Source organism: Thetidibacter halocola (genome assembly GCF_018224955.1).
In the GTDB taxonomy this organism is placed as follows: Bacteria; Pseudomonadota; Alphaproteobacteria; order Rhodobacterales; family Rhodobacteraceae; genus Thetidibacter; species Thetidibacter halocola.
Window position 1 is genome coordinate 57,672 of the sequence record NZ_JAGTUU010000011.1, and the last position, 57,066, is coordinate 114,737.

Sequence of the window (57,066 nt, forward strand, 5' to 3'; positions counted from 1 at the left end):
GCCTCGCGCTCGCCAAGGCGCTGGACCGCGACCTGTTCGTCACGCAGGCCCTGTTCGGCAACGGCGTGCCCGCCTATGGCACGATCAACGCCGCCATGGGCTTCTACTTCGACGAGGGTTTGGCGACGACGTCCGAGCAGGCATTCGACCCCGAGGGCGCCAAGGCGCTGTTGGCCGAGGCGGGCTATCCGACCGGCGAAGGCTTCCCGACGCTGAAGCTGCAGACGACGCCGAACACCCGCCGCGCGGGCCTGGTCGTCGCCAACATCTACAAGGAGGTGTTGGGCATCACGGTCGAGGTCGACGCCAAGGAATTCTCGGTCGGCATCGAGGAGTTCAACAAGATGGACTTCGACATGCGCCTGGGCGGTTCGGGTGGCGACTATGATCCCGATGACGGCCTGGTGGACTGGATGCAGACCGCATCCAAGTTCAACGGCCCGGCGCGTGACACCGCCGCGATGCCCTTCGGCTTCTTCTCGGAGGCCGAGGTGGATTCGCTGACCGACCAGCAGGCCGTGACCGCCGATCCCGAGGCGCGCCGCGAGCTGGTGATGAAGGCCAACGCGATCACCTCGAACAAGGTTGCCTGCGGCTTCCTCTATCACCCGGTCGATATCCTGGTGCATTCGGCCTCGGTGACCGTGCCGCCGGAAAACCGCATTCCCGGCCTGTGCGACTTCGACCGCGTCACCATCGGCTGAACCCAAAAGAAAGGCGGGCGGGCCGTGACGGTCCGCCCGGCACATCATGTTCGCATATATGCTCAGACGCCTCGTCGGCGCGGTCCTGGTGATGCTGGCCGTCTCGACGCTGGTCTTCTTCATGATCCGCCTGGTTCCCGGCGATCCCATCGCCGTCATGCTGGCCGATGCCGGAAGCGAAGAGGCGCGCGAGGCGATGATCCGCCGGCTGGGCCTCGACCAGCCGCTGATCGTGCAGTTCGGCAAGTGGTTCTGGGGGATGTTGCACGGCGATCTGGGCGCGTCGATTTACGGCTCGAACCAGCCGGTTTCGGCCATCCTGATGGAGGCGCTGCCGCGCACGATGTCGCTGGCCTTCCTGTCCTTCGTGATCGCCATGATCATCGCGGTGCCCGCAGGCATCATCTCGGCAACGCGCAAGAACACGGGCGCCGACACGGCGGTGTCGCTGTTTGCCTTCCTCGGCCTGTCGATGCCGGATTTCTGGCTGGCGATCATGCTGATCATCATCTTTGCGGCCAACCTGCAATGGCTGCCCGCCATCGGGTATGAGCCGCTCTCGGCGGGCTTCTGGCCCTGGCTCAGCCACCTGATCCTGCCCTCCATCGCCATCGGCACCGGCTTTTCCGCGATCATCGCGCGGATGATCCGGTCGTCCATGCTGGAGGTGCTGCAAGCCGATTACATGCGCACCGCCGCCTCCAAGGGGCTGACCCAGCGCGTCATGCTGCTGCGCCACGCTCTGCCCAACGCGCTGATCCCCGTGGTGACCGTCATCGGCATCGCCTTTGCGCTGCTGATCTCGGGCGCGGTGGTGGTCGAGAATGTCTTTGCCATCAAGGGGCTGGGCCGTGTCCTGATCCAGGGCATTCAGAATCGCGATTACCCGGTCGTCCAGGGCGCGGTGCTGCTGGTCTCGGCCTTCTTCGTGCTCTCCAATCTCGCGGTCGACCTGCTTTACGCGGTGATCGACCCCCGAATCCGGTATTCCTGATGACCGACTCGACTGTGATCGACGAGCCCCTGGCCGACGCCCCCCCGCGCCGCCGCAACCGGTTCCGCGTGGTGTTTTCCAAGGATCGCAAGGCGCAGTTCGGCCTGGTGATCCTGGGGCTGTTCCTGCTGGGCGCGCTGCTGGCACCGGTGATCGCGCCCTACGATCCCAATGCGATGACGCTGAACATGATGGCGGCGCCCTCGGGCGAGAACCTGCTGGGCACCGACGACCTCGGACGGGACCTGCTGTCGCGCATCCTCTGGGGGACGCAGATCTCGCTCTTCGTGGGTGTGGCCACGGTGGGCCTGGCGCTGGTGGCGGGCGTGTTCCTGGGGGTCATCGCGGGCTATTACGGCGGCTGGATCGACAACCTGATCATGCGCTACATCGACCTTCAGTGGGCATTCCCGAACTTCATCATTGCGGTCTACCTGGTGGCGGTGTTCGGCACGGGGCTTCTGAACGTGATCGTCGCCATCGCGCTGGCCTTTCTCGACGATTTCGCCCGCATCGCACGATCGATGGTGCTGACGCTGAAGCAGGAGCAATTCGTCGATGCCGCCCGCGTGCAGGGCTATTCCGACCTGCGCATCATGCTGCGTCACATCCTGCCCAACGCCATGGCGCCGATCATCGTGCAGGCGACCGTTTCGGTGTCCTACGCGATTCTGGGCGAGGCCTCGCTGTCTTTCCTCGGCCTCGGCGTCAGCGCCGACACGCCGACCTGGGGGCTGATCCTGGCGGACGGGCGCAGCTTCATCAGCCGAGCCTGGTGGCTGGGCGTGTTTCCGGGGCTCGCGATCATGCTGGTGGTGCTGTCGATCAACTTCATCGGTGATGCGCTGCGCGACGCGCTGGACGTGCGGGAAAGCGACCTCTAGGCCGCGTCGTCGGCCATGCCGCGCGGCGCGATACGCAGGGCCCGCAGCGCGTTCAGGATCACGGCGACGTCGATGACCTCCTGCAGCAGCGCGCCTTGCACCGGCGACAGATAGCCATAGGCGGCGGCGATCATTCCCGCCACCGACAGGCCCAGCCCCGCGACGACGCTCTGCAGAGCGATGCCGCGGGCGCGGCGGGCGATCTCGATCCCCGGCCCCAGCCGGTCGATCCGGTCGACCAGCAGCACCGCGTCCGCCGCCTCGGCACTTGCCGCGGCGCCGCGCGCGCCCATCGCCACGCCGACATCGGCGGCGGCCAGCGCGGGCGCATCGTTCACCCCGTCGCCCACCATCATCACCGGGCCATGCTTGCGCTCGGTCAGGACCAGAAGCACCTTCTGGTCCGGCGTCAGGTCGGCGCGCAGACCGTCCAAGCCCAGGCCTTCGGTCACGCGCTCTGCCACCTCGGCGCGGTCGCCGGTGGCCAGCAGGATGCGCGCGATCCCCTGGCCGCGCAGTTCCGCCAGCATCTCGCGCGCACCCTCGCGCAGAGGGTCGGCCATCACAAGGTGCCCCGCCATGTGGCCGTCGATGCCCACCGCGACCAGCACCGAGCCCGCCTCGAACGGTGGATGATCGCCCGGCTGGCGCCCGACACGGCGGGCGACAAAGGCATCGCCGCCGACGATTACCCGCCGCCCGTCAACCTGCCCCACCACGCCTTCGCCGGGAATCTCGGCCACCTCAAGGGGCACGGACAGCGCCAGCCCGCGCGCCCGCGCCGCTGCGACGATGGCCTGTGCCACCGGGTGCTTGGACGCCTGGTCCAGCGCCGCCGCCAGCCGCAGCATCTCGTCCGCGTCGATCCCCTCGCGGGCGTCGATGGCGACGATGCGCGGTCGGCCGTCGGTCAGCGTGCCGGTCTTGTCGAGGATCAGCGTGCGGATGCGCGCCATGGTTTCCAGCGGCCCCGCGCCCTTGATGAGCACGCCGAAATGCGCCGCCCGCGACAGGCCCGCGACCAGCGCCACCGGCACCGCCAGGATCAGCGGACAGGGCGTGGCGACGACCAGCACGGCGACCGCGCGGATCGGGTCCCCGGTGAACCACCACGCCGCAAAGGCGATGGCCACGGTCACGGCAAGGAACCCCAGCGACCAGCGGTCGGCCATGCGCGCCATCGGCGCCTTGGAGCGCTGCGCCGCCTCGACCAGCCGCACGATCCCGGCATAGGTGCTGTCCCGCGCCTCGCGTGTGGCCAGTAGGTCGAACGCCTCGCCCGCATTGGCCGAACCGCTCATCGCGTCGGCGCCCGGTTCCAGCCGCACCGGCAGGGATTCCCCGGTCAGCGCGGACGTGTCCAGAAAGGCCACACCCGAGGCCACCGTGCCATCCACCGGCAGCACGTCGCCCTGCCGGATCAGCAGCCGGTCGCCGGGGGCGATCTCGTCCAGCGGCACCTCTTCCAGCCCGCCATTGTTGTGACGGGTGGCGCTGCGCGGCACGCGCGACAGCAGGTCGTGCATCTCGCGCCGCGCCCGCCCCTCGGCGAAACTTTCGAGGAAGGTGCCGCCGGAATACATCACCGCGACGACAGCCGCGGCCAGCGCCTCGCCGAACAGCAGGGCGGCGCTCATCGACAGGGCGGCGACGATGTCGAGCCCGACCTCGCCCTGCCGCAGGCTTTGCACGATCTCGACCAGCAAGGCGGCCAGGACCGGCAGCACGCCCGCTGTCCAGACGATCCCCGCGAGCGCGCCCAGGCCGGCGAAGTGCAGCATCAGCCCGGTGACAAGCCCGCCCAGCGCGATCAGCAGGATCAGGGTCTTGATCCGGTCGCCTCGTGCCTGCTCCATCCGCGCCTCCTGCGCCGTCAGACGCGGTCCAGGATCCACGGCACCATGTCGGCCAGCATCGACCGCAGTGCAGCGTCGAAGGCGTCGACGATGGTGGCCGCGTCGGTATCGGCGGCCGGCGCCACGCTTTCGAAGGTGCGGCGGGCTGTGACGCGGGCATCGCCCTCGCGCACGATGCGCAGCATCAGGCGGACGCGTACCTGTGCGCCCTGCCCCTCGGCAACCTCGGCCTGGAAATCGGTCAGTTCGCCCAGGACCGCGTAATCCGCCCGAGTGCCGACCGGCCCCCTCCCGACAGAGTTAAAGGCGCCGGTTTCGGCTAGGCTGCGCAGCAGCATCGTCTGCAACATGGCGGGCGCTGGATCGGCCCAGCGCACACCGGGCAGGTATTGCGCACTCAGCGGCGCGGGCCGGATCATGATGCGTTCGGTTGCCAGCGCGCCGGTGGCGACGGGTTCCTCGACCACAACCTCGACATCGCGGGTCCGCCGCGCGGGCTGCTCCGGGGCCAGCGCGCGCAACTCGAAGACCTCGAGCGGGGTCGAGGCCGCGCCCAGCGCCGACAGCGCGCTGCACCCCGCCAGCGGCAGGATCATCAGCAGGATAACAGGCGAAAGACGCAGGGACATGGGACTACCTTCGGTATTCGGGCGCGCCGGAATCAAGGAAAAAGCGGCTGGGATTGCTGCGGATCTGCTCCACCAGCCGGTCGAGATTGCCGATCAGGTCGCGGGTTTCGGTCGCCAGCCGCGTGTATTGCGGCAGCGCCTCGGCGGCAAAGGCGCGGAAGGCCGGGGCGCTTTGCCCGACCACCCCCTCGATCCCGGCAAAGGCCTGCTCGGCCGAGCGGCTGGCCGATCGCAGTTCCTCGGTGACGGCGGGAATGTCCTCGGCCACCGCGGCGATGGCGGCGTCGAGCTGTTCGATCGTGCCGCGCAGACGGGCGGCGATGTCGGCGGCGTCACGGTTGATGACCGTATCGGCCCCCTCGAAGGCGCGCTCGGCGGCGGCGAGCGCACGGTCGCCGGTTTCCAGCGCCGCGTTGATCGCCTCCAGCGTCTCGTTGGCGTTGGCGAAGGTGACGCGCGCATCCTCCAGGGTCTGCGTTGCGCTGGTGGCCAGCGTGTCGAGTTGCCCCGAGGCGCCGGTCAGGTCCTGTCCGACACGCTCGATCACCTGCGTCGCGTTCTCGGTCGCGCTGCGGATATCGGCAAAGATCGCAGGCAGGTCGGTGCGGGCGGTGTCGCCCACCAGCCGGATCACGTCGGTCGCCTCGGCGGTGGCTGTGCGCAATTCGTCGATCAGGGGTTGGGCGCTGTCGGTCAGCAGCCCGTCAAGGCGCTGCGCGGCCGTGTCGACGCTGCCCAGCGTGGTGTCGATCCGGGCGATCAGCGCGTTGGTGGCGGCCAGCGTCTCCTGCGCCTCGGTCAGGCGGGCAGTGGCGGTGGTGCCGGTTTCCGTGAAAGTCTCGACCAGTGCACCGGCGCTGTCAGTCAGCGCGGCGAAGCGGGTCTGCACGTCCTCGACCGTGCGGTTCAGCGCCTCGGTCGTGGGCCCGAGCCCCTCTGACAGGTAGCTGTCTGCGGTGGCGAGCGTGGTGTTGGCCTGCGCCAGCGCGCCTGTGCCCTCGGCGATCAGGATCCGCGCCTCGTCGGCGGCCGAATTGATCGTGGACAAGGTTGTCTGCGCCTCTCTGACCAGCGCGCCCACATCCTGCGTCAGGCTTTCGAGCGTGGTGTTGAAGCGGTCGATCTGCGAGGCAAAGTCCGACACCGTGCCGGTCACGTCGGCGAAATCGCCCAGCGCCTCCTCGAACGAGGCGGATGAGCGTTCGACGTTCTGAAGGATCGCCTCGACCCGCGTCTGGTTCTCGGGGCCGACCATCTCTCGCACCTGCCGGACCACTTCGAGCGTCTCCGACAGGATCTGCGGCGCATCCTGCGACAGCGATTGCAGCACGGATTGCCCGGCTTCGATCCGGGGCACATCGTCCCCGGCGTCGGTCGCCAGCGGCGCGTCGGGCGTGCCCGCAGAGATGCCGACAAAGGAAACGCCGGTCACACCCTGCGCCTCGATCGTCGCGACGCTGTCCGTGCGCACCGGCACGCCCGCCTCGATCTCGACCCGGACACGCACGCGCCCGTCATTCTCGGGCGACAGGCGCACGTCCACCACCTGCCCCACCGGCAGACCGGCGAACCGCACGTCCGAGGCGTTGCTGAGGCCCGAAACCGTCTCGAAATCCACGTCGTAATAGGCGAACTGGCGATCCAGCTCGACATTGGCGAACCAAAGGAAGAAGCCCATCAGGCCGAGGAAGCCCGCAATCGCGAAGGCCCCGACCAGGACGAAATTCGCGCGCGTTTCCATGCTCAGACTGCCCCTTCTTCCCGGTCATCCGACGCCGCCGAATCCTGCGCGGCGCGCGCCCTTGGACCGGTGAAATACTCGTGAACCCACGGATGGTCGACCGTCAGCATGTCGCGCATGCGGCCCGTGACCAGCACCTTCTTTTCCGCCAGCACCGCGATACGGTCGCAGATCGCGTGCAACGTGTCGAGGTCGTGGGTCACCAGGAACACCGTCAGGCCCAGCGAGCGGCTGAGATTGCGGATCAGTTCATCGAATGCCGAGGCGCCAATCGGGTCGAGCCCCGCCGTGGGCTCGTCCAGGAACACGATTTCCGGGTCCAGCGCCAGCGCCCGCGCCAGGCCCGCGCGCTTGCGCATGCCGCCCGAGAGTTCCGAGGGATACTTGTCGCCCGCAAGATAGGGCAGGCCAACCAGCGAGATCTTGAGGTCGGCCAGGTCGCGTCGGATCGCGGACGGCAGACCGGGAATGTCGCGCATCGGCACCTCGACATTCTCGCGAACCGTCAGCGAGGAAAACAGCGCGCCGTCCTGGAACATCACGCCCCAACGATCGTCCAGCGTGGCGCGACTTTCCTCTGACCCGTGCAGCACGTCGACGCCAAAGACCTCGATACTGCCCGCCGCGGGCTCCTGCAGGCCGGTGATTGCGCGCAGCAGCACCGATTTCCCGGTGCCCGAACCGCCAACAACGCCCAGGATCTCGCCGCGATACACATCCAGGTCTAGCCCGTCATGCACGACGTGGCTGCCAAACTGGTTGCGCAATCCGCGCACCCGGATCACCACCTCGCGCTCGTCCGCGCCGCTCATAGCCCTACCTGCGCGAAGAAGATGGAAAACAGCGCATCGGCCACGATGACGGCAAAGATCGCAGTCACCACCGCGTTCGACGTCATCCGCCCCAGCGATTCCGCGTTGCCCTTGACCTGCATCCCGGCATGGCAGCCCACTACCCCGATGATGATCGCAAAGACCGGCGCCTTGACGAGGCCGACGAAGACATGGCTGATATCCGTCCCCTCGACGAGGCGGGTGCGGAACATGGCGGGCGAGATGCCCAGCTCGACCCAGGCCATCAGCGCGCCACCCAGCAGGCCCATCACGTTCGCGATCAGCCCCAGGATCGGCAGCATCAAGAGCAGTGCCAGGATGCGCGGCACGAACAGAACCGTCGCCGGGTCAAGGCCGAGCGTGCGCATGGCGTCGATCTCTTCGCGCATCTTCATCGAGCCGATGGCGGCGGTAAAGGCCGAGGCGGTGCGGCCCGCGACGATGATCGCGGTCAGCAGGATGCCCAACTCGCGCAGGATGGAAATCGCGATCAGGTCGACGACAAAGACCTCTGCGCCGAACTGGCGCAGCTGGGCCGAGCCCTGGAAGGCGAGGACGACGCCGATCAGGAAGGCCATCAGCGCCACGATGGGCACGGCTCGCAGGCCCACATCCTCGGCATGGGCGACCAGCGCAGTCAGGCGGAACTCGCCCGGGCGCAGGATCATCCGGAACAGGCGCGCAAGGAACAGGCCAAGGTAACCCGTGAGGGCGGCGAGAAAGGCCAACCCGGTCATCACGCGGCGCCCGGTTTCTTCGAGGAACGGCGTCAGGCCACGCGGGCGGTCGGGCGGCTCGTCGGGCTGCGGCAAGGCGCGGCGCACGGTGTCGAGCAGCAGGGCATGGCCCTCGCTCGCGCCCTCGATGGCCTGCGCCGGAAAGCGCACCAGCGCCCAGGCGCCAGCGGTATCCATCTGCCGCACCGCGGAAAGATCGACCGTCAGCCCCTCGGGCGCGCGCAATGCCGCCAGCCGCTCTTGCAGAACCGCGATGTTGCGAACCGTCAACGACCCGGCGATGCGCAACACGCCGCCCGGCTCTTCCGTCACCTCGAATCCCGCATCGCTCATGGGTGGGCGCCCTTGTCCATGTCAGTGCATGTTGACCATGCCGGCGACCAGAGTGCCAGAGGGGTGCGGCGGTCAGTCCCGGTCGGGGTCGTCCCCCGCCGTCACGCCGCCGATCAACTGGTAGGCCAGCAGGTCGCGAATGTCGGCGGGATCGGTGATCAGGCGTTTCACCCGGCCCGGCAGGGCCTCCCAGCGGCGGCGCTCGGCGCGGTCGGCGGCGGTGACCGCGTCAACGTCCAGAAAGGCAAAGCGCAGCGTCTTTCCCGCCGCCGCCTGCGCCACGCGCGGCAGGTCTGCTGGCAGCACGGTGCCGATGCGGGGATAGCCGCCGGTGGTCTGGCATTCCGCCATCAGGACAAAGGGCGTGCCATCCCCCGTCACCTGGATGTCGCCGGGCACGACGACCTCGGACAAGATCGACAGGCCCGCGTCCGAGGCAAAGGGCGAACCGGAGGGCACAAAGCGCACCCCCATCCGGTTGCCGCGCGCATCGCGGCGGAACGTCTCGGCGGCGAAACGCTCGCGTTCCGCAGGCGCAAAGAAACGGGTCTGCGGGCCGGGCATCACCCGCACCAGACCGCCCTCGAACCGCGCGTCGGGGTCGAGGCGCAGGCCCACATGGTCTGGCCGCGCATCCTTGCCCACCGGCAGCGCATCGCCCGCCTGCAGGGTCCGACCCAGTCCCGCGCCCAGATGCGTCCCACGCGCGCCCATGATCTCGGGCGTGTCGATGCCACCGCCCACGTGAAGATAGCCATAGCTGCCCGTCTCGGCCGCGCCGATGGTCAGGCGCGCGCCCTTCGGCAGGGCGTGGCTGGCATTCCAGACGACCGGCGTGCCGTCGATGCTGGCGCGCATCGGCGCTCCGGTCAGGGCGATGCGCATGTCCTCACCCGCCTCGAAGGTGCCGCCGAACCCCGCGATTTCCAGCGCCGCCAGATGCGGCTTCTGGTGCAGGATCGCCGCACCCTCGTGCAGGGCCAGCCGGTCCATCGCGCCGCCGCGCGACAGGCCCGAGGCCAGGTAACCGGGGCGGCCCATGTCCTGCACCGTGACCATCGGCCCGGCATTGAGAACCTTCAGCACCCGACTCATTCCAGCGGCTCCGTCGTGGCGCCGCCATCGGGGCCGGAGGCCTCAAGGCTTGCGTAGTCCGAGGCCGGGACAGGCACGAATTCCACCTCGTCGCCGGCGCGCAGGACAAAGGGCGTCTCGGCCTCGGGGCGAAAGGCGCGGAACCCGGTCTGCCCCACATGCCGCCAGCCCGTGGGCGTAGAAACCGAGAACAGCACCATCTGGCGGATCGCGACCGTCAGCGCCCCGACGGGCACGCGTTCGGTCAGTTGGGTCTGGCGCGGGATGTCCCACTCGGGTGGCAAGGTGCCGAGATAGGGCAAACCGGGGGCAAAGCCGATGGTCAGCACGCGCACCCGGCTTTCCGAGATGGACCGCACCGCCTGCTCGGGCGACAGACCCGCCGCCGCCGCGGCCTCGTCCAGCTGCGGCGCAAGGTCGGTGCCGAAGACGGTGGGAATGCGCCACAGGCGCCGCCCCTGCGGCAGGCCCGCGCCATACCAGTCGCGCCCCTCCAGCAGGGCCGCGACGGCCTCCTCCATCGCGGCATGATCCGCCGCGTCGGGATCGAAGCGCAGATAGGCCGAGGCCAGCGTATTGGCCGTCTCGGCCAGGCCCGGCAGGGCGGCGGCCTCGGCGGCAGCGCGAAAGGCCAGCGCGGCGCGGTTGGCCTCTTCACTGAGCCGCTCGCCGAAGGTGACGAGCAGCCCGTCGACGCCCACGGGGTCGATCCGGGGCAGGGTCTTGTCCGTGGTGGGCATGGTCTGCGTCACTGGAGCGCGTCGGGCAGGAAGAGTGCGATCTGCGGGAAGGCGATCAGCGCGGCCACCATCAAGAGCATCGCGCCGATATAGGGCAGCGTTCCCAGCATGACCTCGCTCATCTTGCCCGATTTCCGCGCGCCCTGCACGACGTACAGGTTGAGCCCAACCGGCGGCGTGATCAAGGCCATCTCGATCAGCACGATCATCAGGATGCCGAACCAGATCGGGTCGTAGCCCTGCTGCACCACCAGCGGCACGATGATCGGGATGGTCACGACCATCAGCGACAGCGTCTCGATGAAGAAGCCCAGCACGATGTAGACCAGCACGATCACCAGCATGAAGGACAGCGGCGACAGGCCCAGCCCGTTCAGGAAATCCTGCAACTCGCGCCCGATGCCCGCCGAGGCCAAGGTAAAGTTCAGGAAGGAGGCGCCGATGACAACGAGCATGATCATCGACGTGATCTTGACCGTGCCGACGATCGCCTCGGCCATCATCGACAGGCTGACCCCGCCGAACATGGCCGCGATGGCGATGGCGCCCGCGACGCCCACGGCGGCGGCCTCTGTCGGGGTGGCCCAGCCCTTGTAGATCGAGCCGATGATGATGGTGAACAGAAGGATGATCGGGATCAGCTCGGTCAGCGCGCGCAGCATCTCGGCCAGCGGAAAGACCCGGCGCGGGCCGCCCAGGCTGGGCCGTGCCATGCAGATCAGCGCGGTCACGAGGATGAAGCCCAGCGCCAGCGCGATCCCCGGAACGAGACCCGCCAGGAACAGGCGCGGGATCGAGGTTTGCGTGAGAAAGCCGTAGACGATCAGGTTGATCGACGGCGGGATCATGATGCCCAGCGTGCCGCCCGCGGCGATGGCGCCGGAAAACAGCTTGGGATCGTAGCCCAGCTTTTCCGCCTGCGGCATGGCGACGGTGGCGACGGTCGCCGCCGTGGCGACCGAGGATCCGGATGTGGCCGAGAACATGGTCGCCGTGGCGATGTTGGCATGCACCAGCCCGCCCGGCATCCAGCTGACCCAGCGGTCGAGCGCGGCATACGTGCGGGTGGCGAGGCCCGACCGCACCAGCACTTCGCCCAGCAGGACGAAAAAGGGAATGGCGATCAGGGTGGCATTGTCCGAGGTCGACCAGACGAGGTTGCCTAGCCCCTTGGTCAGCGGAAACGGGCTGAAGAAGGCGTCGATGCCGAAGCCCAGCAGGAACAGCACGATTCCCACGGGAATCGACAGGCCCAGAAGGCCAAGCAGGCCAAAGGTCAGATATCCGATCATTTCAGAGCATCCAGTTCGCCATAGGTGCCCGCGACGGCATCCGCCTCGGAGAATTTGCCGCGCGCGATCAGCACCAGCGCGACGGTGAACACAACCCACGAGGTCAGCGCGAACCAGATCCAGCCCGCCAGCCAGGGCGCCTGCACCATCGCCAGCGGCGTTTCCAGCGGCGTGTTGGCCCGCGAGGAATTGGCCAGCGACCGCGCCAGCACCGGCCAGCCCTTGATCGCGATCAGGGTGATGGTGCCAGACAACGCCAGCATCGCCACCAGGTCGAACACCGCGCGCCCCCGCTGGGCCGCGCGGCTGCGCAGGATGTCGATGCGGACATGGCCCAGCTCTGTCAGGGCATAGGCCATGCCCCAGGACGTCGCGATGGCCATGACATAGCCGCTGATCTCATCCGTTCCGCCGAACGAGGACCCCACCTGCCGCAGCACGATGTCGGCCAGCACGAACGCCGCGCAGCCCAGCAGCAGCACGCCCACCAGGATCGCGATGATCCGGTTCAGACGGCGCAGCCGATCGAGAATCGTCAATTCCATGTGGGGTCCCCCTTTGCGTCAGATCAGCCGCCGATCGCCACGCCGACCACCTGGCCGACGCTGTCGTTCCAGCGCTTGGCCCAGTCGGCGCCCGCGCGCTCTGCCCAGTCCGGCAGGACCTTGGACACGAGGACCTCGCGTGCCTTGGCGAAATCAGCGTCCGAGACCGCGACCAGCGTCATCGACCGCGCGTCACCCGACGTGCAGGTGCCGTTGCCGGTCAGGCAGGCGATGTCGTTGTCCAGCGCGCCCTGTGCGGCATCCCACGCCGGATCCTCGAACTGGGCAGAGACTTCGCCGGCGATCAGCGCCTGCGTCTCGGCGTTCAGGCTGTTCCACTTGTCGAGGTTGATCGCGGTCACGACGCTGTCCCAGCCGCCCAGCGGGATCGGCAGGAGATGGGTCGACACTTCCCACCAGCCGGCGGAATAGCCCGAGCCCGCGCCGGTGATGGCGCAATCCACGACGCCCTTCTGCAACGCGCCCGGCACTTCGGAGAAGGCGACGTTCACGCCCTCCGCGCCCAGCGCCTCGAGGAACAGGGTGGTCATCCGGCCAGAACCGCGCACCTTCTTGCCGGCCAGATCGTCGAGGCTGTTGACCTCGCCGTTGCAGAACACGACCTGCGGCGGATAGGGCGCGATGGCCAGCACGTGGCTGTTGAAGCGCGCGTTGAAGATGTCCTCGACCATCGGGCGTGCGGCGTCCACCATTGCGCGCGCGTCGGTCGCGTTCATCGCCAGCAGCGGCACGTCCAGCCCTTCGAGTTCGGGCGCGTCGGCCACGGCGTAGTCGGCCACGGTCATGCCCACGTCATAGACGCCATCGCCCAGCAGGCGGAACACGTCGCCGACGCCCAGGTTCATCTGGTTGTGCGTGGTCATTGCGACGTTGATCGTGCCGTTCGAGGCGGCGGGCAGAGTCTCGGTCCAGAACGGCGCCTCGAACTGGTTGTGCAGCGGCAGGCTGGACCAGCTGCCGACAACCGACAGGTCTTCGGCGAGGGCGGGCGTCACCAGCATCGTGGTGGCCACCAGAACGGACAGGGTGCGGTTCATCATCATGGTTCTCCTTGTTGGACGTCGTTTGTTCGTGAGTGGAGTGTTCGTGAGTGGTCTTGTCTTCAGGTCTTCAGGATACCGGGGCCAGAACCGGCACCTCGGCATCCTCGGGAATGTCGGTGATCAGCATGTGGCCGGGCTTGTGCGTGATACAGATCGGGGCGCGGGCGGCCTCGATGGCGACCTGCGGCGTCACCCCGCAGGCCCAGAACATCGGCACCTGGCCGGGGCCGATCGGCGCGGGATCGCCCCAGTCGGGGCGCGTGGCGTCGGCGATGCCCAGCCCTGCCGGGTCACCCCGATGCACCGGGGCACCATGCGCCAGCGGAAAGCGGCGCGAGATCTCGGCGGCCTTGTCCGCATGGGCCGGGTCAACCGCCCGCATGCTGACCACCATCTTGCCGGAAAAGGGCCCGGCCGGAACCGTGTCGATGTTCGAGCGGAACATCGGCACCGTCGTGTCATGCTCGACATGCCAGACGGGAACGCCCGCCTCGGCCAGCGCGCGCTCGAAGGTAAAGGAACAGCCCAGCGCGAAGGCCACCATGTCGTCGGTCCACAGGTCGGTGATGTCGGTCACGCTGCGATCGAGCTTGCCGTCTATGTAGACGTTGTAGGCGGGAACGTCGGTGCGGATGTCGATGTCGCGGCCCAGCGTGGTCATCATCGGGTTGCCGGTATCCGACACGCCGACCAGCGGGCAGGGTTTCGGGTTGCGCTGGCAGTAGCGCATGAAATCCAGCGCAAAAGCCTGCGGCAGGATGGCGATGTTGGTCTGGAGATAGCCCGCCCCGAGGCCCGCAGTATGCGAGCGATAATCGCCACGACGGATCGCGCCGCGCACGGCGCCAAGCGGCAGTTTCATCAGCGTCTGGTGGTCGATCGGCAAAGGCAGTCCTCCTGTGCCGGCAAGGTCTCACCCCCATGCAATAAAATCCAATCGAAAAAATCTTGCGTTTGCCATCACGAATTTCTATCGCATCGCAAACTCGACGGCCACCTCCCTTGCCAGCGTGGCTGCCGTCTCGATCATCGGGCTGCGCGGATAACCGAGGTAGGAGGCGGTGAACAGCAAGGGCCGCGGTAGCCAGCCGGGATCGAACTCGCGGATCGTGCCGCGCGCCACCATGTCACGCCCCAGTGCCCTGGGGAGTGCGGCGACACCCAGGTCGGCCTCGACCAGCCGGAAACAGGCCGAGAGCGAGGATGACGGGAACAGCGCCACATCCGGGCCAACCCGTTCGAACAGAGACTCTTTCAGCTCTCGGAACGGGCGGGTCTGGCGGGCATAGGTCAGCACCGGGCGGCGCAGGTAATCGGCCGGGTTGGCAGGCTCGGGCGCCTTGGCCGAGACATACCAGGCCAGGTCGAACCCCGGCAGGTCGACATTGTTGACCGAGTACTCCGAAATCGGCCCCAGCAGCACCGCGAGATCCAGCGCCCGGTCCAGCAGCGCCGCCCGAAGATTGATCGAGATATCGACGTTGAACTCGATTTCCAGCTTTGGATAGAGGCCATGCAGGCGATAGATCAGGTCGGGCAGCCAGCATTGCGCGATGGTCTCCGAAACGCCCAGCCGCAGCCGCCCCTCGATTCCCTCGGGGTCCGCGATGTCGCGCTGCACAAGACCGGCGAGATTCTCGAACCGCTCGGCATAGCCCAGCAGCATCTCGCCCCGCTTGGTCAGGATCATGCGGCCTGCGTCGCGGTCGAACAACTCGGCGCCCAGCGCCTGTTCCAGGTTCTTGATGCGGGCCGTTACGGCAGGCTGCGTCAGGTGCAGTCCCTCGGCCGCCTTGCGCACGCCGCCCAGGCGCACGACATACAGGAACGCCTTCAGCTGATCGAGGTTGATCTGGCTCATCGGCCCCCTGCCCGCGCATGCCCTGCCCCGTCATAGCCGGGAAGCGGCGCGCAAGGCCACGGTTTTCGCCGTCCCCGCCCTGACCGGGGCGCAAGTCGGCCATGCAGGCGCCGGCAGCGCCTTGTCCGCCGCGCCCGGCCGGTGCTAGGCAGGGCCAGGCCACGCGCCAAGGCGGGGCGCATCGCGGGAACCAAGGGCGGTTTCGCGCATTCCTTCCCCTCAAAAGGGGACAATGGGGACTGGAACCGAGATGATCGACCGCGCGGCAGCCGTGTGCCTGATCGGGCTGACCGTGCTTTTTGCCCTGCGCGAATGGGGCGCGGCCGTGCCCGCCGCGCCGATCGAGGCGCTGGCCCTTCTGATCCTCGCCCTGCTGAGCCTGCGGGTGAAACTGACACGCAAGGCCTTCGTTCTGGCCGGAATCGGCCTGTCGGCCTGGCTGGCGCTGGCCGGGCTGGACTGGTGGGCCCTGTCACTGAACGGGCTCGACAAGGCCGCCTTCATCGCCGCCTTCTTCACCGCGCTTTCGACCCTGCGCAACGCGGCCGAGACCTCGCCCGCGCTGCGCCGGGCGGGCCTGTTCCTGGCCGCGCAGCCGCCGGGGCGGCGCTATGCGGCGCTGACGCTGGGCGGGCAGATGTTCGCGCTGCTCATCAACTACGGCTCGATTTCCCTCCTCGGCGGGCTGGCCACGCAATCCGCGCGGGCCGAGCCCGACCCCCGCATCCGCACGCATCGGATGCGGCGGATGCTGCTGGCGATCCAGCGCGGCTTTCTTGCCTCGCTGCCTTGGTCGCCGATGGCCTTCGCCATGGCGATCACCACGGCGCTGATCCCAGGTGCGACCTGGGCCGCCGCCGTGCTGCCCGGCATCGGGTCCGCCGCGATCATCGCGCTCAGCGGCTGGTCGATGGACAGTATCTTCAAGCCGCGCCTCGGCCCGCTGCCGCCGCGCAAGCCGCCGGACGGCTCGTGGAGCCTGCTGCTGCCGCTGCTGTTCCTGCTGGTGCTGCTGGCGGTCACGGTGCTGGGCCTGCACCTGGCGCTGGGCCTGCGCATCGTCGGCATCGTGATGGTGGTGGTGCCGGTGATCGCGCTGGCCTGGGCGATCCTGCAACGTCTGGGTGTCGGGGCCGAGGCCTCGCTGCGACAGCGCGCCCGGCACTACCTGGGACAGGAACTGCCCGGGTATCGCGGCGAATTGGTGCTGCTGATGATGGCGGGCTACATCGGCACCGTCGGCGCGCCGCTGCTGCAACCCATCGTGCTGTCGCTCGGGCTGGACCCGACGGCCCTGCCCGCCTGGGTTGTGCTGGCGTCGATGGTCTGGATCATCCCGCTGCTGGGCCAGATCGGAATGAACCCGATCCTGGGCGTGACGCTGATTGCCCCATTGATCCCCGACCCGGCCACGCTGGGCGTGACGCCTGCGGCGCTGGTCACCGCCATCGGCGCGGGCTGGGCGCTGAGCGGGGCGACTTCGCCCTTTACCGCGACGACGCTGCTGATCGGCTCTTTCGCCAATGTCAGCGCGACGCATGTGGGCCTGCGCTGGAATGGCGGCTATTTCCTGGTCACCGCACTGGTCCTGACCGGCTGGGTGCTGCTCTACGGTTTCGTCCTGTCCTGATCCGGCAACGCCGCCAGGAAGGCCCGCGCCGCCTGCGCCGTCTCGCGGATCACCGCCGCCGCGCCGATCTGGGCCATGCGCGTGGTCTGCGGCACCTCCAACCCCAGGGGCAGGTCCGGCGGCATCGCCGCGAGGAATCGCGCCAGGTCGATCCCGCCACGCCCCGGCGGCAGGCGTTCGGCGCGCGCCGCGAACAGAAGCGCCTCCTCGTCATAGGGCGGGTTGACCGGCGCATCGCAGAGATGAGCAAAGCGCAAGCGCTGCGCGGGCAAGGCTGCGAGCGTCTCGTGGCGGCTGCCTGAGCGGTCGAAATGCAGGCTGTCGGGCAGGAGTCCGACCCTGGGCCCGGCGCGTTCGACCAGCGCCACCGCCGCCTCGAGCGTGGGCACCACCGTCCAGGGGAAGAATTCCAGCGACACGCCAAGGCCGCGCGCCCCGGCCAGATCGGCCAGCGCGCCCAGCCGGTCGGAAAGGCGCGACAGGTCTGGATCGTAGGGCGCCGCGATGACCTCGTGCGCGCCCAGCGCGGCGCCTGCGTCCAACAACGGGATCAGCGTCTCTGGGTCGGTGTCCGGCTCGATCCGGACGAATTCCACGTCATGAACCGCAAGCCCCGTGTCGCGCAGCGCAGCGCGAGTCGCGCGCATCAAGGCGGGGTCGTCCACCAGCGGATAACCGGGGCTGGAGGGCGTCACCCGTCGCAGCCGCAGGCCCACCGCGTCGAGGCCTGCATCGGCGGCGGCATGGATCAGGTCGGGCGGTGCAAGGTCGATGGCCGTCAGATGCGCCAGAGACAGAAGCCGTGTCATGCCGCGCCCCCCGCCGCATGTCGTCCCGCGACGAAACCGAAGGTCAGCGCAGGACCAAGGTTGATGCCCCCCGCCGGATAATGCCCGCCCATGACGCTCGCCATGTCGGCGCCCGCCGCATACAGCCCCGCCACAGGCTGGCCTGCGTGATCCAGCACTCGCGCGAGGCAGTCGGTGCGCAACCCCGCGAAGGTGCCGAAACTGCCGGGCACGAGCCTGACCGCGTAAAAGGGTGCGGTCTCGATCGGGGCGAGGCAGGGGTTGGGGGTGATGTCGGGATCGCCCTGAAGGCGCATGTAAGGCGTGGTGCCACGGTGGAACGCCGGGTCTTCGCCGCGCCTTGCAAATGTGTTGAAGGTCTCCAGCGTCTCGCGCAGCCCATCCGGGTCGATGCCGCAGGCGGTGGCCAGCGCCCGTGGCGTGGCGCCGGTTTTCAGATAGCCGGACTTTATCCACGGCCCGACAGGCACCGGCGCGGGGCGCACGATCCCCAGCCCGTAGCGGCGCAGGAAACGGTGATCGCAGACCAGCCACGACATGGGCTCTGCCCCTTCTGGAAGGGCGCGCAGCATGTCGCGGACATAGTCGTGATAGCCCAGCCCCTCGTTGCAGAAGCGCCGACCATCGGCCAGCACGCCGATCACGCCGGGTTTGCCCCGGTCGATGATATGCGGAAACGTGCCCTTGCGACCATCTGGCCAGACGACCTCGGACACCGGGCAGAAGGCGGCCGGAGCGGCAAGGTCGGTCGCCTGCCCGCCGCCCACCGCCTCAGCGAGCGCCAGGCCGTCGCCGGTGGCCTCGGGCACCGCCAGGGTGCGATGATGGCCAGGGTGCGGGAAACTGGCGGACTTGCGCGCCGCGTCCTGCGGATACCCCCCGGCGGCCAGGATCACGCCGCGCCGCGCCGCGATCTCGACCGGGCCGGAAGGGCCTTGCAGCACGGCTCCGGTGACGCCGTCCGCGTCACGCGTCAGGCGCTGCACCGGGTGCGACGGCCGGATGTCGACACCCGCATCGCGCGCGCTTTTCAATAGCCGTGCCACCAGCGCATTGCCGTTGCGCAGCTGCATCCCGCGCCCGTGGCGAGCCAGATCCCACAGATGCCGGCCGAGCCGCTGCGCGACGTAAAGCGCCGAGGAAACAGAGCGCGTCGCCGTCAGGAAGGCGCGCAGGTCGGGCCCGGCCTGGATCGTCATACCGAGGAACGCGGTTTCGGGCAGCGGCCTGCGCAGCAGCGCGATATCCGCGCCCAAGGCCCGCCCATCGAAGGGCTGCGCGATGACCGATCGACCGCCTGTGCCCGCGCCTGGCAGGTCGCCATAGGTGTCGGGGATGCGCGCGCCGCAATCGAAGCGCAGCGCGGTCCGCGTCTCGAAGAAATCCACCATCTCGGGCGCGGCGGCCAGGAAGGCATCGACACGGTCCGCATCGAACCCGTTGCCCAGTACGGCGGAGAGGTAGCGGCGCGGCTCGGAGATATCCTCGACGATGCCGTGGCGATGGGCGACCGCTGTGCAGGGCACCCAGATCCAGCCGCCCGACCAGGCGCTGGTGCCGCCGATCACCGGCGCCTTCTCGGCCAGGATCACGCTTGCGCCGTAGTGCGCGGCCGTCACCGCCGCGGCCAGCCCCGCCGCGCCGGCGCCCACCACCAGCACATCGCATGTCTGCCTGTCCACCACCGCGCCCCTTTGCCTGGATGCGGCGATTGTCGAGGGGGACAGGGCTAACGTCAAATGCTTGTTCTTGCGCCTGCGTAACATGACGTTAACATGCGCCACAGGAGGATCCCCCATGCCCGAAATGACCCTGCGCCAGATCGAGGTGATCCGCGCCGTGATGATGACCGGCACGATCAGCGGCGCGGCCAAGTTGCTGAACGTCTCGGCCCCCGGCATCAGCCGTCTCGTAAAGCATACGGAGGAGTCACTGGGCATCCGCCTGTTCGAGCGCAAGGCCGGGCTGTTCGTGCCCTCGGTCGAGGCCAGCCGCGTCTTCGACCAGCTGCGCGAGGTCTACAAGGGCGTGGAGAACCTGCAACGCGCCGTCGGATCGCTGCAACAGGGCGAGGAGGTGCAACTGGCCTTTGCCTCGGCCCCGTCGGTGGCGCAGTTCATCGCTGCACGCGTGATGCAGCGCGTCCGGGCGCGCTATGCCGAGCTGTTCATCGACCTCAACATCCTCAAGATCGAGGAAACGCTGGACTATCTGCTGCTGGAACGCGGCGAGTTCGTCATCATGTCCTCGCGGATCGACAACCCGGCGGTTGAGAACGAGACGCTGGCCGAGGGCAGGCTGGTGGCCATCGTGCCCGACCGGCATCCGTTGGCCGCGCAACAGACGATCTCGGTGCATGACCTGGCACGGGAATCGCTGATCGGCATCGATCCGGCTGACCCCTATGGCCGCCTGTTGGCCCAACCCTTCGAGCGGGAGGGCCTGCCGGTGCGTCACGCGATGCGCGGCCGCTTTGCCCAGACCGTGGTCAGCCTGGTGCGGCACGGGCTGGGCGTGGCGCTGATCGACGAATTCTCGGTCGCAGAGGTCTACATGCCCGGTGTGACTCGCCGCCCGCTGGCCGAACCCAGTGGCGTTACCATCCAGGTGGTGCGCAAGAAAGGGCGTGTCCTGTCGGGTTATGCGGAATACACCGTGCAGCAATTCCGGCGCGAACTGGCCAAGGCAGTCGAGGACGGCCCCTCGATGCGCGCCCGCCCGTAACATCATGTTCATCAGACAGCAGCCTTGGTATTTGACGTTACGCGCCTGATCGGCGATCCCTGACGTGTCGGCCACCCGACCGGGTGGGTCCACGAAAACGACGCTAAGGGAGGATACCATGAAGCGCATTCTGTTCGGTGCCGTTGCGGCACTGGCCCTGACCGCGGGTTTCGCCGCGGCCGAATACCCCGAGAAGGAAATCCAGGGCATCATCCAGTGGGGGGCCGGCGGCTCTACCGACACGGTGATGCGATCGGTGACGCCGCATGCCGAGGAAATCCTGGGCGGCAGCGTGGTCATGCAGAACATGACCGGCGCCGTAGGCGCCATCGCGCTGAACTACGTGGCCGAGGCGGACGCCGATGGCTATACCCTGCTGATGGGCGCGGAAAACCCGATGCTCTACAAGGTGATGGGCCTGGGCGACCGGGACTACGGCGAGTTCATTCCCGTCAGCCTGCTGGCGCGTGGCACGCCGCTTCTGGTCGCCAACAACGACGCGCCCTTCGACACCTATGCCGAGATGATCGCCTATATCAAGGCGAACCCCGGCGAGGTCCGCTTCGGCTCGACCGGCCCGGGCGGACTGCCCTCGGTCGTGACGGCGATGATCAATGCCGTCGAGGGCGAGCTTGACGTGATCGCCGTGCCCTATGACGGCGACGGCCCGGCGCTGACCGGCCTTCAGGGCGGCGCGATCGACGTCATGCCCGCCGTCCTCGGCGCCGCGATCGAAGCTGTCCGCGCCGGCAACATGAAGGCGCTGGCCGTGGTCGACCTGACCGAGAACGACAAGTTGCCCGGGGTGCAGAGCGTGGCCGCAGTCAGCCCCGGCTATGCCACCTACCTGCCCTGGGGTCCGTTCTTTGGCGTCTTCGTCAAGAAGGGCACGCCGGACGACGTGGTGGCCAAGCTGTCGGCCGCCTATGCCGAAGCTGCCAAGAACGCGGAATTCATCGAGTTGATGGAAGGCCGCGGGTTCACCCTGATGGGCATTTCCGGCGCCGAGGCCGACGCCTTCCTGTCCAAGTGGCAGCAGGGCACCGCATGGCTGCTCCAGGATGCCGGCCTGACCAAGGCCTCGCCGGAGGAGTTCGGCATCGCGCGTCCCGGCCAGTGATCCTGGCGGGCGGATCCTGACATCCGCCGACGACAGGGCGTCGCATTTCCTGCGCGAAGTGCGGCGCCCTTTTTCTTGTCGCCCATCGGGAGGAGGGCCCCATGCAAAAGATCGATCCGGACCACCATGACGGCACGTCCGACGCCACGCCCGGAGGCGAGGCCGACAAGCGCCGCCCCGGAGAACTGGCCTTTGCCCTGTTCCTGCTGGGGGCCAGCGCCATCCTGCTGTGGAACGCCTACGGCATTGCGGGCTTCGAGGCGCTGTCCTCACCCGGGGCGATCCCGATGGCCACGACCGCGGTCATGGTCGTCACCGCCGCGATGGTCGCGCTGAAGACCCTGCGCATGCCGCTCGACAGCACCGAGACGCTGCGTCGCGACATCCTGCCCCTGACGGTGATCGTCTTTGCCGTCCTGCTGGTGGCCTATGGGCTGTTCCTGCGCACGCTGGGCTTTCTGCCGGTCTCGGCGATCTTCCTGATCGTGGCGGTGAAATACCTCGGCCGGCGCAGCTGGGGCTGGACGCTGGGCGTGTCACTGGCTGCGCTGGCAATCACGTGGCTGATCTTCCGCATCGTGTTCTCCGTTCTCATGCCCGCCGGGATCGTCCCCGAGGCCGAGATGGTGCAGGCGCTGCGGTCGCTGTTCCAAGGGGGTGCGCAATGACCGCGCTGATGGATTTCCTGACGGTTCTCACGCAGCCGCAATTGCTGCTGCTGGTGGGCCTGGGCACTTTCGCCGGCGTCTACGTGGGCGCGATTCCCGGCCTGTCGGTGACGATGGCCGTGTCGATCCTGATCTCATTTACCTTTTCCTGGGACGTGCACCCGGCCATCGCCCTGATGATCGGCATCTACATGGGCGGGGTCTATGGCGGATCGCGCACGGCGATCCTGCTGAACATCCCCGGCGCGCCCTCGGCCATCGCCACCGCGCTGGATGGCTATCCCATGGCGCAGCGCGGCGAGGCGGGCACCGCAATCGGCGTGACCACGGTCATGTCCTTCATCGGCGGCTTCATCGGCATCGGCGTGCTGGCGCTGGCCGCCCCCTTCGTGTCGGATTTCGCGCTGAAGTTCCAGCCGCGCGACTACATGCTGCTGGCGATCCTGGGCATCCTTCTGGTGGGCTCGCTGTCGCAGGGCAGCCTGGTCAAGGGTATCTTCGCCGGCGCGCTGGGCATCGCCATCGGCGCGGTCGGGCGCGACCCGCTGACCTTTGCCGAGCGGTTCACCTTCGACCTGCGGCTGATGGAGGGCGGGATTTCCTTCATCGCGGTGATGATCGGCATGTTCGGCGTCTCGGAGGCGCTGCTGCAACTGCACCATGTCGACAAGGACGCCGTGCGGCAGAAGATCACCCGCATCGTGCCGTCGCTGGCGACGGTGAAAAAGCACCTGCCGCTGTCCTTGCAGACATCGAGCATCGGCGTGGTGATCGGCGCCCTGCCCGGCACCGGCGGCGACATCGCCGCGCTGATGGCCTATGACCACGCCAAGCGCGTGACCAAGAACCCCGAGGTGCCTTTCGGCAAGGGCGCGATGGAGGGGCTTGTCGCCCCCGAGACCGCCAACAACGCCGCTGTCGGCGGGGCCTTCATCCCGATGATGACGCTGGGCATTCCCGGCGACGCAGTCACGGCGATCATGATCGGCGCGCTGTTCATCCACGGGCTGAACCCCGGCCCGATGCTGATGATCGACCAGCCCGACATGTTCTGGTTCATCGTCGGATGCCTGGTGGCCGCCAACTTCTTCATGCTGCTATTCGGCCTGACCGGGATCAGGCTGTTCACCAAGATCGTCGAGATGCCGCGGTCGGTGCTGATCCCGCTGATCATGCTGCTGTCGATCGTCGGCGCCTTCGCGGTGAACAACTCGATCTCCGATGTCTACTGGATGCTCGGGTTTGGCATCTTCGGCTATTTCATGCGACATTACGGCTATCCGCTGGGCCCCGTCATCCTGGGGGTGATCCTGTCGCGCCTGCTGGACGACAACTGGCGCCGCGCGATCATCTCGGAACGCGAGGACCTGGGCCGCTTTTTCGAAGGCGTCGTGACCTCTCCGCTGTCGCTGGTGCTGTTCGTCGCCGTGATCCTCGTCTTCGTGTCGCAGACGCCGGTCTGGCGCTGGGGCAAGTCCAAGCTGTTCAAGGAGTCCTGACCATGACCGCTCCCGACCTCAGGCTGGGCCTGATCGGCGACAACATCGCCCGCTCGCGCGCGCCGGTCCTGCACCGGCTGGCCGGTGACCAGAACGGCATGACCGTGCAATACGACCGTCTGGTGCCAAAGGACATGGGCGAGGAGTTCGACGCCGTCTTCGACCGCTGCGCGGAGCGTGGTTATCGTGGCATAAACGTCACCTATCCATACAAGGAGCGCGCCGCGCGCAAGGTGCGGATCGACGACCCGCTGGTGGCGGCGATCGGCGCGGTCAACACGGTACTGTTCGACGCCGACGGCCCACGCGGGTTCAACACCGATTACAGCGGCTTCATTGCAGCCTATCGCGGCGCACGCACGGCCGCCCCGGGCATCTGCTGCCTGATCGGGACCGGCGGCGTGGGCCGGGCGCTGGCCTTTGGCCTGCTGGCGCTGGGGGCCGAGGAAATCCGCCTGGTCGACCGCGACGCGGCCAAGGCCGAGGCGCTCGCCGCCGACCTGCGCGCCACCGGCAAGCTCACCCGCATCGTGATCCACACGGACGCGACCGAGGCGGCGCGCGGCGCGCAGGGCCTGCTCAACGGCACGCCCGTCGGCATGGTGGGATACGGCGGCACCCCCCTGCCCGCGAAGGCGATGCAGGGCGCCGCGTGGGCCTTTGACGCGGTCTATACGCCGGTCGATACGGAGTTCCTGACCGATGCCACCGCGGCGGGGCTGGACGTGATCTCGGGCTACGAGCTGTTCTTCTGGCAGGGCGTGCACGCCTGGGCGCATTTCGCGGCCAGGCCGCTGGACGAGGCCGCGCTGCGCGCGAGCCTGCAAACCGAGGCGGAAGCGGCATGAAGACCTCGATCGCCACCGTCTCGATCCCCGGCACGCTGCGCGAAAGGCTGGCGGCCATCGCCAAGGCCGGTTTCGACGGGATCGAGATCTTCGAGCAGGATTTCATCGCGGACGAGGGCAGCGCAAGCGACATCGGCGCAATGATCCGCGACCACGGGCTGGAGATCTCGCTTTTCCAGCCCTTCCGCGACTTCGAGGGGCTGACCGGCGAGTTGCGGCGCCGCGCCTTCGACCGGGCGCGGCACAAGTTCGACCTGATGGCCGAGTTGGGCACGAACCGCATCCTGGTCTGTTCGTCCTGCCATCCGCAGGCACTGGGCGGCATCGACCGCGCGGCCGACGATTTCGCCGAGTTGGGCGCCATCGCGGCGGATTATGGCATCCAGGTCGGGTTCGAGGCGCTGGCCTGGGGCCGCCACGTCAACGACCACCGCGACGCGTGGGAAATCGTGCGCCGTGCCGACCATCCCAATGTCGGGCTGATCCTGGACAGCTTTCACACGCTGGCCCGCCGGATCGAGCCGAACACGATCCGCCGCATCCCGGCGGACAAGATCACCTTCGTCCAGCTGGCCGACGCGCCGCTGATCGAGATGGACCTGCTGTACTGGTCGCGCCACTTCCGCAACATGCCCGGCGAGGGCGACCTGCCGGTGACGGATTTCCTGCGCGCTGTCGCCGCGACCGGTTATGACGACTGGCTCAGCCTGGAAATCTTCAACGACCAGTTCCGCGGCGGCCGACCCGAGGGGCTGGCCCGCGACGGCCACCGCTCGCTGGTGGCAGCGATGGACGACGTGCGGCGGCTGGAGCCGGGCGCCTGGCCCAACCTGCCCGAGATCCCGACGCGGGTCGCCGTGCAGGGCGTGGAATTCGTCGAGTTCGCCACCCGAGGCGCCGAGGCCGAGACGCTGCGCGACCTGTTGCGCAGCATGGGCTTTGCCGAGGCCGGGCGGCATGTCTCGAAGGCCGTCACGCTATGGCAGCAGGCGGATATCCGCATCGTGCTGAACGAGGAAACCACCGGGTTTGCCGACCATGCCTATACCGCCAGCGGAACGGGCATCTGCGATGTCGGCCTGAGCGTCGCCAGCGCCGAGGCGACGACAGAACGCGCAATCGCGCTGGGCGCCGACCTGTTCCACCAGCCGGTGGGACCGGGCGAGTTCGACATTCCCGCGATCCGCAGCGTCGGCGGGAGCGTGCTGCATTTCATCGACGAGACCAGCGGCCTGTCCGCAGTCTGGTCAGTCGAGTTCCGGGGCAGCGACAAGGGCCCTGCCCCGGATGCCGCCCTGCGCCGCATCGACCACCTGGCCGAGACAATGAGCTATGACGAGATGCTCAGCTGGTCGCTGTTCTACACCTCGCTGTTCGACATGCAGCCCTCGGCGATGACCGACGTGATCGACCCGGACGGGCTGGTGCGCAGCCAGGCCATCCGCACCCCCGACGGTGCCGCGCGCATCACGCTGAACGGCGCCGAGACGCACCGCACGCTGGCCGGCAGTTTCCTCGCCGAGAGTTTTGGCGGCGCGGTGCAGCACGTGGCCTTCACCAGCGACGACATATTTGCAAGCGCGCGGCGCATGGCCGATCTCGGGTTTCGTCCGCTGCCGATGACGGACAACTATTACCGCGACCTGGCAGCCAGGTTCGACCTGGGCGCGGAGGCGCTGCAGGCGCTGCAGGCACATGACATTCTTTACGACGAGGATGCTCGGGGCCGGTTCTACCAGTTCTACTCGCGCCCCTTCGGCGGCGGCCTGTTCTTCGAGGTGGTCCAGCGCCTGGACGGCTACGACGGCTATGGCGCGCCCAACGCGCCGTTCCGGATCGCGGCGCAGAAACGGCTGATGCGGGCCAAGGGGGTTCCGAGGCGCTAAGCGGACCGGGCGCCGGGTTGCGGCCAGGCTGGACAGCGTCGCACGGCTCATCGACGCTTCCGGCCTGTCGGTCCGCGTCAACCCGGCGCCGCAACCGCATCCTGCAAGCGGCTAGGACTTGGTCATTGCGCAGCGTGGCCGGGGCCGCCGGCGGGATCCGCCCTGCAGAGCCCGGGACGCGCTGGGACAAGAGGCCATGCCCGAACCATTGACCATCGTCATCGTCGAAGAGGACCGCGACCGGGCGGTGTCGATCGTGGACGCCCTGAAGGAGTCGGGCGACTAGAGATCCACGTGATCGGGTCGGCCTCGGGCCTGGCGCGCAAGATCGCCAGGCATTCACCGGACATCGTGCTGATCGACGCCGGCAACCCGACGCGCGACATGCTCGAGGAACTGACACTGGCCTCGGGGCCGCTGGACCGGCCGGTGGCCATGTTCGTCGATTCGGGCGCTGGGTGGGCTGGCGCGCACGGCGGTCGAGGCCGGGATGTCGGCCTACGTGGTCAACGGGCTTAAGCCCGACCGCCTGGCGCCGATCATCGAGGCCGCCGTAACGCGGTTCCAGATGATCCGGCAGATGCGCACCGAGTTGGCAGAGTCCCGCCGCGCGCTGGAGGAACGCAAGGTCATCGACCGCGCCAAGGGCCTGCTGATGAAGGCCCGTGGCATCGGCGAGGACGAGGCCTATGCCATGCTGCGCAAGACGCCGATGGACCAGGGCCGGCGGTTGGCCGAGGTGGCCGAAGCCCTCGCGACCGCATCGAGGCTGTTGTCGTGAAGTCGATCCCGTGGTGTTGCCCCACTGAAGTGGTCGCCTCCTCGGGATAGTTTATCCCGTATCACGGAGGACCACGACGATGGCAGGCAAACGAGAGAAGCCCGAAGACATCATCACGACGCCGCAGCAGGTCGAAGTGCTGCAGGGCCAAGGCGCGAAGATTGCGGACGCGGTTCGACAGATCGGCGTGACCCAGCAGACCTGCTACCGCTGGCGGCGTGAGTATGGTGGGATGACCCGCGACCAACTCAAACGGTTGAAAGAGCTTGAGCAGGAGACCACCCGGCTCCGGCGTGCGGTCGCGAATCTGACGCTGGACACGCTCATCCTGTCCGAGGCTGCGAAGGGAAACGACCGAGCCCTTCGCGTCGCCGCCGCTGCATCGTCCATATCCGGCAGGAGCTGGGCGTTTCCGAGCGCCGCGCCTGTCGGGCCCTGGGGCAGCATCGATCCACGCAGCGCAAGGTTCCTGCAGGTCGTCATGACGAGGAACGCCTGACGGCGGACATCATCGAATTGGCCCGGCTCTACGGCCGTTACGGCTACCGGCAGATCACCGGAATGCTGGTTCAGGCCGGATGGTGCGTGAACCAAAAACGCGTGGAACGGATATGGCGACGCGAAGGGCTCAAGGCCCCGCCGAAACAGAAGAAACGAGAGCGGCTCTGCTTGACCGAAGGCTCCTGCGTGCGCTTGCGACCGGACCGCCAAATCCACGTCTGGTCCTATGACTTCGTGCAGGACCGGACGGCGGACGGGCGCGTCTACCGCATGCTCAACATCATCGATGAATACACCAGAGAGGTCCTGATGATACGTGTGAAGCGAAGGCTCAACTCCGGTGACGTGGGCGAGCCGTCTCCCGCGCGCTATCGCACGACGAACTGGTCCAGCTACAACGCGTCGCTGCGGAAGCGGGGATCGCTGCTGATCGGGGTCGACAAGGAGATGACATCGCGCGCGCCGCGTGACGCTCGGCCCGGGCGTCCGCCGGTTTTCTCCGATGCGGCCATACAGTTCTGCTTGTCGGTCAAGGTTCTCTTCAAACTGCCGTTGCGCCAGACCGCCGGGATGGTGGCCAGCCTGCTCCGGTTAGCGGGACTGGACTGGCCGGTTCCGGACTTCTCCACCCTGTGCCGCAGGCAGAAGCCCCTGGCCGTGCAGGTTCCCTATCGCCGTGCCGACGGGCCGCTCAACCTGCTGGTCCCCTCTCGGGACAGTGCTGCGCAATGCCCTGCCGGGCAGTGGACGGCACCGGGATCAAGTTCCTCGGCGATGGCGAATGGCAGGCCCGCAAACACGGGGTGCAGGGCCGCCGCCAATGGCGCAAGGTGCATCTCGCCATGGACCCGGCCACATCCGACATCCGCGCCGTCGAATTCACCCCAAGCCGCGACAGCGACAGCCCCGTGCTGCCGGACCTGCTCGGCCAGATCCCGGCGGACGAACCGATCGGCACCGTCACCGCCCCTCTCGGCAGATTGCTTCGCAATCGCCTGCCGGGCAGTGGACGGCGCCTACGACACGCGCCACTGCCACAGCGCCATCATAGAGCGTGACGCCATCCCGATCATTCCCATCCGCAAGAACGGCTGACCCTGGAAAGGGGACTGTCCGGCCGCAAAGGTCCGCAACGACACATTGCGCGCGACGCGATACTGCGGCCGAGCATTCTGGAAACGCTGGACCGGATACCACGCCCGCAGCCGGATCGAGGCGAGGAGGCGCTGCCTGAAAGCCTTCGGCGAGCGCATCGCCGCGAGAGACCCCGACCGCCAGACCGCCGAAATCCAAATCCGCATCGCCCTCATGAACCGTTTCTCGGCCCTCGGCACCGCCGAGATCGTCCGCGTGGCCTGACGTCAGCTGGGAAAGGGGCAGTCGCGCCTTAAGCGTGACTTCTGCAACAATGCCGATGCGCTTGCAAAAAGGTGCTTTTCTGGTTAGCGTATTAATGTTGTGAGGCATCTTTTTTCCTGTAACAGGTATCGTGGAAGTGGCCTTTGGTCACGCTGAGATTGACGGTTGGCGGTTCAGGGCGGGCCGTCTGGTCTTGGGAGAGACTTACAGGCTTCGGGCAAATCAGAAGAAACGCACCTGTCTTAAGTTGAGCTAGTAGAAAGAGTATAGATGACTGGTATTTCCTTACCGGGATGTTTCCCGAAGATATTGAACGGCTTGATCAACGTATCCGGAAGCCTGGCCGACGATCGACGGCGTTGCAAACAGGCATTGGCCTGACCGGTTCCCCGTGACACGGGAAGACGTCCCGCCCTACCAGGACGCAGTGTAATACATCCGGGCCTTTGCCCGGTATTTCATCCTTTCCACCCGATGTATCTCGCACCTCGTTTTCCAAAGAAACATGACTTTTCCGGACCGCAGCCATGCCAAATGAATCGCCCATCCTACTGACCGATACGTTCAGCTTCGAAAAGTTCGTTGTGGACAACACGATGACCGCAACACATGCCGTCGCGGCCGCCGACTTCGACGGCGACGGTGACATCGACCTCGTCTCGACGGCCGAGGACGACAACACCGTCGCGTGGTTCCGCAACGATGGTGGACTGGGCTTCACCAAGATCGTGATCGATGCATCCTTCCTTCAGGCCTATCCGGTCAGTGTGGCGGACATGAACGGTGACGGCTTCATAGATGTCCTCGCCGGTGGCTACGGGCAGGACGAGTACCGGATCTACGTCAACGATGGGGTAGGCAATTTTTCCCTCGGCGCGACATTGGTCGCCGACGGGGCGCACAGCATCTTCGGCATCGACATGGACAGCGACGGCGACATGGATGTCGTCGTGGCCGATCAGGACGGCAACCGCATCGCCTGGTATCAGAATGATGGCGCGCTGAACTTTGCCGCCTTCGCGGTCGATGCGTCCTTGAAATGGGCAAAGACCGCGGTGCCCGCGGACGTGAATGGCGACGGTTTCGTAGACATCATCGGAACCTGGAACCGGGGCAGTTTTGTCAGGCTCTACCTGAACGACGGAGAACAGAACTTCACCGCCCAGACCGTGGATGCGACCATCGATGGCGCCTATTTCGCCGTTGCAGCCGATCTCGATGGAGATGGCGACGTCGATATCGTCTCGGTCGGACACAAGGACAACACGCTGGCGTGGTACCAGAACGACGGCAACCAGACCTTTACCAAGATCGCGATCGATACCGCCGTTGCGGGCGCGCGCTCGGTGGTGGCGCGCGATGTCGACCTTGACGGCGACATCGACCTGTTGGCGACGGCGCGTCTTGGCGATGCGATCAACCTTTACCTAAACGACGGCACCGGCACGTTCACCGGCAGCGCCCTGGATGCCACAGCGCCCGGCGCGTATGGTGTCGATACGTTCGACGTCAATCTCGACGGCTTGCCCGACGTGATCGCCGCGCTGCGAGACAGCGGCGAAGTCGTCGTCTACTTCCAGACAAGGGGCCAGTCGGCCCAGGTCACGCAGGGAAGCAGCGTCGTGATCGACAACACGCGCCTCCAGGCCGTTGATGTCGATGACGATCCGTCAAGCCTTATCTATACGCTGGATACCTTGCCGACTTCGGGGGAACTGCGTCTCGGTGGTGGTCTGCTCGGGGCTGGCGGCAACTTCACCCAGGCGGATGTCGATGCCGGCCTGCTAACCTATGTCCACGACGGCACCTCCGGGACAAACGACACTTTCGCCTTCACGCTGGCCGATGGTGGCGAGGACGGGGCGCAATCGATATCCAGCAGTTTTTTCCTTGCGATCAATACCGGTGAACTGGACGCCGTGCCGGATGCGTTCACGACGAATTTCGGTGAAATGCTGTTCATCGACATTCCGGCCGACCTCCTGGCAAATGACATTGCCGGCGGAGGACAGACGCCGGGATTCGATGGGTTCACCCTGCCCTCAAATGGCAGCCTGATCCGCAGCGGCGACACGTTGACCTACACGCCGAACCCGGGCTTCGACGGGATCGACGGTTTCACCTACACGGTGAGCGACGGGGGTCTCAGCGATACGGCCTCGGTGAGCATCACGGTTCTCGGCGCCCCGGCAGAACTCGTGTCGGACGATTTCTCGGACCCCGCGCTGTCGGGGATCTGGACGCAGGCCGGCCCGGCGGGCACCTCGGTCGCGCTGGGGGTCGAGGGGGACGACAAGTTCGTGCGCCTCTCGACGCCGGCTGGGAACTACGACGCGTTCAACCAGAACAACGCGGCGCGGCTGCTGCAGGCGGTGGCGGACACCGATTTCGAGGTCGAGGCGCGGTTCCTGTCGGTGCCGGTCGATGGCAACGAGTTCCAGGGCATCCTGGTCGAGCAGGACGCGAACACCTGGATGCGGTTCGACACCTATTCGAATGGCACGAACCTGATCGCCTTCGCGGCGGTGACGGTGAACGGGTCGTCATCGATCGCGATCAATAACGTGACGATCCCCGGCGGCGAGGCGCCCTACCTGCGGGTGACGCGGGTCGGCGACGCGTTCACCTTTGCCTATTCCACCGACGGCGTGAGCTATGTCACCGCCGGCACGGTCACGCGGGCGATCGAGGTCAACGCGATCGGCCCCTTCGCCGGCAGCACCAGCGGCGCCGGCGGCTTCGACGCCAAGGTGGACTACTTCTTCAACACCGCCAGCCCGATCGTGCCGGAGGATGACGTCGGATCGCCGGGCAACCAACCGCCCGTGGCTGTTGACGACGCGTTTTCGACCGGGCCCGGTGTGCCGCTGGCGGGCGACGTGCTGGCGAACGACAGCGATCCCGAGGGCGACCCGCTGACCGCCGCGGTCCTGAGCGGCCCGGTCAACGGCACGCTGAGCCTGAACCCGGACGGCACGTTCGACTACACGCCGAACCCGGGCTTCGACGGATCCGACGGGTTCACCTACACGGTGAGCGACGGCAGCGCCACCGACGAGGGCGCCGTCGCCATCACGGTTCTCGCGGCTCTGACGGATCCGGTGTCGGACGATTTCTCGGACCCCGCGCTGTCGGGGATCTGGACGCAGGCCGGCCCGGCGGGCACCTCGGTCGCGCTGGGGGTCGAGGGGGACGAGAAGTTCGTGCGGCTCTCGACGCCGGCTGGGAACTACGACGCGTTCAACCAGAACAACGCGGCGCGGCTGCTGCAGGCGGTGGCGGACACCGATTTCGAGGTCGAGGCGCGGTTCCTGTCGGTGCCGGTCGACGGCAACGAGTTCCAGGGCATCCTGGTCGAGCAGGACGCGAACACCTGGATGCGGTTCGACACCTATTCGAACGGCACGAACCTGATCGCCTTCGCGGCGGTGACGGTGAACGGGTCGTCATCGATCGCGATCAATAACGTGACGATCCCCGGCGGCGAGGCGCCCTATCTGCGGGTGACGCGGGTCGGCGACGAGTTCACCTTTGCCTATTCCACCGACGGCGTGAGCTATGTCACCGCCGGCACGGTGACGCGGGCGATCGAGGTCAACGCGATCGGCCCCTTCGCCGGCAGCACCAACGGCGCCGGCGGCTTCGACGCCAAGGTGGACTACTTCTTCAACACCGCCAGCCCGATCGTGCCGGAGGATCCTGTATCGACCCTGCCGCAGCCGGTCTTCGACTTGCCCGGGGCGCGAAGCTTCGATGGCAGCGCGGCCGCGGTGCTGGAACTGCCGCATGACGCGATCTATGCGCTGGCCGAAGGCACCATCGCCTTCGCCTTCACGGCGGCGGATACCAACGGCGCGCAGGGGCTGTTCACCAAGGACGCCTCCGGGTTCGCGGGCGGCGGCAACCATTTCGCGCTGTATCTCGACGGCACGGTGCTGACCGCGCGGTTCCAGGACGGCGCCGCGTCCGAGACGGTGAAGGTCAACGGCATCGAGGCGAACCGCGAATACGAGGTCGCCGTCACCTTCGACGCCGGCGGCGGGACGGTCTGGCTCGACGGCGTCGCAGTCGCCACGTCCGCGTTGGTCATGGACTGGAGCGGTGGCGGCAATGTCGAGTACATCCAGTGGGGCGGCCGCGGCTGGGGCAGCCAGACCGGCCAGCCCGGCTTCGACGCGCCGTTCGAAGGCACCATCTCCGACATGCAGGTCTACGACACCGCGCTCGACGCGACACAGATCGCAGAACTGGCGGGTGGTGGCGTAAACCAACCGCCCGTGGCTGTTGACGACGCGTTTTCGACCGGGCCCGGTGTGCCGCTGGCGGGCGACGTGCTGGCGAACGACAGCGATCCCGAGGGCGACCCGCTGACCGCCGCGGTCCTGAGCGGCCCGGTCAACGGCACGCTGAGCCTGAACCCGGACGGCACGTTCGACTACACGCCGAACCCGGGCTTCGACGGATCCGACGGGTTCACCTACACGGTGAGCGACGGCAGCGCCACCGACGAGGGCGCCGTCGCCATCACGGTTCTCGCGGCTCTGACGGATCCGGTGTCGGACGATTTCTCGGACCCCGCGCTGTCGGGGATCTGGACGCAGGCCGGCCCGGCGGGCACCTCGGTCGCGCTGGGGGTCGAGGGGGACGAGAAGTTCGTGCGGCTCTCGACGCCGGCTGGGAACTACGACGCGTTCAACCAGAACAACGCGGCGCGGCTGCTGCAGGCGGTGGCGGACACCGATTTCGAGGTCGAGGCGCGGTTCCTGTCGGTGCCGGTCGACGGCAACGAGTTCCAGGGCATCCTGGTCGAGCAGGACGCGAACACCTGGATGCGGTTCGACACCTATTCGAACGGCACGAACCTGATCGCCTTCGCGGCGGTGACGGTGAACGGGTCGTCATCGATCGCGATCAATAACGTGACGATCCCCGGCGGCGAGGCGCCCTATCTGCGGGTGACGCGGGTCGGCGACGAGTTCACCTTTGCCTATTCCACCGACGGCGTGAGCTATGTCACCGCCGGCACGGTGACGCGGGCGATCGAGGTCAACGCGATCGGCCCCTTCGCCGGCAGCACCAACGGCGCCGGCGGCTTCGACGCCAAGGTGGACTACTTCTTCAACACCGCCAGCCCGATCGTGCCGGAGGATCCTGTATCGACCCTGCCGCAGCCGGTCTTCGACTTGCCCGGGGCGCGAAGCTTCGATGGCAGCGCGGCCGCGGTGCTGGAACTGCCGCATGACGCGATCTATGCGCTGGCCGAAGGCACCATCGCCTTCGCCTTCACGGCGGCGGATACCAACGGCGCGCAGGGGCTGTTCACCAAGGACGCCTCCGGGTTCGCGGGCGGCGGCAACCATTTCGCGCTGTATCTCGACGGCACGGTGCTGACCGCGCGGTTCCAGGACGGCGCCGCGTCCGAGACGGTGAAGGTCAACGGCATCGAGGCGAACCGCGAATACGAGGTCGCCGTCACCTTCGACGCCGGCGGCGGGACGGTCTGGCTCGACGGCGTCGCAGTCGCCACGTCCGCGTTGGTCATGGACTGGAGCGGTGGCGGCAATGTCGAGTACATCCAGTGGGGCGGCCGCGGCTGGGGCAGCCAGACCGGCCAGCCCGGCTTCGACGCGCCGTTCGAAGGCACCATCTCCGACATGCAGGTCTACGACACCGCGCTCGACGCGACACAGATCGCAGAACTGGCGGTCCAGCCCGCGGGCGGCAACGCGCCTCCGGTTCCGGATGACGAAACCTTGGTGACAAGCGAAGATACCCCGGCGGCGATCACGGTCAGCGAGATCCTGGACGGAGACACCGACCCTGACGGCGATACACTCTCGTTCGAGGGCCTGGCCTCGCAGCCGCAGAACGGCACGGCCGTCTACGATGCAACGGCCGGAACCGTCACCTATACGCCCGGTCCGGACTATTTCGGCTTCGACAGCTTTGGCGTGCTCATCGGCGACGGTGCAGGCGGCTTTGCCCAATCGCTGGTCGCCGTAACCGTGGACCCGGTCGAGGACGATCCGGTTGCGAACGACGACTTGGCCAGCATGCAGGCGGGCGGGACCGCGACGATCAACGTTCTTGGCAACGATGTCGATGTCGATGGCGACACGCTGGTGATCCAGTCCTTCGACGCGGCATCGGCGAATGGTGGCAGCGTGACCGGCAATGGCGATGGCATGCTGACCTATACCCCGCCCGTCGGGTTCTTGGGCGAGGACACGTTCACCTATGTTGTCAGCGACGGGGCCGGACCGACCGATACGGCGACGGTCACCGTGACGGTCTCCAAGGAGCCTGTCCTGCCGGTTCCGGTCTTTGTCCAAGGCGGGGTCACGACCTATTCCGGCGCATCCGCGGATGTCGACAATTATGCGCCTGGCGACCTGCCGCTTGCCATTGCCGAGGGCACCATCGCCTTCTCGTTCATCGACGGCGATCCCGGGATCCGGCAGGGACTGGTCGTGAGGGATGCGTCGAGTTTCGTAGGCGGCGGTAACCATTTCGCGGCCTATGTCGATCGCGGCGACCTCAAGCTTCGCTTTCAGGACGGGGCGGACGATGTGACCTTCGTGTTCGCGGATCTGAACCCGAACGAGGAATACGAGGTCGCGGCGACCTTCAGCGCATCCGGGGTTGCGCTGTATGTGAACGGCGCCCTGATCGACAGCGACCCGCTTGTGATGAATTGGGAAACCAATGTCGAGTGGCTGCAGGTCGGCGGCCTCGGCTGGGGCAGTGCAACCGGATCGAGCGCGTTTTCCAACCCTTTCTCGGGCCAGATCGCGGATGTGGAGATCTACGACGAAATGCTGTCCGACGCGTTCATCGCCGATCTTGCGGCGGTTTCGTCCTTCGATATCGCGTGACGCGAACCAGCCGCCTGGGTCGCCTGCCCTGCCCGCATCGCGTGTCGGGCGGGAACGGCGGGATCACCCCGAATGGGCCTGACCAACGGTGCCTTCCGTGGATGAACGCGGTTGTCACGGCTCGATACGCTCTTGAACCAGGGCCGAAAGCCAGTCATCGCGACCGCAGATTGTCACGCGCGTTTTGACGGCCCCTAAGGCGGATAGAGGTTGTCCTGGGGCCACGTATTGCCGTGGCGCCTGTAGCGAGAGAGGAACAACACTCGCTACAGGCGAAGCCTTCGTGACATGGCCTTGCCGCGCTTGCCTCAGAAGAGGAAATCCGCGGCCACGTCCAGATCGGTCTGCACCGTGTTCCACAATTCGACGGACAGCCCCGTGGCCGTGATCAGCAGGTGCTGGTCCGAAGAGCCGAAGGCGGTAAAGGTCAAATCCGTTTCCGCCAACCCGAAGGCCGTCAGGTCCAGGTGATCCGCGCCGGACTGGAAATCCAGCACCCGGTCGCGGCCACCGTCCACCTCGAACACGAAGACATCGCTGCCCGCGCCGCCGCGAAGCCGGTCGCCTCCTGTGCCGCCGGTCAAGACGTCGTCACCCGCGCCGCCGGCCAAAAGGTCGTTTCCACCGTCTCCGAACAGGCTGTCATGGCCATCCTCGCCATAGATCCTGTCATGGCCGCGCCCGCCATGCAACTCGTCGGCGCCGCCACCCGCGCGGATCGTGTCATGGCCGCCCGCTGCGCCCGCAAGGCTGCTGTCGCCATATACCACGTCGCCGCCCCAGCCCGCGTCGATGAGATCGTCACCCGTCATGCCGAGGATCGTATCCGCCCCGCCCAGGCCGGTGATGGTGTCGTCCATCGCGGTGCCCGTCAGCAATTCAGGGGCGGGCGTGCCCGTGATGTCGGTCGAGGGCGGCGGGGTCAGGATGCCCGTCGCCATCTCGTAGAGGCTGCCATCGTCGAAGGCGAGGAACTCCACCGCCTTCTTGGGCTCGTTGTAATGGTCCGCCACCTCGACCGTGCCCAGCGCATGGGAGATCACCAGCGTGTCGATCACACGCGACAGGGCGATGTCGGCAAAGGTGATACCCGGCGCGAACAGGATGGTATCGACCGATACGGCGGGGGCCGCGTTTTCCTCGATGATGTCGGTCGCGGCGAAACCGCCGACCACGTAGGTATCGTTGCCGACGCCCCCCTTCATCTGGTTCTCGCCGGCCCCGCCGACAAGCCTGTCGTTGCCCGCGCCGCCGTCGAGATTGTCGTCTCCGACCTCGCCCATCAGCAGGTCGTCGCCATCCTCGCCATGCAGCCGGTCGTCCAGCAATCCGCCTTTCAGCGTGTCGTTCCCGGCACCACCGTAAAGGTCGTCGTCGCCATCCTCACCCAGCAGCCTGTCGTTGCCATCGCCGCCGAGGATGCTGTCGGCATCCGCACCGCCATGCACCACGTCATCGCCCGCGCCCGCGTCGATCGTGTCGAGGTCGGTCACCAGCCCCGCAACCGAGGTCGGGCCACCGGTGATCGTGTCGTTCCCGTCGCCGCCGAGTATGACGTCGTTGCCGTCGCCGCCATCGATCCGGTCGTTCTCGGTCCCACCGTCCAGCGCGTCGTCTCCGTCGCCGCCCTCCAACGTGTCGCGCCCGCCCTCGCCATTCAGGCTGTCACCGCCGGCACCGCCGATCAGCCGGTCCGCGCCCCAGCCGCCATACATGCTGTCGGCACCGGCGCCGCCATCGGCGGTGTCGTTGCCGGAACCCGCAAGCACCGTGTCGTCGCCGCCCAGCGCGAGGATCGAATCGTCGCCACCGAAGCCGCGGAACAGTTCCGGCGCGGCCGTGCCCACCAGGTTGTCGGCCCGCGCGCTGCCGGTCAGGTCCGGCGCCACCGCCACCGTCACCCGCGCCGAGGCGAAGCGCGCCCCATCTGACACGACGTAGGTGAACGTGTCGTTGCCGACAAAGCCGAAGGCCGCGGTATAGGTCAGGGTGCCGTCCGCCTCGATCACCACGCTGCCATGCGCCGCCACGGAGACCGAGACCACGTTCAGCGGATCGTTCTCGACATCGACGTCGTTGGCCAGCACGTCGATGCTGACCGGACGGGTGGATTGCGTTGCGGCGCTGTCATTGGCCGCGACCGGCGCGGCGTTGGTGCTGTCGAGGATCAAGTCGTCCAGCGACAGGTCGGATGGAGTCATGCCCGCCAGGAACAGGCTCGACCCGTCCGAAAAGGAGATCCGCGTCCCGCCCGCGTCGGCCACCGCCGAAAGGGTGGCGGCGGCGGCTTCGGTCTTGTCCATGCTGGACAGGTCGATGCGGTCGATCCCGTCCTCGAAATCGGCGACCGTGTCATGCCCGTCGCCCGCGTTCACCACGAAGCGGTCGGCGCCCGTGCCGCCGCGCATCGTGTCGTCGCCCAGCCCGCCCGACAGAACGTCGTCATCGGCGCCGCCATCGAGGTCGTCGCGCCCAGAGCCGCCGCGCAGGTCGTCGCGGCCGTCGTCGCCGAAACAGTCGTCGTCTCCGTAGCCGCCGTCGATCAGGTCGTCGCCCAGATCGCCATGGGCGGTGTCGTCGCCCAGCCCGCAGAAGATGCCGTCATCCCCTTCGGAGCCATCGATCGAGTCGTTCCCGTCGGTGCCCGGATGCGTGATGATCCCGCAAGCCGAAGCCAGCGCCGTGCGCACCGCGTCGGAAAAGTTTGCGCTGTCCGATGTCAGCGTGACGACCGCGCCGAAGCCCAGCTGCGCCACAAGATCCTCGTAGGTGATGCGCATCTCGGGCGTCACCGAGAAAACCGGAAAGATGTTCGCTGCGACCAGCGCTGCGCGCAGCCCGTCGATGGTGGGATAATCCTCGCCCGTGCCGGGGGGCGTGCCATCCAGGATCGCGTCGAGATTGTTCGCCACGACCGAGGCGAAATCGCCCGCGACGTGATAGGTGCTGTCGGTGGACAGCATCACGACGCGGGTGGCATCCGCGCGATAGCCCAGTTCGGCGATCCGCAGCGCGGTCTGCAGCAGACCCTCAAGCTGCGCCTCGGGGGCGTCGGCGCCGCTGCGGTTCGACAGCGCGTTCATCGCCGCGATCACCGCAGCGTTGTCGGTGCTGACCGCCAGGTGGGTCTGGTAGACGTAATCGGTCGTACCGCCGAACCCGCCTGTCGGCTTGTCGATGAACGAGGCGACACCGAAATCCGCATCCGGGTTCGACCCCTCGATCGCCGCGATCAGGTTGGGGATCTGCGCCTTGAGGATCGGCAGGTCATCGGAAAAGGACCCGGAGAGGTCCTGGAGAAAGATCAGGTCGATCGGGCCGCAGACAGCCGATGCGGACATGGCGCACATCCTTTCGCAACAGGGCGTGGGTGTTCGCGCGCAGTGATCTTTGCCCTGCTGCGTGACTACCGTCGGGGACCGGCCCTTGCCATTGGCGAAAAGTTTATGCGGCATGCCGGGCGAAAGGTTTATGCCCCGCAGCGGCGGTCCCGCCTCCGGGGCGCGGCCTGTGCCGACCGCCCCGGACCCGGACGAACGCCTTGGATCAGCTCATGCCGAGGGCGGCCTTGTACATTTCCAGCACCGCCTCTTCCTCGGCGATGTCGTCCTTGTCGCGCTTGCGCAGGGCGATCACCTTCCGCATCACCTTGGTGTCATAGCCGCGTCCCTTGGCCTCGGCCATGACCTCCTTGATCTGCTCGCCGATTTCCTTCTTTTCCTCTTCCAGACGTTCCACGCGCTCGATGAACTGGCGCAGCTCGCCCGCCGCGATGCCATAGCTGTCCGAGGAATCCGTATCCTGCATGGGCCTCACTCCTGCCGATGATGAGGCCGCATCCCTACAGCCCGGCCCGGCACGCATCAAGCCCCTTGCGCCAGCGCGCCCGACGGTCCAAAAGCAGGCCGCACCAAGGCGGGGGCGCATGCGATGGACTGGCTGATCACTCTGGGCACGATCGTGTCGCTTGGCGGGCTTGCCGGCCTGGTCTGGTGCATCCTGCGCGTCTGGAAGGCACGACGCGCCGGGCTTGACGACGAAAGCCTGCGGGCCGAGGTGCGCAAGGTCGTGCCGATCAACATGGCGGCACTGTTCTGCTCGGTGATCGGGCTGATGATGGTGATCCTGGGGATATTCCTGGGCGGCTGAGGCCGGTCTCAGAGCCCGTCGAAGGTCTGGCCATTCTTGATCCGGTCGACCCAGGCGGGCAGCGGGCGCCAGAATTCCGCGTCGGGATGGTCGAGACGCTCCATCGCCTTTTCCACCGCAAACAGGCCGCGTGTTCCGACCGCGTGCATGATGCCCCCGGAAACCCGGGGCAGGCCCAGCGCGTGGACCGAAACCACGTCGATATCGGCGGCAGAGCGCGCCATGCCCGCCTCCAGCAGGCGCAGCCCCTCGTTGGCCAGCGCGCCCAGGACCAGCGACACGATCCGGTCGGCCGGCATCGCCTGGTGCGGGCGCATCCCGTCCAGCAGGCTGCGCAGCGCAGGATCCGGCGTCGGTCGGTCGCTATCGGGCCAGAGGTAGAAGCCGCGCTGCGACTCGCGCCCGTGGCGGCCGTATTGCAGCAGTTCAGACGACCAGTTGCGCGCCCCCTCGCCGCGCGGCGCCTCGGCAAAGGCCGCGAGGCCGAGGATATCGCGTTGCAGGAAAGGGCCCTGCCGCAGGCCAAAGGAGGTCAGGGCGGTGTCGATCTCGATGGGGTCGGCGCCGGCGTCAACCAGCCCGTCGACAGCCCGGTGCAGCGTCGCGGCCAGCCGTGCCGAGACGCAGCCGCCCCCGGTTCGCTGGGGCACCGCAAGGCGGCGCAGCCGCGCGGCCAGCGCGTGGGCGGCAGCGATCTCGGCCTCAGTCGCCTCGGGACCCTCAAGGATCTCGACGATGCGGCCGCTGCGCGGCGGCGTTGGAAAGCGCAGGCCCAGCCGGTCGACCGCGCCCGGCGCGACCCGGGCGGCGATGATGCCTTCCGGCAGGGCCTGATCGGCCTGCCCGGGCGTGGCCAGCAGAACGATTCCGGCGCCCGCGATCATGTCTTCGCGCGGCCCGCAGGTCAGCCGGCCCAGCAGGTCGGACGCGGCCTCGGGGCTGCGGCGCTGGCGGACCAGGTCGGCCAGCGCCGCCTGCGCCCGCGCCAGACGGTCGGCATCGGTCGCCCCCCATTGCACGGCCATCCCCGCCTCGAGCAGCATCAGCACCAGTTGCACGCCCAGCGCGCTGCCGCCCAGCACGGCGACCGGTCCGACCTCTGCGGCCGGGGCGACGGCCAGCGACCGCTCGGCGCGGTCAAGATGCCGCAAGGCTCGCGATTCCGGCCCGGCGGCGCATTCGGCAAAGGCCTCGGCCTCCATCGCCTGTCCCATCTCGAAGGGCACCAGCGGCGCGGCCTCGACCAGGTCGAGGACGCGCGATGCGGCCTCGGGCGCGGCCAGGGCAGGCGCGGTGCGGCGGGCCTGAATCGCCGCCTGGTAGGCTTGCATGTTATCGAAGCCGGCGCGGCTGTCGCGCAACCGGCGCGGACCGTCCAGCGCGCCGCAGAAGGCGATGGCGCTGTCCCGCAAGCTGTCCATTTCGGCAAGCCCGTCGATCAGCGGCGCCAGGCGCGGCTCCGCCACGGGCACCAGGCGCCCGCCCAGCAGCAGGCCCAGCGCAATCTCGGCGCCCAGTGCGCGTGGCAGGCGCTGCGTTGCACCGGCACCGGGCGGCAGGCCGAGGGCGATACCGCCAAACCCGATCCGCGCGCCAGCCGCGGCGAGGCAATGATGCGCGGCCAGCGCGAACTCTGCACCGCCGTCCAGGACATCGCCGCCAAAGGCCAGCACCACGGGCAGTTCGCAGAACTCGATCCGGTCGCAGAGGTCGCGCAGCGCGGGCTCGTCCTGCCCCAGAGCGGGGTCGTCCGGATCGGGGCGCAAGGCCACGTCACCGGGCGCGAGGATCAAGATCGCGGTGACGCCATCCTCTTCCTCGGCGCGGTCGATCGCCTCCATCAGGGCGGTCCGCGCGGGCGCGGACAGGGCGCAGGCCGCCGGTTGCAGCGTCAGGCAGGCGACACCCTGCTCTACCGCGAAGCCGATCCAGTCTTCCATCTGCCCGCCAAGTCCCTCGGGGCCGCGTCCGCGCCGCGTCATGCCGCCCGCGCCATTGCCCGTTTTCCGGGCAATCTGGAGGACGGCGCCCGCGTCAGGCAAGCGCCGACACTGTCTCTGCCGCCGAAAACAGCGGTTTTTCCGGCAAGCGATGCGGAAATGTCAAAGCGGGAGATTGTCGAACTGCGCCTCGATCTCTTCTTCTGCCTGCGCGTCGAGACGCGCGCGCACCTGCGGCGGCACGTCTTCGCCAGCCTCTTCGAGCCGTGACACGGCGCGGTCGAGATGCGCGAACAGCGCCTTGCGGGTGGCCGGGTCGGCATTGTCGATCTGGGCCAGGATCTCGTCGATCTTGCGTTTCAGTTCCAGCATGTCGCGATCCTCCTTCATGGGGTCTTGCCCGACGCGCAGTTGATGCACAGGGGCGCGTCGGGCACGGCTTCGAGCCGTGCCTGAGAGATTTCGCCGCCGCAGGACTGGCAGATGCCGTATTCGCCCTTCGCCATGCGCGCCAGCGCCGAGCGGATACGACCGATCTCGGCCAGGCCGCTTTCACCGAGGCGTTCCAGCACCTCCTCGCCCTCGCGCTCGATCGCCATGTCTTCCCAATCCTTGGAATGCGGCTGGTCGAGATCCTTGTCGATATCCTCAAGGCGGATACCCAGTTCGTGAAGACGTTCGATCAGACGCAGCTTCAAGGAATGGTGTGACATGCGATATCTCCCTGTATCATGGCAACGCTCGCATGCCGCGGCCCGCGCCGCCTTGACGCAGGTCAACCGGAACGGGGGACTTGATACGCATTCAATAAAGCGTATATGTTTGTCCAGAAACGGAAGGAACAGGACCATGAATCCCGAAGTCACAGCCTTTTTCGACGAAGCCACGAACACCATCAGCTATGTCGTGCGCGATCCGAACGGGTCGTCCTGCGCGATCATCGACAGCGTTCTGGACTTCGACTATTCCTCGGGCCGCACCGATACCAAGTCGGCGGACGAGATCATCGCCTTCGTCAAGGACAAGGGCTACTCGGTCGAATGGCTGCTGGAATCGCATGTCCACGCCGACCACCTCAGCGCCGCGCCCTACCTGCAGCAGCATCTTGGCGGCAAGATCGGCATCGGCGACCGCATCAAGATCGTGCAGGACACGTTCGGCAAGGTGTTCAACGAGGGCACCGAATTCCAGCGCGACGGCTCGCAGTTCGACAAGCTGTTCCAGGAAGGCGACAGCTTTCACATCGGCCAGCTGCGCGGTGACGTGCTGCACACGCCGGGCCACACCCCGGCCTGCCTGACCTATGTCATCGGCGATGCGGCCTTTGTCGGCGACACGCTGTTCATGCCGGATTTCGGCACGGCGCGCTGCGACTTCCCGGGCGGGTCGTCCGAGACGCTGTACGAGTCGGTGCAGAAGATCCTGACCCTGCCGGACGAGACCCGCATCTTTGTCGGCCACGACTACAAGGCGCCTGGCCGCGACGTCTATGCCTGGGAAACCACGGTGGGCGAGCAGAAGGCGAAGAACGTCCATGTGGGCGCCGGCAAGTCCAAGGATGAGTTCGTCAAGATGCGCGACACCCGCGACGCGACGCTGGCCATGCCCAAGCTGATCATCCCGTCGCTGCAGGTGAACATGCGTGCCGGCCAGATGCCGCCGGCGGACGAAAAGGGCGATGTCTTTCTCAAGGTGCCGGTCAACAAGCTCTGACCGGACCGATGGATCGGCGGCCGGGCCCCGGTTGGGGTGGGACCCGGCCGTGACACCCCGGGCGGACCGGGGTCACAACAGGACAAGGGAAACACCACTCATGGAACAGGACTGGATCTGGGGCCTGATCGGCGGTCTCGTCATAGGCACCGGCGGGGCGTTCTACCTGCTGGCCAATGGCCGGATCATGGGCGCCAGCGGCATCATCGGCGGGCTGATCGACGGCACGGGGCATGACACGAAATGGGAACGCATCGCGTTCCTCGTCGGGCTTGCGCTGCTGCCACTGCTATTGCTGCCGCTTTACGGCACGGTCGACACGCATGTGACCAGCAATGTCCCGGTGCTGATCGCGGCCGGGCTGCTGGTGGGCATCGGCACGCGGCTGGCCAATGGCTGCACCTCGGGGCATGGTGTCTGCGGCATGTCACGGCTGTCGCTGCGCGGCTTCGCGGCCACATTCGCCTATATCTTTGCCGGCGGCGTCGGCGTCATCATCTTCCGTCACCTGCTGGGAGTGATCTGAGATGCGCAACCTTTTCGCCTTCATCGCCGGCGGCCTGTTCGGCACCGGGCTGTTCATCTCGGGCATGACCGACACCACCAAGGTTCAGGGCTGGCTGGACGTTTTCGGCGCATGGGATCCGACGCTGGCCTTCGTCATGGGCGGCGCGATGATCCCGATGGTCATCGCCTGGCTGATCACGCGCCGGCGCACCGCGTCGCTGGTTGGCACGCCCTTTCCGCCGAAACCCTCAACGAAGATCGACAGCAAGCTGATCGTCGGTTCGCTGATGTTCGGCATGGGCTGGGGTCTGGCCGGGCTGTGCCCGGGTCCGTCCATCGCGGCGCTGTCCTATGGCGGCACGGGGCTTTACATTTTTGTCGCGGCGATGCTGACCGGCATGGCGGTGACGCCCATCCTGCGTGCCCGGCTGGACAGGGCGGTTCCGGCAGAGTAACGCTGCATCATGCGACCGATCACAGACACATACGCGGTTTCCCCGCAAATCTCCGCCGAGGACATGCCCGCCATCAAGGCGGCGGGCATCACCACGGTGATCTGCAACCGGCCCGATGCCGAGGTGCCGCCCAGCCACCAGGCGGCGGCGATCGGCGCGGCGGCCGAGGCAGAGGGGCTGGTCTTTCACGTCCTACCGATCACGCACCAGACGCTGACGCCCGAGAACGTGGCGCGGCAGAAGGCGCTGATCGAGGGCGCGGGCGGGCCGGTTCTGGCCTATTGCGCCTCCGGTACGCGCTCGACCATCGTCTGGGCACTGGGCCAGGCCGGCGAACGGCCGGCAGAGGAAATCATAGGTGCGGCGGCGCAAGCGGGCTACGACCTGAGCGGGCTGCGCGGCGCGCTCTGATGCTCAGAGCTTGCTGAAATCGAAATCCATGTCGGCGGCGAAGGCCTCTTCGCCGCCGATATCGTTTCCGGCACCACCTCCGGCCTCGGCGGCAAACGCATCCTCGCCGCCCAGTTCGGAATCAAACTCTCCCATGTCGAAGGCGACGGCATCGGCGGCGAAGTCGATGGCGGGTTCGGCCGCTGCGTCGATATCGTCCATGTCAGCCTGGTCGATCCCGAAATCGTCGCCGCCGTCGAAACCGGCATCGGAGCCGGCATCGAAACTGCGCGTCGCCGCCGGTTGCGGCAGGGCGGCCTGCGCCGCCCGCGCGGCACCCGGCGTGGCACCCGCCTGCGCGGCGGGCCACGTGATGCGGAGCGCGCGCATCCCATGCATCTGGCCCAGCCGGCCACGCGCCACGACCTCGCCCCGGGCCGAGCGCAACTCGGCCTCGGCGGCGGCGGGCGACGGCAGGGGCAGCAGGTCGCCGGGGCGCAGGCGCTCGGCCTGCGACAGCGGAATCACGAGTCGTGCCAGCGCGCAGTCGAGGCGGACCGGCACGCGCAGCATCGCGTCCTCGTGCGGTCCGGGGCGGCCTTGCTGCGCCTCGGCCTGGGCCTGTCTTTGCGGGCGGTCGGGCAGGATCAGCGTAACGACACCACGCCGCCGGCCCAGTGCCAGGTCCAATTCGACCCGGAAGGCGCGATAGGCGGGCGCGTCCAGCAGCAGGCCCACGCCACGCGCATCCTCCATCATCGCACCGAAGCGATACCCCTCGACCTGCAAGCGCAGCGGATTCTGGTCGAGATAGGCGGCGAACCGTTCCAGCGCGTTGTCGATCAGCGGCGCGACCATAGCCGCATCCGTGGGTGACAGCGGCCGATCCTCGACCGGCATCGTGGTGACCTGCTGGATGGTCTGCACCTCGACGAGACCGGTCAGCACCTGGCGGTCGATCTCGGCCAGGCCGATCGCGCCTTCAGGCCCGTCTAGCAGGACGATCAGCGTGTCCTGCCCCAGACCGCCCACGACGCCGTCCTGGTCGCGCATGTCGATCTGGACGGACTGGCCGACCAGCGCCAGGTCCCAGAGCACGTCCGCCGCGCGCGACAGCGCGCGCCGCAGCGCCTTGGCTGGCGACATGCCCCGTGCCTCGAAGGCACGTTGGGCCGCCTGTGCCTTGCGGCCCAAAACGTCCTGTCGCCCACCATCAGCCATGCATGGAATCGCCTGTCCCGAACCCGTTTCAAAGTCTTGCCTTCGGGTTATGGGGTGATTTGGTTAAGGGGGCCTTTAGCGCGGCGGGAAATCCTTGCCGCGAGAATTCACTGCGCCGCCAGTGCCAGGTCTGTCGGCAGCACCACGCGGAACGCCGCGCCGCCCTGCCCCGGCAGGTAGGAAATCGTCCCGCCCAGCCGCACCATGATCTGCCGCGAGATCGCCAGGCCCAGCCCTGCGCCACCGGCCTTCTGCTCGCCCACGCGCGAGAATTTCTCGAAGATCACGTCCTGCGCATCGGGAGCAACGCCGCTGCCATTGTCGATGAAGTCGATCACCACCCGGCCGACATCCCCGCGCACGCGAATCTCCAGCACCGGGTCGGGCGCGTCGCAGTATTTCCGCGCATTGGCGATCAGGTTGATGAAGACCTGGCTCAACCGGTCGATATCGGTGTAGAGCAACACCTCCTCATTGTCGCTGCGGCGGCGGATCGTCAGCGGCCCGGTCTCCTCGGCCGAGGCGGCGGCGGCGGCGCGGTCCAGCACGTCGGCTAGCATCCCATGCCGCAGGTTGAGGTTGACCTGCCCGTTTTCCAGCACCGACAGGTCCAGCAGGTCGTCCAGCAGGCGCGTCAGGCGCAGCGCCTCATCATGGATGATCGAGGCATAGCGGGTCTGGTCGGATGGTCGCATGTCGGCACTGTCGCGCAGGATCTCGGAAAAGGCCCGGATCGAAGTCATGGGCGTGCGCAACTCGTGGCTGATCTGGCTCAGGAAGGCGTCCTTCTGCACCGACAGACGGGTGAGCTTCTCGTTCGCCTCGCGCAGCTGGCGGGCGGTGCGGGTCAGTTCCTGGCTCTGGGCCTCCAGCCGGGCCGAATATTCCATCATCTGCGCGGTCTCGTCCGCCACCGCCATCAGGTCCTGCACGGACACGGCGGCACCGCCGACGATCTGGCCGACCATCGCATGGGCCGTGGCCGCGCCCACCGCGCCCGACAGGCGCTTTTCCAGCACCTCGAGAAAGTCCGGCGTGGGATCGGGCAGGCTGCCCGACAGGCCCTGGCGCTGCGCCTCGGTCAGGAACAGGTCCTGCGCCTCGCGCGCGCCGAGGATGCGCTGGGTCATCACCATCAGGTCCTCGGCCTGGGCGGCGCTGGACGACCAGCTGCGCGCGCCCCCCCCGACATGGTCGGTGGTGACGAACTGTGCCCCTTGAAGGCGCTCTAGCGGTTGCGGAAAGCTGAGCAGCGAGACCGAGATGAAGACGACCGCGTTCAGGCTGAGGCTCCACAGCACGGTATGCAGCAGCGCGTCCAGCCCCTCGATCCCGAACAGCGCCTGCGGTCGCAGCCACGCGATCCCCAGCGGCCCCTGGTCGAACAGGTTCACTGGCAGCAGGGTCCCTGCACCGAAACTGGGCAGGAACAGCGTGTACATCCAGATGACGAAGCCCACCGACAGGCCCGCCAGCGCCCCGGCCCGCGTTGCGCCACGCCAGAAGATGCCGCCCAGCATCGCCGGCAGAACCTGCGCGACGCCGGTAAAGCTGACCAGGCCGATGGCCGACAACGCAGCCCCGCCGCCCGAGACGCTGTAATAGAGATAGCCCAGCAGCAGAACGCCCGCGATGGACAGCCGCCGGGACCGCAACACCACCTTGCGCACGTCGCCGGAAAAGCTGGCTGTGCCCTCGCGCAGGCGCAGCCAGATCGGCATGACGATGTGGTTCGAGACCATGGTCGACAGCGCGATGGCCGCGACGATCACCATGGAGGTGGCCGAACTGAACCCGCCGAGGAAGGACAGCACCGCCAGCCCCTCCTGCCCCGAAGCCAGCGGCAGGGTCAGCACGAACAGGTCGGGATTGGCGCCAGCGGGCAGGATCTCGAGCCCCGCCACCGCGATCGGCACGATGAACAGGCTCATCAACATGAGGTAAAGCGGAAAGGCCCAGGAGGCCATGCGCAGTTGCGCATCGCTGTCGTTCTCGACCACCATGACCTGGAACATGCGCGGCAGGCACAGGAAGGCCGCTGCCGACAGGAAGGTCAGCCCGGCCCAGCGCCCGCCGGAGACCTGCCATTCGCCCAGGGCCGAGGCGTCGATCCGCGCCAGCGTCTCGGTCACGCCGCCCATCAGCCCCCAGACGACGAAGATCCCCACCGCAAGCAGCGCGGCCAGCTTGACGATGGCCTCGACCGCGATGGCGGTGACGACACCATGGTGACGCTCGTTGGCGTCAAGATTGCGGGTGCCGAAGATCACCGTGAACACCGCCAGGCCCGCCGCCACCCAGAAGGCCGTCATCGTCTGGCTGTCCGCCACGACCGGCGCGGCCGGGTCGGCGTGGCGGAAGGCATCGACCGACAGAACCACCGATTGCAACTGAAGCGCGATATAGGGCGTTGCGGCGATCACCGACAGGACGGTGACGCCGACACCCAGCAGGTTCGACTTGCCATAGCGGGACGAGATCAGGTCGGCGACCGAGGTGATGCGCTGGCTGCGGCCGATCCGCACCAGGCGGCGCAGGATCCAGAACCAGCCGATCAGCACCAGCGAGGGGCCGAGGTAGATGGTCAGGTATTCGAAGCCGCCGCGCACCGCCGTGCCCACCGCGCCGTAGAAGGTCCAGGCCGTGCAGTAGATCGACAGCGACAAGGTGTAGATGACCGGCGCCCGCAGCCAGGCACCGCGGCCGCGCCGCGCCGCACGCTCGGCGAAGAAGGCGACGGCAAAGAGGAATAGCACGTAGGCGACCGAGATGACCGCCAGCGCCTGCATCGCGATCACGGTTCGTCATCCTCGTCGGCCAGCGGGTCTGGCACGGCGGCGCCGCGGTCGGTCGCGTTCATCGCCGAGACCAGCGCCCCCGCCACGATCACCAGACCCGCCCAGACCGTGAACAGGAAGACCAGCGCGCCGCTGGCCGAGACCGCCTCGGTGTTGAGCGGCCAGAGCAGCGGCACCATCCACAGCAGCAGCCCCAGCACCGGCAGGGCGCGGGCCGCGTCGCGCAGGCGCCGGCGGCGATAGGTCTCGCGGGCGACGAACAGCGGCCGCGCGCGCCGGGCCGGGCCCTCGGCACTCATGTCGGGATCAGCGCCCGCACGGCGTCGAGCACCTCGGAATTGCTGAAGGGCTTGGTCATGAAACGGCTTACGCCCGCGCGCTCCGCCAGTTCGCGGTCGCGCGACTGGCCGCGCGCGGTCAGCATCAGCACCGGCACCGCCGAGGTGGCCGGATCGTCGCGCAGGTCGCGCAGGATGTCATAGCCCGAGCGGCCCGGCAACATCACGTCGAGGATCACGACGTCGGGCGCCTTCGCGCGCACCACGTCTACGGCGTCGACGCCGTTGGAATGCGTGTCGACCCGCCAGCCATCCCGCGACAGGATGAAACTGATCGCCTCTATGATGTTGGGCTCGTCCTCGATCACCAGAACATGTCCGGCCATCCGCCCCCTCCCTATCGTGCCGGACCGGGCGCCTGCGCGCTCCTGATCTTCCCACCGGCCCTCGGACATTACGGACAAAAATCCGGTCCGTCAAAAGGCAGATGCATCAATCGATGCCGGCCACGACCGAAGGCTCGCGGCGCACCGGGCAGGCCTTGCGCGGGCAGATGCGGCAGGTGACGCCCACGGGCTGCACCTCTTGCGGGCGCTGGTCACGCGGCAAGGCGCGCAGCAGCATGTGCGCGTCGTATTGCGGGTCGGCGTTCACGGCGATCGGGCCGCGCGGCACGGCCAACGCCTCGGCCCGGACCCCTTCGCCGGGGCGGCCGGCCTGGGCGATGGCCTGCGCGATGATGACCATCGGGCGGTTCAGCGCGCGGTAGAGCGGCCAGAGCGGACAGGCCGCCCCGATCCGGGGCAGCGCGAATTCCGGCAGCGGCTTGCGATAGCTGAGCACGCCCGAGGGGTCGCAGATCACCAGGCCCACGGGCTCTGGCAGAAGATCCTCTGGCAGCGCCGCAAGACGGCGCATGACCAGCGCCGGATCGGTCCCCAGCGCCTGCGCCAGTGCCGCCGGATCGGGGCCCAGACGGGTGACGGCATCGGCCAGCCGATCGGCGGGCAGCGCCGCGGCATCCGCGGCATAGCGGTTGAGGAACTGCCGCAGCAGGCTGCGCCCTGCGGTGGACAGGCCCTGCCCGATCCGGTCCAGCGCCTGCGCGACCGAACCGCCCTGTTCCAGGTCGGGGACATGATGGCCCTCGGCCTCGAGCGCATTGTCCATTTCCTCCTGCGGCGTGCCGGTCTCGGTCACCGTCTCTCCGTCGGCCTCGAGAAAGGTGACCAGGGCGCGGCTTGTTTCGGCCAGCCGGCCGCTGTCCTCGAAGATGTTGCGCAGAAAACGTTTCTGCCATTCCGGCTCGACCTCGCCGGGTTCCGTAAGGATCGTCGCGGTCGAGCGGATGGCGGTCACGGTCGACAGCATCTCGTGCAGCGAGGCCGCCAGGTGCGGGTCATGCGTCAGGCGGTCGTTCAGGGTCTCGACCATGCGCTCCAGCGCGGCGATCCGCGTCCGGCCGTCGGCCAGCAACTGTGCCCAGCCCGGAAAACGTCCGGCAAATTCGTCGACGCGGTCCAGTTCGGCCGCCGCCTGCGGCACCGCGATCGCCGCCTCGCGCAGCGTCGCGATCATCGCCGCGCCCGCCCCCTCGGTCAGGGCCGAGGGTTCGACGCCCAGGATCTCGGCGATGTCGACCAGCAGCTTGCCACCGATTCTGCGGCGGTTGTGCTCGATCAGGTTGAGGTAGGAGGCCGAGATCCCCGCCTGCCGTGCTAGGTCGGCCTGCTTCATGCGCCGCGCGACGCGCCTTTCGCGAATCCGCGAGCCGGTGAGTGTGTCCTGGGCCATGACGCTTTCTTATTCCGAATCAACGCGTTTCTGCGGCGCAACATAAAACTGTTTACAGAATACCACCGTGCACTTTTCAGATATTTACAAAAAAAGCGTTTGATGAAAAGAGTTTGTTGCCAGCTTTTCCATTTCCCTGCGATAGTGCCTTTGCATCCAAGATGCACGTCGCGCGGCCTGGAGACCCGCGCGTCGTTCCATGAAATGGGAGGATTACATGTCCAAGACCAACGTGACACGCCGCGGCGTGCTCAAGTCCGGTGCGGTCGCCGGTGCGGGCGTCGCGCTGCCGACGATCTTCACCGCATCGTCCGCCAGCGCCTATACCAACGAACCGACCGGCGACACCGTGACGCTGGGCTTCAACGTTCCGCAGACCGGCCCCTATGCCGACGAGGGCGCAGACGAACTGCGCGCCTTCGAACTGGCGGTCGAGCATCTGAACGGCACCGGCGCCGACAACGGCATGCTGGAAACGTTCAAGTACGCCGACGGCTCGGGCACCGTGCTGAAAGGCAACGGCATCCTCGGCAAGAAGGTCCAGTTCGTCAGCGGCGACACGCAGACCAAGTCGGACGCCGCCCGCGCATCGGCCAAGTCGATGATCGAGAAGGACGGCGCGATCATGATCACCGGCGGCTCGTCCTCGGGCGTGGCCGTGGCCGTGCAGGCGCTCTGCCAGGAAGCCGGCGTGATCTTCATGGCGGGCCTGACCCATGCCAACGACACCACGGGCAAGGACAAGCGGGCCAACGGCTTCCGCCACTTCTTCAACTCGTACATGTCCGGCGCGGCCCTCGCTCCGGTTCTTGCCAAAGCCTATGGCGGCGACCGCAAGGCCTATCACCTGACCGCCGACTACAACTGGGGCTACACGACCGAGGAAGCGATCCGCGCCTCGACCGAAGCCATGGGCTGGGAAACCGTCGCAGCGGTCAAGACCCCGCTTACCCAGACCGACTTCTCGTCCTACATCGCGCCGGTCCTGAACTCGGGCGCAGACGTGCTGGTGCTCAACCACTACGGCGGGAACATGGTGAACTCGCTCACCAACGCCGTGCAGTTCGGCCTGCGCGCTGCCGAAGCCAACGGCAAGAAGTTCGAGATCGTCGTCCCGCTGTATTCCGAGCTGATGGCGCGCGGCGCCGGCTCGAACATCGCCGGCATCCTCGGCTCGCAGAACTGGGACTGGAAACTCGAGAACATCCTGGGCTCGCGCTATTCCGGCACCAACGCCTTCGTGCAGTCCTTCGGCACCAAGTACGGCTTCCCGCCGTCGCAGGCAGCTCACACCTGCTACGTGCAGACGCTGCTGTATGCGGATGCCGTCGAGCGCGCCGGCTCGTTCGAGCCCTGCGCAGTCGTCGCGGCACTGGAAGGCTTCGAGTTCGACGGCCTGGGCAATGGTCCGACGCTGTATCGCGCCGATGACCACCAGTGCTTCAAGGACGTCGTCGTGGTGCGCGGCAAGGAGAACCCCGAGAACGAGTTCGACCTCGTCGAAATCGTCGAGGTCACCCCGGTCGAGCAGGTCACCTATGCGCCCGACCACCCGCAGTTCGCGGGCGGCGCGCTGGGCAGCTGCAACAACGGCGCCTGATCGCCGAAGGGTGGGCCGCAAGGCCCACCCTTTTCGCCGTCGCAGCGGCCCCCAAGGGGCGGCCGACGGGCAATTTTCACTTCGCAACAGGGTGGGATCATGGACGCACTAATCCTCCAAATCCTGAACGGGCTCGACAAGGGCTCGGCCTATGCGCTGATCGCGCTGGGACTGACACTGATTTTCGGCACGCTGGGCGTGGTGAACTTCGCCCATGGGGCGCTGTTCATGATCGGCGCCTTCTGCGCGGTCACGCTCAACAAGATCCTGACCCTGTCGCACACCGTCGTCGACGAGACGCGAAAGAACTTCCTCGGTCAGCCGATGGAACTCCAGGTGCCTTACGTCTACGACCTGTTCGGTGAGGACATGGGCAACACGATCATCGACTGGTCGGTGCCGATGGCCATCCTCTTCGCCATCCCGGTGATGGTCCTGGTCGGCGTGGTGATGGAACGCGGTCTGATCAAGTACTTCTACAAGCGTCCCCATGCCGACCAGATCCTTGTGACCTTCGGCCTGGCCATCGTGCTTCAGGAAGTCATCAAGTATTTCTACGGCGCGAACCCGATCCCGACGCCCGCCCCCTCGGCCTTTACCGGCTCGTTCGATTTCGGCGCGCTGATCGGCTTCGACGCGAACACGATCATCTATCCCTACTGGCGCCTCGTCTACTTTGCCTTCGCCGCCATGATCATCGGCGCGGTCTTTGCCTTCCTGCAATTCACCACCTTCGGGATGGTGGTCCGTGCCGGCATGGCCGACCGTGAGACCGTGGGCCTGCTGGGGATCAACATCGACAAGCGTTTCACCATCATGTTCGGCCTCGCGGCCGCGGTAGCCGGCCTTGCGGGGGTGATGTATGTCCCGATCAACCCACCGAACTATCACATGGGGATGGATTTCCTCGTGCTGTCCTTCGTCGTGGTCGTGGTCGGCGGCATGGGATCGCTGCCGGGCGCCGTCCTGGCCGGGTTCCTGCTGGGCATCCTCGAAAGCTTCGCCTCGATGAAGGAGGTGATCGACATCATCCCCGGCATCAACCAGATCATCATCTACCTGGTGGCGATCATCATCCTGCTGACCCGTCCGAGGGGCCTCATGGGCCGCAAGGGCGTGATGGAGTCCTAAGCCATGCTCGGTCTCGAAAAGAAAGACTTCACCCTCCTGCTGATCGTCTTCGCACTGACGATGCTGGCGCCCTTCCTGCTGAACCCCTTCCCCGAGGGCAGCGCCATGGCGCAGTTCAACGCGGGCTACCCGGACCTGATGCAGCGTTTCGTGATCTTCGGCATCTTCGCCATCGGCTTCAACATCCTGTTCGGCCTGACCGGATACCTCTCCTTCGGTCACGCCGCCTTCCTGGGTGTCGGGTCCTACGCGGCGGTCTGGATGTTCAAGCTGCTCAGCATGAACGTGCTTCCGGCGATCTTCCTCGCGGTGGTCATGTCCGGGCTCTTCGCCCTGCTGATCGGCTTCATCTCGCTGCGGCGGTCCGGCATCTACTTCTCGATCCTGACGCTGGCCTTCGCGCAGATGATGTTCGCCCTCGCCTATTCGGTTCTGACGCCGATCACCGGCGGCGAGACCGGCCTGCAACTGGCGCTGAACGACCCGCGCATCCTGGGCACCAGCGCAACCGCGACCGGCAACATCCCGGTCCCCAGCCTGTTTGGCCTGGAGATGCGCACCACCGCCGACCTCGACCTCGGCGCATGGGGCTTCACCTTCAACGTGGGTTACTACTTTTGCGCACTGGTGATGCTGGTCGCCTTCTACCTGTCGATCCGCATCTTCCGCTCGCCCTTCGGGATGATGCTGCGCGCGATCAAGTCGAACCAGCAACGGCTGAACTACACCGGCCTGAACCCCAAACCCTACACGCTGGCGGCCTTCGTCATCTCGGGCATGTATGCCGGCCTCGCCGGGGCGCTCATGGCCTCGATGGACCCGCTGGCTGGCGCCGAACGGATGTTCTGGACGGCCTCGGGCGAGGTGGTGCTGATGACCATCCTGGGAGGCGTTGGCACGCTGATCGGCCCTGTCCTGGGCGCCGGTGCGATCAAGTACATGGAAAACATCATCTCCAAGATCAACTCGGACATCCTGCACACCTGGTTCGCCTTCCTTCCGGACGGGCTAGAGGATTTCGTGGTCGCGATGATCTATCCCTTCATCGGCAAGGGCTGGCACCTGACGCTCGGCATCATCTTCATGCTGGTCGTGATCTTCCTTCCCGGCGGCCTGGTCGAAGGCGGTCAGCGGATCGCCCGCGCCCTGCGCGGCCGCAAGACCACCGACGACAGCGGCAAGTCCGCCAAGACCGAACCCGCAGAGTGAGGAGAGGCAAAGATGGGCATTCTTGAAGTCAAGGACGTCAACAAGCGCTTCGGCGGCCTCAAGGCGCTGAGCGAGGTCAACCTGAGCGTGAAGGAAAACACCTGCCACGCCATCATCGGACCCAACGGCGCGGGCAAGTCTACGCTGCTGAACTGCCTCGTCGGCAAACTGATCCCCGATACCGGCTCGGTCATGTTCGACGGACAGTCCGTGCTGGGCCGCACCCCGCACGAGATCAACCAGATGGGCATTTCCCGCGTGTTCCAGACGCCCGAGATCTTCGGCGACCTGACCGTGATGGAAAACATGATGATCCCGCTCTTCGCCAAGCGCGACGGGGCCTTCCGGATGCATGCCTATGAATCGGTCAGCGCCGAACGCGCGCTGATCGAAGAGGCCGAGGCGATGCTGGCCGACGTCAAGATGCTGGACAAGCGCAACATGCACTCGGCATCGATGTCGCGCGGCGACAAGCGGCGGCTGGAAATGGCCATGTGCCTGATCCAGAAGCCGAAACTTCTGCTGCTGGACGAGCCGACCGCCGGCATGGCGCGCGCCGACACCAACAACACGATCGACCTGCTGAAGGAGATCAAGTCGAAGCGCGACATCACCATCGCCATCATCGAGCATGACATGCACGTGGTGTTCAGCCTGGCCGACCGGATCACCGTGCTGGCCCAGGGCACGCCGCTGGTCGAGGACACGCCCGAGAAGATCAAGGGCCATCCGAAGGTGCAGGAAGCCTATCTGGGCGAAGCGCACTAAGCCTTACGCGAAACGCGCCCCGGCCCAGCGCCGGGGCCTCCACCGTTGAGGTCCCGGCTCAGACCCGGGACAGGAGGACACCAAGATGAACGTTCGTCCGGATTTCTCGAAGAACGCCAACATGGCCGAAACGGCCCCGGCCTTCCTGTCCGTGTGGGACATGCATTCCTACTACGGCGAAAGCTATATCGTGCAGGGCATCAGCTTCAACGTGCACGAGGGCGAGATCCTGGCCCTGCTGGGCCGCAACGGCGCCGGCAAGACCACGACGCTGCGCTCGATCGCGCGGCTGGACAACCCGCAGGTCCAGAAGGGCGAGATCTGGCTGGATCACCAGCCGCTGCACAAGATGAAATCCTACGAGGCCGCCGTTGCCGGTCTGGGCCTGGTGCCAGAGGATCGCCGCATCATTGCCGGACTGACGGTCGAGGAGAACCTGCAACTGGCGCAGATCGCACCGCCCGTGGGCTGGTCGCTGGAGCGCCTGTATGAGCTTTTCCCCCGCCTTGGCGAACGCCGCAAGCAGGAGGGCGTGACGCTTTCGGGCGGCGAACAGCAAATGCTGGCCATCGCCCGGGCTCTGGCGCGCGACATCAAGCTTCTGCTTCTGGACGAACCCTACGAGGGCCTCGCGCCCGTCATCGTGGACGAGATCGAAAAGACCCTGCGCCACATCAAGGAACAGGGCATGACCACGATCATCGTCGAGCAGAACGCCGTGCGCGCGCTGCAACTGGCGGATCGCGCGGTGATCCTCGACACCGGCTCCATCGTCTTTGACGGCAGCGCCGCCGAGGTTCTTGAAAACGAATCGCTGCGCGCCGAGTATCTCGCCATCTGATCCCTCGCCCGGCCTCCTCCGACCTTTTGTCGTCTTGCATCGGGGGCCGGGCCATCGTTCCCTGCCCCCCAAGACGAAGGAGGAGCACTCATGTCACAAACCTACGCACCCTCGCCCGACCTGGTGAAAAACGCCCACATTGACGCGGCGAAATACGATGCGCTTTATGCGCGGTCGATCTCTGACCCCGAGGGGTTCTGGGCCGAACAGGCTCAGCGGCTGGACTGGATCAAGGCGCCGACGAAGATCAAGGACGTCGATTTC

General features: G+C 67.2%; 46 protein-coding genes and 3 pseudogenes (1 of these 49 cut by a window edge). 25 read left to right on the top strand and 24 right to left on the bottom strand.

All coding sequences use genetic code 11. The features are described from left to right. The 3 genes in view from KB874_RS21695 to KB874_RS21705 are tightly spaced (at most 58 nt apart) and all read left to right on the top strand, a layout consistent with a single transcriptional unit that may run on beyond the window. On the top strand, positions 1-704 hold the 3' end of the coding sequence (locus tag KB874_RS21695; RefSeq protein WP_212538662.1) for an ABC transporter substrate-binding protein. 1,072 nt of this gene lie to the left of the window's left edge; only the last 704 of its 1,776 coding nucleotides appear in the window; its start codon lies off the left edge, out of view; it ends in the stop codon at positions 702-704. A gap of 58 nt (positions 705-762) precedes the next feature. Further along, a complete protein-coding gene (locus tag KB874_RS21700) occupies positions 763-1,698 on the top strand; it encodes an ABC transporter permease (protein WP_249200731.1) in 936 nt (311 codons plus the stop codon). Further along, entirely contained in the window at positions 1,698-2,582 is an 885-nt protein-coding gene (locus KB874_RS21705; protein ID WP_212538664.1) for an ABC transporter permease, read from the top strand. The genes KB874_RS21700 and KB874_RS21705 overlap by 1 nt, the downstream gene beginning before the upstream one ends. Here the strand turns inward: KB874_RS21705 and KB874_RS21710 are convergent. From KB874_RS21710 to KB874_RS21765, 12 genes are all read right to left on the bottom strand, one after another. Continuing rightward, positions 2,579-4,438: a heavy metal translocating P-type ATPase gene (locus KB874_RS21710; protein WP_212538665.1), complete on the bottom strand. Its 1,860-nt coding sequence runs from the start codon at positions 4,436-4,438 to the stop codon at positions 2,579-2,581. The two genes, KB874_RS21705 and KB874_RS21710, sit on opposite strands and share 4 nt — an antisense overlap. Positions 4,439-4,455: 17 nt before the next feature. Continuing rightward, on the bottom strand, positions 4,456-5,067 hold the full coding sequence (locus KB874_RS21715) for an ABC-type transport auxiliary lipoprotein family protein (RefSeq protein WP_212538666.1): 612 nt from the start codon (positions 5,065-5,067) through the stop codon (positions 4,456-4,458). A 4-nt stretch (positions 5,068-5,071) separates the two neighbouring features. Further along, on the bottom strand, positions 5,072-6,808 hold the full coding sequence (locus KB874_RS21720) for an MlaD family protein (protein ID WP_212538667.1): 1,737 nt from the start codon (positions 6,806-6,808) through the stop codon (positions 5,072-5,074). Positions 6,809-6,810: 2 nt separating this feature from the next. Beyond that, complete coding sequence (locus tag KB874_RS21725) at positions 6,811-7,620, bottom strand: ABC transporter ATP-binding protein (RefSeq protein ID WP_212538668.1); 810 nt, start codon at positions 7,618-7,620, stop codon at positions 6,811-6,813. Next, complete coding sequence (locus KB874_RS21730) at positions 7,617-8,711, bottom strand: ABC transporter permease (protein ID WP_212538669.1); 1,095 nt, start codon at positions 8,709-8,711, stop codon at positions 7,617-7,619. The genes KB874_RS21725 and KB874_RS21730 overlap by 4 nt, the downstream gene beginning before the upstream one ends. 72 nt (positions 8,712-8,783) lie before the next feature. Next, a complete protein-coding gene (locus KB874_RS21735; protein ID WP_212538670.1) occupies positions 8,784-9,806 on the bottom strand; it encodes a 5-oxoprolinase subunit C family protein in 1,023 nt (340 codons plus the stop codon). After that, the gene (locus KB874_RS21740) at positions 9,803-10,546 is read right to left on the bottom strand and encodes a 5-oxoprolinase subunit B family protein (RefSeq protein WP_212538671.1); all 744 of its coding nucleotides are present in this window, start codon (positions 10,544-10,546) and stop codon (positions 9,803-9,805) included. The genes KB874_RS21735 and KB874_RS21740 overlap by 4 nt, the downstream gene beginning before the upstream one ends. A gap of 8 nt (positions 10,547-10,554) precedes the next feature. Next, positions 10,555-11,838 (bottom strand): TRAP transporter large permease, encoded by a 1,284-nt coding sequence (locus KB874_RS21745; protein ID WP_212538672.1) that lies wholly within the window; start codon positions 11,836-11,838, stop codon positions 10,555-10,557. Beyond that, positions 11,835-12,383 (bottom strand): TRAP transporter small permease subunit, encoded by a 549-nt coding sequence (locus tag KB874_RS21750; protein WP_212538673.1) that lies wholly within the window; start codon positions 12,381-12,383, stop codon positions 11,835-11,837. The genes KB874_RS21745 and KB874_RS21750 overlap by 4 nt, the downstream gene beginning before the upstream one ends. Before the next feature lie 23 nt (positions 12,384-12,406). Continuing rightward, a complete protein-coding gene (locus KB874_RS21755; protein WP_212538706.1) occupies positions 12,407-13,441 on the bottom strand; it encodes a TRAP transporter substrate-binding protein in 1,035 nt (344 codons plus the stop codon). A gap of 73 nt (positions 13,442-13,514) precedes the next feature. Next, the gene (locus KB874_RS21760; protein ID WP_212538707.1) at positions 13,515-14,309 is read right to left on the bottom strand and encodes a putative hydro-lyase; all 795 of its coding nucleotides are present in this window, start codon (positions 14,307-14,309) and stop codon (positions 13,515-13,517) included. Between the two features lie 108 nt (positions 14,310-14,417). Continuing rightward, complete coding sequence (locus KB874_RS21765; protein WP_212538674.1) at positions 14,418-15,308, bottom strand: LysR family transcriptional regulator; 891 nt, start codon at positions 15,306-15,308, stop codon at positions 14,418-14,420. A gap of 232 nt (positions 15,309-15,540) precedes the next feature. On the opposite strand from KB874_RS21765, the gene KB874_RS21770 reads away from it, so the two are divergent. Beyond that, the gene (locus tag KB874_RS21770) at positions 15,541-16,938 is read left to right on the top strand and encodes a hypothetical protein (RefSeq protein WP_249200733.1); all 1,398 of its coding nucleotides are present in this window, start codon (positions 15,541-15,543) and stop codon (positions 16,936-16,938) included. Here KB874_RS21770 and KB874_RS21775 read toward each other — a convergent pair. Next, complete coding sequence (locus KB874_RS21775; RefSeq protein ID WP_212538675.1) at positions 16,917-17,747, bottom strand: sugar phosphate isomerase/epimerase family protein; 831 nt, start codon at positions 17,745-17,747, stop codon at positions 16,917-16,919. The two genes, KB874_RS21770 and KB874_RS21775, sit on opposite strands and share 22 nt — an antisense overlap. Beyond that, entirely contained in the window at positions 17,744-19,429 is a 1,686-nt protein-coding gene (locus KB874_RS21780) for an FAD-dependent oxidoreductase (protein ID WP_346346588.1), read from the bottom strand. The genes KB874_RS21775 and KB874_RS21780 overlap by 4 nt, the downstream gene beginning before the upstream one ends. A gap of 115 nt (positions 19,430-19,544) precedes the next feature. Between KB874_RS21780 and KB874_RS21785 the strand changes: the two genes are divergently transcribed. The 10 genes and pseudogenes from KB874_RS21785 (at position 19,545) to KB874_RS21835 (ending at position 36,008) form a co-directional block, all read left to right on the top strand. Continuing rightward, the gene (locus KB874_RS21785) at positions 19,545-20,471 is read left to right on the top strand and encodes a LysR substrate-binding domain-containing protein (protein WP_212538677.1); all 927 of its coding nucleotides are present in this window, start codon (positions 19,545-19,547) and stop codon (positions 20,469-20,471) included. 118 nt (positions 20,472-20,589) lie between these two features. Next, the gene (locus KB874_RS21790) at positions 20,590-21,591 is read left to right on the top strand and encodes a Bug family tripartite tricarboxylate transporter substrate binding protein (protein ID WP_212538678.1); all 1,002 of its coding nucleotides are present in this window, start codon (positions 20,590-20,592) and stop codon (positions 21,589-21,591) included. A gap of 101 nt (positions 21,592-21,692) precedes the next feature. After that, positions 21,693-22,259 (top strand): tripartite tricarboxylate transporter TctB family protein, encoded by a 567-nt coding sequence (locus KB874_RS21795; RefSeq protein WP_212538679.1) that lies wholly within the window; start codon positions 21,693-21,695, stop codon positions 22,257-22,259. Next, the gene (locus KB874_RS21800) at positions 22,256-23,758 is read left to right on the top strand and encodes a tripartite tricarboxylate transporter permease (protein WP_212538680.1); all 1,503 of its coding nucleotides are present in this window, start codon (positions 22,256-22,258) and stop codon (positions 23,756-23,758) included. The genes KB874_RS21795 and KB874_RS21800 overlap by 4 nt, the downstream gene beginning before the upstream one ends. Positions 23,759-23,760: 2 nt before the next feature. Further along, positions 23,761-24,606 (top strand): shikimate dehydrogenase family protein, encoded by an 846-nt coding sequence (locus tag KB874_RS21805; protein ID WP_212538681.1) that lies wholly within the window; start codon positions 23,761-23,763, stop codon positions 24,604-24,606. After that, positions 24,603-26,492: a bifunctional sugar phosphate isomerase/epimerase/4-hydroxyphenylpyruvate dioxygenase family protein gene (locus KB874_RS21810; RefSeq protein ID WP_212538682.1), complete on the top strand. Its 1,890-nt coding sequence runs from the start codon at positions 24,603-24,605 to the stop codon at positions 26,490-26,492. Before KB874_RS21805 ends, KB874_RS21810 begins: the two co-directional genes overlap by 4 nt. 196 nt (positions 26,493-26,688) lie before the next feature. Further along, positions 26,689-27,273 (top strand): annotated as a pseudogene (locus KB874_RS21815) (ANTAR domain-containing response regulator). Between the two features lie 79 nt (positions 27,274-27,352). Beyond that, positions 27,353-28,122 (top strand): annotated as a pseudogene (locus KB874_RS23055) (IS3 family transposase); the annotation flags it as partial. Beyond that, a pseudogene (locus KB874_RS21830) lies at positions 28,120-29,133 on the top strand (IS5 family transposase). The pseudogenes KB874_RS23055 and KB874_RS21830, both read left to right, overlap by 3 nt. Before the next feature lie 527 nt (positions 29,134-29,660). Continuing rightward, positions 29,661-36,008, top strand: coding sequence for an Ig-like domain-containing protein (locus KB874_RS21835; protein ID WP_212538684.1), 6,348 nt, complete (start codon positions 29,661-29,663; stop codon positions 36,006-36,008). A gap of 308 nt (positions 36,009-36,316) precedes the next feature. Here the strand turns inward: KB874_RS21835 and KB874_RS21840 are convergent, their stop codons facing one another. Then, on the bottom strand, positions 36,317-39,349 hold the full coding sequence (locus KB874_RS21840) for an Ig-like domain-containing protein (RefSeq protein WP_212538685.1): 3,033 nt from the start codon (positions 39,347-39,349) through the stop codon (positions 36,317-36,319). Between the two features lie 205 nt (positions 39,350-39,554). Further along, entirely contained in the window at positions 39,555-39,815 is a 261-nt protein-coding gene (locus KB874_RS21845) for a DUF2312 domain-containing protein (RefSeq protein ID WP_212538686.1), read from the bottom strand. A 123-nt stretch (positions 39,816-39,938) separates the two neighbouring features. Here KB874_RS21845 and KB874_RS21850 point away from each other — a divergent pair, with 123 nt between their 5' ends. Beyond that, entirely contained in the window at positions 39,939-40,157 is a 219-nt protein-coding gene (locus tag KB874_RS21850; protein WP_212538687.1) for a hypothetical protein, read from the top strand. A gap of 8 nt (positions 40,158-40,165) precedes the next feature. Here the strand turns inward: KB874_RS21850 and KB874_RS21855 are convergent, their stop codons facing one another. From KB874_RS21855 to KB874_RS21865, 3 genes are all read right to left on the bottom strand, one after another. Further along, positions 40,166-42,139, bottom strand: coding sequence for an enoyl-CoA hydratase/isomerase family protein (locus KB874_RS21855; RefSeq protein WP_212538688.1), 1,974 nt, complete (start codon positions 42,137-42,139; stop codon positions 40,166-40,168). Positions 42,140-42,259: 120 nt separating this feature from the next. Next, positions 42,260-42,487 carry a hypothetical protein gene (locus tag KB874_RS21860; protein ID WP_212538689.1) on the bottom strand — a complete coding sequence of 76 codons (228 nt, stop codon included), beginning with the start codon at positions 42,485-42,487 and terminating at the stop codon, positions 42,260-42,262. Further along, positions 42,484-42,810, bottom strand: coding sequence for a TraR/DksA family transcriptional regulator (locus tag KB874_RS21865; protein WP_212538690.1), 327 nt, complete (start codon positions 42,808-42,810; stop codon positions 42,484-42,486). The genes KB874_RS21860 and KB874_RS21865 overlap by 4 nt, the downstream gene beginning before the upstream one ends. 136 nt (positions 42,811-42,946) lie before the next feature. Here KB874_RS21865 and KB874_RS21870 point away from each other — a divergent pair, with 136 nt between their 5' ends. The 4 genes from KB874_RS21870 to KB874_RS21885 all read left to right on the top strand — a co-directional run bounded on the left by KB874_RS21870 (position 42,947) and on the right by KB874_RS21885 (position 45,183). After that, a complete protein-coding gene (locus KB874_RS21870) occupies positions 42,947-43,810 on the top strand; it encodes an MBL fold metallo-hydrolase (RefSeq protein WP_212538691.1) in 864 nt (287 codons plus the stop codon). Positions 43,811-43,910: 100 nt separating this feature from the next. After that, entirely contained in the window at positions 43,911-44,336 is a 426-nt protein-coding gene (locus tag KB874_RS21875; RefSeq protein ID WP_212538692.1) for a YeeE/YedE family protein, read from the top strand. A gap of 1 nt (position 44,337) precedes the next feature. Beyond that, on the top strand, positions 44,338-44,772 hold the full coding sequence (locus tag KB874_RS21880) for a DUF6691 family protein (protein ID WP_212538693.1): 435 nt from the start codon (positions 44,338-44,340) through the stop codon (positions 44,770-44,772). A gap of 9 nt (positions 44,773-44,781) precedes the next feature. Further along, a complete protein-coding gene (locus KB874_RS21885; protein ID WP_212538694.1) occupies positions 44,782-45,183 on the top strand; it encodes a protein tyrosine phosphatase family protein in 402 nt (133 codons plus the stop codon). Between the two features lie 3 nt (positions 45,184-45,186). Here KB874_RS21885 and KB874_RS21890 read toward each other — a convergent pair whose 3' ends face one another. The 5 genes from KB874_RS21890 to KB874_RS21910 all read right to left on the bottom strand — a co-directional run bounded on the left by KB874_RS21890 (position 45,187) and on the right by KB874_RS21910 (position 51,253). Further along, a complete protein-coding gene (locus tag KB874_RS21890) occupies positions 45,187-46,383 on the bottom strand; it encodes a FliM/FliN family flagellar motor switch protein (RefSeq protein ID WP_249200736.1) in 1,197 nt (398 codons plus the stop codon). Between the two features lie 107 nt (positions 46,384-46,490). After that, positions 46,491-49,172 (bottom strand): ATP-binding protein, encoded by a 2,682-nt coding sequence (locus tag KB874_RS21895; protein WP_212538710.1) that lies wholly within the window; start codon positions 49,170-49,172, stop codon positions 46,491-46,493. Positions 49,173-49,177: 5 nt separating this feature from the next. After that, on the bottom strand, positions 49,178-49,480 hold the full coding sequence (locus tag KB874_RS21900; RefSeq protein WP_212538695.1) for a hypothetical protein: 303 nt from the start codon (positions 49,478-49,480) through the stop codon (positions 49,178-49,180). Then, positions 49,477-49,845: a response regulator transcription factor gene (locus KB874_RS21905; protein ID WP_212538696.1), complete on the bottom strand. Its 369-nt coding sequence runs from the start codon at positions 49,843-49,845 to the stop codon at positions 49,477-49,479. The genes KB874_RS21900 and KB874_RS21905 overlap by 4 nt, the downstream gene beginning before the upstream one ends. 106 nt (positions 49,846-49,951) lie before the next feature. After that, entirely contained in the window at positions 49,952-51,253 is a 1,302-nt protein-coding gene (locus tag KB874_RS21910; protein WP_212538697.1) for a short-chain fatty acyl-CoA regulator family protein, read from the bottom strand. 217 nt (positions 51,254-51,470) lie between these two features. Between KB874_RS21910 and KB874_RS21915 the strand changes: the two genes are divergently transcribed. From KB874_RS21915 to KB874_RS21940, 6 genes are all read left to right on the top strand, one after another. Beyond that, on the top strand, positions 51,471-52,853 hold the full coding sequence (locus KB874_RS21915; protein WP_212538698.1) for a substrate-binding protein: 1,383 nt from the start codon (positions 51,471-51,473) through the stop codon (positions 52,851-52,853). Between the two features lie 99 nt (positions 52,854-52,952). After that, positions 52,953-53,984: a branched-chain amino acid ABC transporter permease gene (locus KB874_RS21920; RefSeq protein WP_212538699.1), complete on the top strand. Its 1,032-nt coding sequence runs from the start codon at positions 52,953-52,955 to the stop codon at positions 53,982-53,984. Between the two features lie 3 nt (positions 53,985-53,987). Beyond that, a complete protein-coding gene (locus tag KB874_RS21925; RefSeq protein WP_212538700.1) occupies positions 53,988-55,193 on the top strand; it encodes a branched-chain amino acid ABC transporter permease in 1,206 nt (401 codons plus the stop codon). A 12-nt stretch (positions 55,194-55,205) separates the two neighbouring features. After that, positions 55,206-55,961, top strand: coding sequence for an ABC transporter ATP-binding protein (locus tag KB874_RS21930; protein WP_212538701.1), 756 nt, complete (start codon positions 55,206-55,208; stop codon positions 55,959-55,961). Positions 55,962-56,046: 85 nt separating this feature from the next. After that, positions 56,047-56,802 (top strand): ABC transporter ATP-binding protein, encoded by a 756-nt coding sequence (locus tag KB874_RS21935; protein ID WP_212538702.1) that lies wholly within the window; start codon positions 56,047-56,049, stop codon positions 56,800-56,802. Between the two features lie 90 nt (positions 56,803-56,892). After that, on the top strand, positions 56,893-57,066 hold a 174-nt coding region (locus KB874_RS21940; RefSeq protein WP_212538711.1), incomplete at its 3' end, for an acetyl-coenzyme A synthetase N-terminal domain-containing protein.

Coding starts and splice junctions, on each gene's coding strand:
- KB874_RS21700 (WP_249200731.1), top strand. CDS start 763: ATGCTCAGACGCCTCGTCGGCGCGGTCCTGGTGATGCTGGCCGTCTCG.
- KB874_RS21705 (WP_212538664.1), top strand. CDS start 1,698: ATGACCGACTCGACTGTGATCGACGAGCCCCTGGCCGACGCCCCCCCG.
- KB874_RS21710 (WP_212538665.1), bottom strand. CDS start 4,438: ATGGAGCAGGCACGAGGCGACCGGATCAAGACCCTGATCCTGCTGATC.
- KB874_RS21715 (WP_212538666.1), bottom strand. CDS start 5,067: ATGTCCCTGCGTCTTTCGCCTGTTATCCTGCTGATGATCCTGCCGCTG.
- KB874_RS21720 (WP_212538667.1), bottom strand. CDS start 6,808: ATGGAAACGCGCGCGAATTTCGTCCTGGTCGGGGCCTTCGCGATTGCG.
- KB874_RS21725 (WP_212538668.1), bottom strand. CDS start 7,620: ATGAGCGGCGCGGACGAGCGCGAGGTGGTGATCCGGGTGCGCGGATTG.
- KB874_RS21730 (WP_212538669.1), bottom strand. CDS start 8,711: ATGAGCGATGCGGGATTCGAGGTGACGGAAGAGCCGGGCGGCGTGTTG.
- KB874_RS21735 (WP_212538670.1), bottom strand. CDS start 9,806: ATGAGTCGGGTGCTGAAGGTTCTCAATGCCGGGCCGATGGTCACGGTG.
- KB874_RS21740 (WP_212538671.1), bottom strand. CDS start 10,546: ATGCCCACCACGGACAAGACCCTGCCCCGGATCGACCCCGTGGGCGTC.
- KB874_RS21745 (WP_212538672.1), bottom strand. CDS start 11,838: ATGATCGGATATCTGACCTTTGGCCTGCTTGGCCTTCTGGGCCTGTCG.
- KB874_RS21750 (WP_212538673.1), bottom strand. CDS start 12,383: ATGGAATTGACGATTCTCGATCGGCTGCGCCGTCTGAACCGGATCATC.
- KB874_RS21755 (WP_212538706.1), bottom strand. CDS start 13,441: ATGAACCGCACCCTGTCCGTTCTGGTGGCCACCACGATGCTGGTGACG.
- KB874_RS21760 (WP_212538707.1), bottom strand. CDS start 14,309: ATGAAACTGCCGCTTGGCGCCGTGCGCGGCGCGATCCGTCGTGGCGAT.
- KB874_RS21765 (WP_212538674.1), bottom strand. CDS start 15,308: ATGAGCCAGATCAACCTCGATCAGCTGAAGGCGTTCCTGTATGTCGTG.
- KB874_RS21770 (WP_249200733.1), top strand. CDS start 15,541: ATGGGGACTGGAACCGAGATGATCGACCGCGCGGCAGCCGTGTGCCTG.
- KB874_RS21775 (WP_212538675.1), bottom strand. CDS start 17,747: ATGACACGGCTTCTGTCTCTGGCGCATCTGACGGCCATCGACCTTGCA.
- KB874_RS21785 (WP_212538677.1), top strand. CDS start 19,545: ATGCCCGAAATGACCCTGCGCCAGATCGAGGTGATCCGCGCCGTGATG.
- KB874_RS21790 (WP_212538678.1), top strand. CDS start 20,590: ATGAAGCGCATTCTGTTCGGTGCCGTTGCGGCACTGGCCCTGACCGCG.
- KB874_RS21795 (WP_212538679.1), top strand. CDS start 21,693: ATGCAAAAGATCGATCCGGACCACCATGACGGCACGTCCGACGCCACG.
- KB874_RS21800 (WP_212538680.1), top strand. CDS start 22,256: ATGACCGCGCTGATGGATTTCCTGACGGTTCTCACGCAGCCGCAATTG.
- KB874_RS21805 (WP_212538681.1), top strand. CDS start 23,761: ATGACCGCTCCCGACCTCAGGCTGGGCCTGATCGGCGACAACATCGCC.
- KB874_RS21810 (WP_212538682.1), top strand. CDS start 24,603: ATGAAGACCTCGATCGCCACCGTCTCGATCCCCGGCACGCTGCGCGAA.
- KB874_RS21835 (WP_212538684.1), top strand. CDS start 29,661: ATGCCAAATGAATCGCCCATCCTACTGACCGATACGTTCAGCTTCGAA.
- KB874_RS21840 (WP_212538685.1), bottom strand. CDS start 39,349: ATGTCCGCATCGGCTGTCTGCGGCCCGATCGACCTGATCTTTCTCCAG.
- KB874_RS21845 (WP_212538686.1), bottom strand. CDS start 39,815: ATGCAGGATACGGATTCCTCGGACAGCTATGGCATCGCGGCGGGCGAG.
- KB874_RS21850 (WP_212538687.1), top strand. CDS start 39,939: ATGGACTGGCTGATCACTCTGGGCACGATCGTGTCGCTTGGCGGGCTT.
- KB874_RS21855 (WP_212538688.1), bottom strand. CDS start 42,139: ATGACGCGGCGCGGACGCGGCCCCGAGGGACTTGGCGGGCAGATGGAA.
- KB874_RS21860 (WP_212538689.1), bottom strand. CDS start 42,487: ATGAAGGAGGATCGCGACATGCTGGAACTGAAACGCAAGATCGACGAG.
- KB874_RS21865 (WP_212538690.1), bottom strand. CDS start 42,810: ATGTCACACCATTCCTTGAAGCTGCGTCTGATCGAACGTCTTCACGAA.
- KB874_RS21870 (WP_212538691.1), top strand. CDS start 42,947: ATGAATCCCGAAGTCACAGCCTTTTTCGACGAAGCCACGAACACCATC.
- KB874_RS21875 (WP_212538692.1), top strand. CDS start 43,911: ATGGAACAGGACTGGATCTGGGGCCTGATCGGCGGTCTCGTCATAGGC.
- KB874_RS21880 (WP_212538693.1), top strand. CDS start 44,338: ATGCGCAACCTTTTCGCCTTCATCGCCGGCGGCCTGTTCGGCACCGGG.
- KB874_RS21885 (WP_212538694.1), top strand. CDS start 44,782: ATGCGACCGATCACAGACACATACGCGGTTTCCCCGCAAATCTCCGCC.
- KB874_RS21890 (WP_249200736.1), bottom strand. CDS start 46,383: ATGGCTGATGGTGGGCGACAGGACGTTTTGGGCCGCAAGGCACAGGCG.
- KB874_RS21895 (WP_212538710.1), bottom strand. CDS start 49,172: ATGCAGGCGCTGGCGGTCATCTCGGTCGCCTACGTGCTATTCCTCTTT.
- KB874_RS21900 (WP_212538695.1), bottom strand. CDS start 49,480: ATGAGTGCCGAGGGCCCGGCCCGGCGCGCGCGGCCGCTGTTCGTCGCC.
- KB874_RS21905 (WP_212538696.1), bottom strand. CDS start 49,845: ATGGCCGGACATGTTCTGGTGATCGAGGACGAGCCCAACATCATAGAG.
- KB874_RS21910 (WP_212538697.1), bottom strand. CDS start 51,253: ATGGCCCAGGACACACTCACCGGCTCGCGGATTCGCGAAAGGCGCGTC.
- KB874_RS21915 (WP_212538698.1), top strand. CDS start 51,471: ATGTCCAAGACCAACGTGACACGCCGCGGCGTGCTCAAGTCCGGTGCG.
- KB874_RS21920 (WP_212538699.1), top strand. CDS start 52,953: ATGGACGCACTAATCCTCCAAATCCTGAACGGGCTCGACAAGGGCTCG.
- KB874_RS21925 (WP_212538700.1), top strand. CDS start 53,988: ATGCTCGGTCTCGAAAAGAAAGACTTCACCCTCCTGCTGATCGTCTTC.
- KB874_RS21930 (WP_212538701.1), top strand. CDS start 55,206: ATGGGCATTCTTGAAGTCAAGGACGTCAACAAGCGCTTCGGCGGCCTC.
- KB874_RS21935 (WP_212538702.1), top strand. CDS start 56,047: ATGAACGTTCGTCCGGATTTCTCGAAGAACGCCAACATGGCCGAAACG.